The sequence below is a fragment of the Streptomyces litchfieldiae genome, from assembly GCF_031845365.1.
GTDB classification, from domain to species: domain Bacteria; phylum Actinomycetota; class Actinomycetes; order Streptomycetales; family Streptomycetaceae; genus Streptomyces; species Streptomyces litchfieldiae.
The window spans coordinates 504,818-556,723 of the sequence record NZ_JAVREL010000002.1; the positions used below are offsets into that span (position 1 = coordinate 504,818).

Genomic DNA, 51,906 nt, shown 5'->3' on the forward strand with positions numbered 1-51,906 from the left:
GGTGAAGTGAAGATGTGACCCCCTTCACCGGGTCCTCGCTTGCCCGCTTCCGCCCGCCGTTCTATCGTGTCGATGTATCGAGCTGATACATCGGCTCAATGCATCGCACCAACACTAAGCTCGAAAGGCACGGCACGACGGATGAGAACGGAGGTGACCTCCCGGGTGAGCAGGCGCTCAGGTGTCCTGGAGTTCGCCGTTCTCGGCCTCCTGCGCGAGTCGCCGATGCACGGATACGAGCTGCGCAAGCGGCTCAACACCTCGCTGGGCGTCTTCCGGGCCTTCAGCTACGGCTCCCTCTACCCCTGCCTGAAGACCCTGGTCCAGCAGGGCTGGCTGGCCGAGGAGCCCGGTGGAAGCCCCGACGACCCGCGCGCCACGCCGCTGTCCAACCGCAGAGCCAAGATCGTCTATCGGCTCACGGCCGAGGGCAAGGAACGTTTCGAGGAACTGCTCGGCCAGACCGGCCCCGACGCCTGGGAAGACGAACACTTCGGTGTCCGCTTCGCCTTCTTCGGCCAGACCTCGCGGGACGTGCGCATGCGCGTCCTGGAAGGGCGCCGCAGCCGCCTGGAGGAGCGCCTCGCCAAGATGCGCGCCTCCATGTCCCGCACCAGGGAAAAGCTGGACGCCTACACCCTCGAACTGCAGCGCCACGGCATGGAGTCCGTGGAACGCGAAGTCCGCTGGCTCAACGAGCTGATCGAGAGCGAGCGGGAAGGACGCGACCAGCGCGATCAGCGCGGCCCGTCCGACGACACCACCACCTAATCACCCCCGCGACGACGCGGGGTCATGTCGAGAACACACACAGGGAGCAACCGGAATGGGTTCGGTTCGCGTAGCCATCGCCGGCGTGGGCAACTGCGCCGCCTCGCTGGTACAGGGCGTCGAGTACTACAAGGACGCCGCCCCGGACAGCCGGGTCCCGGGTCTGATGCATGTCCAGTTCGGCGACTACCACGTCTCGGACATCGAGTTCGTGGCCGCGTTCGACGTCGACGCCAAGAAGGTGGGCATCGACCTCGCGGACGCCATCGGCGCCAGCGAGAACAACACCATCAAGATCTGCGACGTGCCCCCCTCCGGCGTGACCGTGCAGCGCGGCGAGACCCACGACGGTCTGGGCAAGTACTACCGGGAGACCATCACCGAGTCCGACGAGGAGCCGGTCGACGTCGTCCAGGTCCTCAAGGACACCCGCGCCGACGTCCTCGTCTGCTACATGCCCGTGGGCTCCGAGGACGCCGCGAAGTACTACGCCCAGTGCGCCATCGACGCCAAGGTGGCCTTCGTCAACGCCCTGCCCGTCTTCATCGCCGGGACCAAGGAGTGGGCCGACAAGTTCACCGAGGCCGGCGTGCCGATCGTCGGTGACGACATCAAGTCCCAGGTCGGCGCCACCATCACCCACCGCGTGATGGCCAAGCTCTTCGAGGACCGCGGCGTCATCCTCGACCGCACGATGCAGCTCAACGTCGGCGGCAACATGGACTTCAAGAACATGCTGGAGCGCGACCGGCTGGAGTCCAAGAAGATCTCCAAGACCCAGGCCGTCACCTCCCAGATCCCCGACCGGGACCTCGGCGAGAAGAACGTCCACATCGGCCCGTCCGACTACGTCGCCTGGCTGGACGACCGCAAGTGGGCCTACGTCCGCCTCGAGGGCCGCGCCTTCGGCGACGTTCCGCTGAACCTGGAGTACAAGCTGGAGGTCTGGGACTCCCCCAACTCCGCCGGTGTCATCATCGACGCCCTCCGCGCCGCCAAGATCGCCAAGGACCGCGGCATCGGCGGCCCGATCCTGTCGGCCTCGTCCTACTTCATGAAGTCGCCGCCCGAGCAGTACTTCGACGACATCGCCCGCGAGAAGGTCGAGCAGTTCATCCGCGGCGACATCGAGCGCTGACACACCGAAGTAGCTGACACGCGGAAGTAACCGCGCACCCAGCGACGGGAAAACGACGAAAAGCGGCAGCCCCGGTCCCATCCCGGGGCTGCCGCCGTCTCGTGCCCGGCCTCGCGGCTACCGGTCCACCAGGCGGTCCACCTGCGTCGTCGTGTGCCGCAGGATCGCGCGGAACTCGTCGCCCACCTTCGGCCCCTTCGCCTCCGCCGGCACGAACAGGATCGACACCTGCATGTGCGGCGGCTCCGCGAACCACCGCTGCTTGCCGTCCCAGACGAACGGCGACAGGTTCCGGTTGACGGTCGCCAGGCTCGCCCGCGCCATCCCCTTGGCCCGCGACGTCATCCCGTGCAGCGCCTTGGGCGCCTCCAGCCCGACCCCGTGCGACGTGCCGCCCGCGACCACCGCCAGCCAGCCGTCGCCCGGCGCCTTCTGCTGCCGGTAACCGAACCGGTCGCCCTTCCCCACCGGCGTCACGTCCAGCACCGCGCCCCGGTACTCCGTCGCCCCGTGATCCCCCAGCCACAGCCGGGTACCGATCCGCGCCCGGAACGTCGTCTGCGGGAACTGCTGCCGCAGCCGCAGCAGTTGCTCCGAGGTCAGATGGCTGACGAACATGGTGTCCAACGGCAGCCGCGCCGCCCGCAGCCGGTCCATCCAGCCGATGACCTCCTCGACGGCGTCCGTCCCGTCCGTCCGGTCCAGCGGCAGATGGATCGCGAACCCCTCCAGGCGCACATCGTCCAGCGCCGCCTGGAGCTTCCCCAGGTCCGACGGCGACACCCCGTGCCGCCGCATCGAGCTCATCACCTCGACCACGACCCGCGACCCCACCAGCCCGTACACCCCGTCGACCGACGACGCCGACCGGATCACCCGGTCCGGCAGGGGCACCGGCTCCTCCGTGCGCCGATACGGGGTCAGCACGAGAATGTCGCCGCTGAAGCGGTCCTTCATCTCCTCGGCCTCATACGTCGTGCCCACGGCCAGAGTGTCCAGGCCCAGCAGCGAGACCTCCTCCGACAGCCGGTCATGGCCGAAGCCGTAACCGTTGCCCTTGCACACGGGAATCAGACCGGGGAAGTCGGCCAACACCAGCCGCTGGTGCGCCCGCCAGCGGTCGGTGTCGACGTAAAGGGTGAGCGCCATGGCCGGTAAGACCCTTTCTCTGTGTACCCAGTGAAGATCAGCGCCGCGACATGTAAATGTCGAACGCCTTGTGGAGGAGCTTGTTGAGCGGGAAATCCCACTCGCCGAGATACTCGGCCGCCTCGCCGCCCGTCCCCACCTTGAACTGGATCAGGCCGAAGAGATGGTCGGTGTCCTCCAGCGAGTCACCGATACCCCGCAGGTCGTACACGTCCGCCTTGAGGGCGTAGGCGTCCTGGAGCATGCGCCATTGCATCGCGTTGGACGGCCGCACCTCGCGCTTGTGATTGGCGGAGGCACCGTACGAATACCACACATGCCCACCCACGATCAGCATGGTCGCCGCCGCCACCGCCTCGCCCTCGTGCATCGCGAAATACAAACGCATCCGATCCGGGTCCTCGGCGTTCAGCACCTTCCACATCCGCTGGAAGTAGGTGAGCGGACGCGGTCGGAACTTGTCACGCTCCGCGGTCACCTCGTACAGGTGCTGCCACGCGGGCAACTCGTCGTAACCGCCGCGCACGACCTGGACGCCGGCCTTCTCGGCCTTCTTGATGTTGCGCCGCCAGAGCTGGTTGAAACCCTTGTGCACGTCGTCCAGCGAACGCCCGCGCAGCGGAATCTGGAACACGTACCGCGGCTGCACATCCCCGAAGCCCGCGCCCTCGGACTCCTCCTGCTGCCAGCCCATCCGCCGCAGCCGGTCCGCGACCTCGAAGGCCCGCGGCTCGATGAACGTGGCCTCCACGTCCCGCAGCCGCCGCGCGTCCGGGCTCTGGATGCCAGCCTTCACCGCGGCGGCGTCCCACCGCCGGATCACCACCGGCGGCCCCATCTTCACCGAGAACGCGCCCTGCTGCTTCAGGTGCGCCAGCATCGGCTTCAGCCACTCGTCCAGATTCGGCGCGAACCAGTTGATCACCGGCCCCTCCGGCAGATACGCCAGATACCGCTTCACGCGCGGCACTTGGCGGTACAGCACGAGGCCGGCGCCCACCAGGGCCCCGGTCCGGTCGAACCAACCGAGCGACTCCGACCGCCAGTCGGCCTTCACATCACCCCACGCGGGCACCTGCATATGGCTCGCCGACGGCAGCGAGTTGATGTACGCCAGATGCTGCTCGCGACTGATGGTCCTCAGGGTCAGGCTCATACGGGGGGCTCCTCCGGCGTCAATCGCAGGGTCTGGCCGGAAGCCTAACGGCGCCGTCCGCGGCATGGGACGCCGCGGTGCCGCCCCGCCCCGCCGAAGGGAACCCCCGGACGACGGGCCTAACCCAGCCAGCCCCCGAACGGGCCGCCGTACGCCACCCCCAGATAGAAGCCGACCGCCGCCGCGCCCAGCCCGATGATCGAGACGAAACGCTGCCCGGGCGTCGCCGAGATCATCTGCGCCCAGCCGCCGGTCGCGATCCCCGCCAGCCCGAACCAACTGCTCACCAGGTGCAGCCCGGGAGAGATCGACGAAACGGCCGCCACCAGGCCGAGGAACAGCGTCAGCACCGCCAGCGTGTTCTCCCGCGGGTGCGGCCTGCCGTCGGTGTTCAGATACGTCAGCGGATGCGCTATATGAGCCATGGGTCACCTCCTGCCGAGCAGCCGGCACGACCACCGTGCAGCCGCCACTCCCCGTGTACCCGAGGTGTCCGGATTGCTACCTTCCCGTCCCGGATTTCAACCCCGGGCCCCAGGGCGGGTACGGTGTACTGTCCGTCCCCCGAGCGCCCGCGTGCGCGACGGAGACGAACCGCATCACGACCCTCCTGCCACGGATCGTCCGTGGCCGCCCGAGTCCAGAGGAGGTGGGTTTTCGCATGCGTCACTACGAGGTGATGGTGATCCTCGACCCCGATCTTGAGGAGCGCTCCGTCGCCCCCCTGATCGAAAGCTTTCTGTCCGTCGTCCGCGAGGGCAACGGCAAGGTCGAGAAGGTCGACACCTGGGGTCGCCGGCGTCTCGCCTACGAGATCAACAAGAAGCCCGAGGGCATCTACTCCGTCATCGACCTCCAGGCCGAGCCCGACATCGTCAAGGAGCTCGACCGGCAGCTCAACCTGAACGAGTCGGTCATGCGGACGAAGGTCCTCCGTCCCGCCACCCACTGACGGTGGCGGGAAGCACCGAGTAGCACTGTCAGTGCCATAAGTAATCATCGCAGCATCAGCAGTTAACCCGCGCCGAGAGGTACCCCCAATGGCAGGCGAGACCGTCATCACGGTCGTCGGCAACCTGGTCGACGACCCCGAGCTGCGCTTCACCCCATCCGGTGCGGCGGTCGCGAAGTTCCGCGTCGCGTCCACGCCCCGTATCTTCGACCGGCAGACCAGCGAGTGGCGGGACGGCGAGAGCCTCTTCCTGACCTGCTCCGTCTGGCGACAGGCCGCGGAGAACGTGGCGGAGTCGCTCACCAAGGGCACTCGCGTCATCGTGCAGGGCCGCCTCAAGCAGCGCTCGTACGAGGACAGGGACGGCGTCAAGCGCACGGTCTTCGAGCTGGAGGTCGACGAGGTCGGCCCCAGCCTGCGCAGTGCCACCGCGAAGGTCACCAGGGCCGCCGGCCGTGGCGGTCAGGGCGGTGGCCCGGGCGGTGGCGGCGGCTGGGGTGGCGGCCAGGGTGGCGGCGGCCAGCAGGGCGGCGCCCCCGGCGGCGACCCGTGGGCGACCTCCGCGCCGGCCGGCGGCGGCCAGCAGGGCGGTGGCGGCTGGGGCGGCGGTGGCGGTGGCGGTGGCTACTCGGACGAGCCCCCCTTCTAACGGGACGGGTCCGGCCCAGCACACACTTCTTTTGAACTCACCGGAGAAACACCATGGCGAAGCCGCCCGCGCGCAAGCCCAAGAAGAAGGTTTGCGTGTTCTGCAAGGAGAAGATCTCCTACGTCGACTACAAGGACACGAACCTGCTGCGGAAGTTCATCTCCGACCGCGGCAAGATCCGTGCCCGCCGGGTCACCGGCAACTGCACCCAGCACCAGCGTGATGTCGCCACGGCCGTCAAGAACAGCCGTGAGATGGCGCTGCTGCCCTACACCTCCACCGCTCGCTAGGAGAGGGTGACCAAGCGTCATGAAGATCATCCTGACCAGTGAGGTCTCCGGCCTCGGCACCGCCGGCGATGTCGTCGAGGTGAAGGACGGGTACGCCCGTAACTACCTGCTGCCCCGCGGTGTGGCCATCCGCTGGACCAAGGGCGGCCAGAAGGACGTCGAGCAGATCCGCCGCGGTCGCAAGATCCGCGAGATCGCCTCGATCGAGCAGGCCCACGACGTGAAGGCGCAGCTCGAGGGCGTCACCGTCCGCCTGAAGGTCCGCGCCGGCTCCGGCGGGCGCCTCTTCGGCTCCGTCACTCCGGCCGACATCGCCACCGCGGTGAAGACCGCGGGCGGTCCCGATGTGGACAAGCGCCGCATCGAGCTGAGCACGCCGATCAAGAGCCTCGGCACGCACCGGATCTCCGTCCGGCTGCACCCCGAGGTCGTCGCGAACGTCGGCGTTCAGGTCGACGCCGCCAAGTGAGCGCCGCGGTGGCCGCGTTCCCGTTCCGGGGACGCGGCCACCGCGTGTTCGCGGCCCGGCCGCCGCTCAGGCGCGCACGGCCCCGGTGACCAGCCAGCGGCCCGTCGCGGCCCGCAGGCCCAGTGTGATCAGCCGTACGCCCATCATCAGCCCGGCGATCGCCCACCACAGCGCGGTCACGCCGCCGCCCAGCTCGGGCACCAGCAGCGCCACCGGCGCGAACACCGCCAGCGTCAGCAGCATCGCGCCCGCCAGATAGGGCCCGTCACCCGCGCCCATCAGCACGCCGTCGAGCACGAAGACGACGCCCGCGACGGGCTGCGTCACGGCCATCACGAAGAGCACCGGCAGCAGTTGGTCGCGCACCTCCTGGTCGCCGGTGAACAGCCGCAGGATCAACGGGCTGGCCGCGGCCGTCAGCAGCGCCAGCACCAGCCCTGAGACGATCCCCCACCACACCATGCGTCGGCAGGCCGCGACCGCGCCCGCCGCGTCGTTCGCGCCGAGGTAGCGCCCGATGATCGCCTGGCCCGCGATGGCGATGGCGTCCAGCGCGAAGGCCAGCAGCGTCCACAGGGTGAGCGCGATCTGGTGCGCGGCGATGTCCGCGTCGCCGAGCCGGGCGGCCACCGCGGTGGCGATCAGCAGGATCCCGCGCAGCGAGAGCGTGCGGATCAGCAGCGGCACGCCGGCCCGGGCGTTGGCCACTATCCCGGCGGGGCTCGGACGCAGCGCGGCCCCGTGCCGGCGGGCGCCGCGGACGACGACCCGGAGGTAGACGGCGGCCATCGCGGCCTGGGCGAGGACGGTGCCCCAGGCGGAGCCGGCCAGCCCGGCGTCGAGGCCGTAGATGAAGAGGGCGTTGAGCGCGATGTTCGCGGTGAAGCCGCCGATGGCGACCCAGAGCGGGGTGCGGGTGTCCTGGAGGCCGCGCAGCACGCCGGTGGCGGCGAGCACGATCAGCATGGCGGGGATGCCGAGGGCGCTGATCCGCAGATAGGTGACGGCGTGCGAGGCGGCGGTGGACGAGGCGCCGAAGGCGTCCACCAGGACGGGCGCGGTCGCGAGGACGGCGGCGGCGATGGTGAGCCCCAGGATGGCGGCGAGCCAGATGCCGTCCATGCCCTGCCGGATGGCGGTGGACAGATCGCGGGCGCCGACGCTGCGGGAGACGGCCGCGGTGGTGGCGTAGGCGAGGAAGATGAAGACGTTGACGGCGGTGGTGAGCAGGGCGGCGGCGACGCCGAGTCCGGCGAGCTGCGGGGTGCCGAGGTGGCCGACCATCGCGCTGTCGGCCAGCAGGAACAGCGGCTCGGCGACCAGCGCGCCGAAGGCCGGGAGGGCGAGCTGGAGGATCTCGCGGTCATGGCGGCGCGCGGTGCGCCGCCGCTCGTTCGGGGCAGGGAGCGCGGCAGGGGGTGACGCTGGGGGCATGGTCCGATCCAAACATCCACAGGTAATGGACGCAAGCGAGTTTGGGTCCTTACTTTCTGCGCCCGGCGGTGTGATGGTCTGCGTTGGTTGACGTGATCTCGGCGAGCGGGGGCAACTTTTTCCCGCACACAGGCAGTGGATGAGTAATCCGCAGGTCAGGATGGGTCCGCGAGGATCGCAGCGAAGTTCTCCACAGGGTCGTCCCCCGCTTCGTCCACAGGAATCGCCGAGTCATCCACAGGGTGCGATCTGAAATCCACATAGCCTGTGGATAACTTGGTTGGTCCTCCCCCGTACTGGCCGTACCGTAGGTCCCCGCTCGGCGCGGAATCTCCGCGGAATGTCAGAGCCCTGGCGTATCAATGGGTAGCAGCGCGGCGGTTTGCGAGGCCGGAGGGAGGCGGGGTCGGTGGCTGATCTCGACGAGCACGCGGGACCGTGGGTCGGGACGGACACCGAGGAGCCGCCACCGATGTCCCGGCCCCGGCACGGCGCGGATGGCGGCGACGAGGAGCGCGCCGCGTTCGAGCGGGTGCCACCGCAGGACCTGGCGGCGGAGCAGTCTGTGCTGGGCGGCATGCTCTTGTCCAAGGACGCGATCGCGGACGTGGTGGAGGTGCTGCGCGGCCCGGACTTCTACAAGCCCGCGCACGAGACCATCTATAGCGCGATTCTCGACCTGTACGCGAAGGGTGAGCCGGCCGACCCGATCACCATCGCCGCCGAGCTGACGAAGCGCGGCGAGCTGGCCAAGGTGGGGGGCGCGGGGTATGTGCACTCCTTGGTGCACATGGTCCCCACGGCGGCCAACGCCGAGTACTACGCGGAGATCGTGCACGACCGGGCGGTGCTGCGCCGCCTGGTGCAGGCCGGTACCCGGATCACCCAAATGGGGTATGCGGCGGACGGCGACGTCGACGACATCGTGAACGCGGCCCAGGCGGAGATCTATCAGGTCACCGAGCAGCGCACGGCGGAGGACTATCTGCCGCTGGGCGAGATCATGGAGGGCGCGCTCGACGAGATCGAGGCGATCAGCAATCGCAGCGGCGAGATGACCGGCGTGCCCACGGGCTTCACCGATCTGGACTCGCTGACCAACGGCCTGCACCCGGGCCAGATGATCGTGATCGCGGCCCGGCCGGCGATGGGCAAGTCGACGCTGGCGCTGGACTTCGCGCGGGCCTGCTCGATCCGGCACAAGCTGCCGAGCGTCATCTTCTCGCTGGAGATGGGGCGCAACGAGATCGCGATGCGCCTGCTGTCGGCGGAGGCGCGGGTGGCGCTGCACCACATGCGGTCCGGCAGCATGACGGACGAGGACTGGAACCGGCTCGCGCGCCAGATGGCCGAGGTGAACGAGGCCCCTCTGTACATCGACGACTCGCCGAACCTGTCGATGATGGAGATCCGCGCCAAGTGCCGTCGGCTGAAGCAGCGCAACGACCTGCAACTGATCATCATCGACTACTTGCAGCTCATGCAGACGGGCGGCAGCCGCCGCCCGGAGAGCCGGCAGCAGGAGGTCTCGGAGATGTCGCGGAACCTGAAGCTGCTCGCGAAGGAGCTGGAGGTCCCGGTGGTGGCGCTGTCCCAGCTCAACCGTGGCCCCGAGCAGCGGACGGACAAGAAGCCGATGGTTTCGGACCTCCGCGAGTCGGGATCGATCGAGCAGGACGCCGACATGGTCATCCTGCTGCACCGGGAGGACGCCTATGAGAAGGAGTCCCCGCGCGCGGGCGAGGCGGACCTGATCGTGGCCAAGCACCGCAACGGCCCGACGGCGACGATCACGGTGGCGTTCCAGGGCCACTACTCCCGCTTTGTGAACATGGAGGGCGGCTTCTAGCCAGGTTGGAAGAAGGCGAGCATTTTCTGGGCGGCGTCCGGCGACATCAGCATCTCCTGCAAGTCCGCGGACATTCGGGCGGCGGCGCTGGTGCGTTCGAACATCTCGTGTTCGTATTCCTTGACGGCGGCGGGGAAGTCGCCCGGGTGCGCGGCCAGCGCGAGGCCGAGCAGGGCGCCGTCGAGCAGCGCCATGTTGGCGCCCTCTCCCACCGGCGGCATCAGGTGCGCGGCGTCGCCGAGCAGTGTGACGTCCGGCCTGGACGGCCAGGTCAGGCCGACCGGGAGAGTGGTGATCGACCGCGGCACGACCGTGTCGTCGCAGGCCGCGATCAGCGCGGTGATCCGGGAGTCCCAGCCGGGGAGCAGGTCGATCAGCCGCGCCCGGGCGGCGGCCGGGTCGTCGAACGGGATGCCGCTGGTGGCGAACCAGTCCTCGGCGGTGTGGTAGAAGCTGACGCCGATGCGCACGCGGCCGTCGCCGTTGCGCTGCGCGGCCAGGGATATGCCGTTGCCGAGCACCCAGTAGTTGCCGCGCCCGACCATCGTCGCGAGGTCGGGGTGTGTGCGGTCGATGTCGGGAATGCCGACCTCGACGACGTTCTGGCCGATATGCGCCGGGCGGGCGTCGGTGAGCAGCGTGCGGACCCGGGACCGTGCGCCGTCCGCGCCGACCAGCAGGTCATACGCCGCACTGCCGCCGTCGGCGAAGTGCGCCAGGCCGTTGTCGGCGGATGTGAACGCGTGCCCCCAGCGCACCATGTCCTCGGGGAGGGAATCCAGCAGCAGGTCGCGCAGATCGGCGCGGTCGACCTCGGGTCGCTCGAGCGGGGCGTCGTCGGGCGTGTCCTCCTGGAGCAGCAGGGTGCCGTCCGGCTCGAGAAGGCGCATGTCCTGGCCCTCACCACGGGCGATCGCGTGGAACTGGTCGATCAGACCGGCCTCGCGCAGTGCCCGCTGGCCGGAGTGGATGTCGAGCATGCCGCCCTGACCGCGCGCATCGCGCGACGATTCGCGTTCATACACGACGGCGTCGATGCCGTTCACGTGCAGCACCCGGGCAAGGGCCAGGCCGCCCAAGCCGGCTCCGACGATGGCGATGTTCATGGCTGCCTCTCCTTCGATACACTGTACTGGCCGATACACTGTATCGCTCCGATGCGGTGTATGGTGAGCGGCATGTTGGTGTGGGAGAGGCCGGAGCCGCCGGATCGACCCGTGCCGGCCCCGTTGAGCCGGGAACGGATCGTGCGAGCGGCCATCCAACTGGCCGACGCCGACGGCCTGGACGCGGTGTCGCTGCGCAAGGTCGCCACCGTGCTGGGCGTCCGTCCGATGCGGCTGTACGGCTACATCGCCAGCAAGGAGGAGTTGCTCGACCTGATGGTCGACGCCGCCCACGCCGAGATCCGGCCGGTCGGAGAAGGCTGGCGGGAGGTGCTCCGGTCCCTTGCCGAAGCCACTCGGCACGCCGCTCACGAGCACGAGTGGCTCGCCGATCTCCTGGGTGGCCGGCCCCAGCTCGGGCCGCACGCGCTGGCCAGTGGGGAGACCGTGGTGGCCGCACTGGGCGACATCGACGTGGACGCCGTCATGCCGGTGGTCGCCGCGGTCAACGCGTACGTGATCGGCGCGGTGCGCCGGGAGATCGCCGAGCGGCGTGCGGAGCGGGCCACCGGGATGGACGAGAAGCGTTGGCAGGCCTCACTCGGGCCCTATCTGGAGCGCACCTTCGCCACCGGCCGATTCCCCGCGCTGGCCACGGTGGTGCGCGATGCCGCCCACCTGGACGCCGACGAGACCTTCCGGACCGGCCTCGACTTCCTGCTCGACGGCATCGAAGCCCGTATCTCGGGGTGACGCGCGACCGCGCCGTGCAATTATATGTCGCATGACGCATACTCATTCAGTCGAGAAGTGGCCCACCGGCTTCCGCGCCTACACCGGCCACGGCGGCCTGCGCGAGCACGGTGACGACATCTCCATCGTCGCCTCCGACCTGCCGTCCGTCAGCGCCGCCGTGTTCACGCGGAGCCGGTTCGCCGGACCGGCCGTGCTGCTCAGCCGGCGGCACGCCGCGGGCGGGCGGCTGCGCGTGGTGGTGACCCTGGCCCAGAACGCGAACGTGGCCACCGGCCGGCGCGGCGAGGAGAACGCCGCGGAGGTGGCCGGACGGGTGGCCCGCATCGTGGGGGTGGCGGACGACGAGGTGCTGATCGGCTCCACCGGGGTGATCGGCCGGCCGCTGCCGATGGAGGCGATCCGCGCCCGGCTGGCCGGGCCGGGCCCGTTCGACGCGGACCCGGAGCGGGTGGCGCGGGCGATGATGACGACCGACACCCGGCCCAAGACGTGTGCGCGCACGGTGGGCGGCGCCCGGATCGTCGGGGTGGCCAAGGGCGTGGGCATGCTGGAGCCCAACATGGCCACGATGCTGGCGTATCTCTTCACGGACGCCGAGGTGGCGCGGCCGGAGCTGGACGCGGCGCTGCGCGGCGCGGTGGACGCCACGTTCAACTGCCTGAGCGTGGACACCGACACCTCGACCTCCGACACCGTGTCGCTGATAGCCAACGGCGCGGCCGGCCCGGTGGATCCGGGGGAGTTCGCGGCGGCGCTGCGCGAGGTGTGCCTGGATCTGACGAAGCAGTTGGCGCGGGACGGCGAGGGCGCCACCAAGCTGCTGCGCGTGACCGTCACCGGCGCCCGGGACGCGGCGCAGGCCAAGCGGGTGGCGAAGAGCGTGGTCAACTCGCCGCTGGTGAAGACCGCCGTGCACGGCGCCGACCCCAACTGGGGCCGGGTCGTGATGGCGATCGGCAAGAACGTGGACGACACCGACATCGAGCCGGACAAGGTGACGGTGCGGTTCGGCGCGCTGGAGGTGTACCCGGCCGAGCCGGGGGACGAGACGCTGGCGGAGCTGGTCGCGGTGATGGCCGCGGACGAGGTGGAGATCGGCGTCTCGCTGGGCCTGGGCGAGGGCGAGTCGACCGTGTACGGCTGTGACCTGTCCGCCGGTTACATCCGGATCAACGCGGACTACACGACCTGAGGCGCAGCAGTTCGGGCGCGCGCAGGAGCACGCCGCACCGGTCGACCTCGACGAGTCCCGCGCGGCGGAGCCGGGCGAGGGCGCGGTTGACCGTGACACGGGAGACGCCGAGGTGGTCGGCGAGGTCCTGCTGGGTGCCGGCGCCGGGGAACGGGACCCGGCCGCCGGCGCCCGCCGCGCCCGCGTTGATCAGCAGCCAGTCGGCGAGCCGGGCCTCGGTGGTCCGGGTGGCCGCGGCGGTGAACCGGGCGCGTTCCCGGCGGACTTCGGCGGCCAGCACGCGCAGGACGTGCGCGCGGACGGCGGGCGCGTCGTCGGTGAGGGCGAGGAAACGGTCGCGCGGCAGGGCCCGGACGAGACAGGGCGTGGTGGCGGTGAGCGTGGCGGTGTGGCCCCGGCCGTCGATGACCGCCACCTTGTCCAGGGCGCGCGGGCCGGTCCACTCGCCGTGGGTGACCAGGCGCCCGTCCGGGGTGGTGACCCCCGCGGACACCCGGCCGCGCAGCAGGAGCAGCAGATGGGTGGCGGGCGCGCCGGCGCGGCGCAGCACCTGCCCGGCCGGGTGCTCGCGGGGCACGGAGGCTCCCCACAGGGCGCGCAGTTGGTCGTCGGGCAGCGCGGCGAGCAGCGGCACGGCGCGCAGCGCGGCGAAGGCGTCGGGTGTATCGGCCGATACAGACGGGCTCACCCTCCCGACCGTACCGTCGGCCGCATGATGATCGTTGAGCTCGAATTCGACGTTCCGGCCGCGCCCGAGCGGCTGGCCGGGCGCGCGGCGCACCGCGAACTGCTGGGCCGGCTGCGGGAGGAGGGGCGCCTGCTGATGGCCGGGCCCTGGACGGACGACGCGGGCGCGCTGCTGGTGTTCGACGTGGACCGCGCCGAGCTGGACCGGATCATGGCGGCGGACCCGTACTACGCGCTGCCGGGGGTGCGGATGGCCGCCGTGCGCGAGTGGCGGCCGGTGGTGGGTTGTTAGGGTGCGGGCATGGAAACGGCGGGCGGTGACCGCGCTCCCGAGCGGCTGCGGTCCACGGCGAGCTGGCTGATCACGCACACGGCGACGCACGCCGGGCGGCTGGTGGCCGAGGCGTTCGCGGGCATCGGGGCGCGGCGTTACCACTACGCGCTGCTCTCGGCGCTGGACGAGTTCGGCCCGGCGAGCCAGGCCGCGCTGGGGCGGCGGTGCGGCATCGACCGCAGCGACGTGGTCGCGGCGATCAACGAGCTGGCGGCCGACGGGTTCGTGGTCCGCAGCCCGGATCCGGCCGACCGGCGGCGGAACGTGATCACCGTGACGGAGGCCGGGCTGCGGCAGCTCGAGCGGGGGTACCGGGCGGTGGAGGCGGTGCAGGACGAGCTGCTGGCGCCGTTGTCCGCCGGTGAACGGCGCGAGCTGGTGCGGCTGCTGAGGCTGGTCTACGACGGGGTGTCCTGACTCTCCCGGGCGGTCCGGCGCAGCGTGTCCAGCGCCGTGGCGGAGGGGCTGCCGGGCTCGGCGCTCCACAGCACCAGGCGCAGGCCGGGGTCGTCCGGGAGCTGGAGCAGCTCGTCGGCGAGGGTGAGCGGGCCCGCCGTGGGGTGCCGGTAGTGGCGGGTGTGCGCGGCGCAGACGCGGACCGGGTGGGCGCGCCACAGGGCGGCGAACTGCTCGCTGCCGTCGGTGAGTTCGGCGATGAGGGTGGCCAGCGCGCGGTCGCCGGGGTGGCGGCCGGCGACGAGGCGCAGATCGGCCACCGTGTCCTGGCACTTGGCGGGCCAGCCGTCGCCGTACAGCTCCCTGGTGCGCGGGTCGAGGAAGACGAGCCGGGCCACGTTGGGGCGCGCGGCGAAGTCCAGGTGGGGCGCGAGGAGGGCGTGCGCGAGCCGGTTCCAGGCGAGGACGTCGGCGCGCCGGCCCAGCACGAGGGCGGGCGTGGGGCCGAGGGAGGCCACCAGGGTCCGCACGGCCGGGCGCAGGTGTTCGGGCGGTGGCGGGGCGGCCGGGCGCGGGTGCGCGAGCGTGCCGAGGTGGTGGCGCTCGGTGGGGTCCAGCCGCAGCACGCGGGCGATGGCGTCGAGGACGGCGTCGGACACGTTGGGGCTGAGGCCCTGTTCGAGGCGGGTGTAGTAGCCGGGGCTGATGCCGGCCAGCCGGGCCAGTTCCTCGCGGCGCAGGCCGGGCACGCGACGGCGCCCGCCGAGGTCGGGGAGCCCGGCGTCGGCGGGGCGCAGCCGCGCGCGCCGGGAGCGGAGGAACGTGCCGAGGTCGGAGTGGGGCCTGCGCATGCGGCCAGTCTGCCTGCACCTGACAGGGGGCTGGCTGGGGGAGGACCGGCGGGCGAGGCTGAACGGCATGCGGATCTTGGTGATCGGTGCCACGGGCACCATTGGACGGGCGGTGACGGCCGCGTTCGGCGAGGCGGGGCACGAGGTGGTGCGGGCGTCGCGCGGTGCGGCGGAGCCGGAGCTGCGGGTGGACATGGCGGATCCGGCGTCGGTGGCCGCGCTGCTCGCGGCGGTCGGCGAGGTGGACGCGGTGGTGTGCTGCGCGGCGAGCGGGGCGCTGGTGCGGATAACGGAGGGCGCGGACGCGGAGTTTCTGACCGGGCTGGACGGCAAGCTGCTGGGGCAGGTGCTGCTGGTGCGGCAGGCGCTCCGGTGGGTGCGGGACGGTGGCTCGGTGACGCTGACCAGCGGGGTGTTCGACGAACCGCTGCCGGGCGCCTCGTTCGGCGCGCTGGTGAACGCGGGGCTGGAGGCGTTCGTGGCGGCGGTGGCCGGGGAGATGCCGCGCGGGATACGGGTGAACGCGGTCGGGCCGGGCTGGGTGGCCGAGACGCTGGCCTTGCTGGGGAGGGACCCGGCCGCCGGAACGCCCGTGGCCGGGGTGGCGGGCGCCTATGTGGCGGCGGTGTCGGGAACGGCGCGGGGCCGGACGTTCCGGCCGGGCCGAGGGTAGCCGGGGTGTGGGGCGGGACGGGCGGCGGGATAGCCTCCCCTGCCATGACAGCCTCCCCGCCCCGGATCCCCGACCTCGCGGGCGCCCGGGCCGTCGCGCGCCGGCACGGCGTGGCCGATGCCGAGGTGGCGCCGGCCGCGGCGCAGGGCATCGCGGGCTTCGTCTATCTGCTGGGCGAGGACCTGGTCCTCAAGGTCGCCCGCCCGGAACCGGAGTTCGCCGGTGACCTGCGGAAGGAGGCGCTCGTCATCCCGCACGCGCGGGCGCTGGGCGTGCGCACGCCCGAGGTGGTGGAGTACGCCGAGGCGGACGACGGCTTCGACGGCGCGCCCTATCTGGTGCAGCGCCGGGCGCACGGACGGGGCGCGGACGGCGAGCCGGGCGCCGCGGCCTACCGGGAGCTGGGGCGCGAACTGGCGCTGCTGCACGCCGCGCCGATCCCCGACGCCGTGCGCGCCGGGGTGCCGGCCGACACCGTCGGCGACCCCGGGCCCGGCATCCAACAGTTGGCCGCCCAGGGCGAGTTGAGCCCCGGCCTGGCCGACTGGCTCACCGGCTGGCTGGCCCAACTTGCCCAGGCGGCGCCCACCGACCCCCGGCCGGTCCTCATCCACGGCGACATCGCGGCCGGCAACCTGCTGCTCGACGCCCGCACCGGCGCCCTGTCCGCCCTGCTCGACTGGGGCGACGCGGCCGTGGCCGACCCGGCCACCGAGTTTGCGAAGGTGCCGCCGCGGTCACTGCCGCACGTGCTGGACGGCTACCTCGACGCGCTGCCCGGCCCGGCCGACGGCCGCCAGTGGGCCGCCCGCGTGCTGTGGCACCACCTGGTGTGGGCCGTCTTCCGGCTGCCGACTCCGCCGGAGCCGGGCTGGGTCCACTGGTCGGCGCAGCCCGCGAACCGGCTGCTGGAGCTGCTGCGCGCCTACGCCGAGGGGCTGCCCGAACCCTGGGCGGGCTGGATGAGGTCCCAGCGGTTGCCGTAGAGGTCGGTGAACACCGCGACCCGGCCGTACCGTTCGTCGCGCGGCGCCTTTTCGATGGTGACGCCCGCCTCGGTGAACCGGCGGAAGTCGGCCTCGAAGTCGTCGGTGTACAGGAAGAAGCCGACCCGGCCGCCGGTCTGGTCGCCCACCCGCTCGCGCTGCCGGTCGTTCGCGGCGCGGGCGAGCAGCAGCCCCGTCTGCGCGCCGGGCCCGGGTGCCACCACGACCCACCGTTTCCCCGGCGGCTCGGGCGGCGCCAGCGCGGTGTCCTCGCGCAGCTCGAAGCCGAGCCGGCCGGTGTAGTAGGCGATGGCCTCGTCGTAGTCGGGGACGACGAGCGTGAGAAGTCCGAGATGGCGCATCCGGGAAGTGTGCACCGCCGGTCAGGACGCGCGGTACTCGCTGAGGATGTCCACGACCCAGGTGACGCCGAACCGGTCCCGTGGCATTCCGAGCGGGGCGCCCACCGCGCGGGCCCCGGCGGCCGGCCAGGTCGTGACCGCTTCCCGGCGGATGATGAGGAGCGTGCCGAAGACCTCGGCGCGAACATCGAGGCCGTCGGCCCGTCCGAACTCAAGGACCCCTTCGCGCACTTGGCACGCCGCAGCGCCGTCGCCACGACCGAGGCACCGGCCGATGCCCGAGCAGGCCCCTCGCGCATGGCGCATGCTGGAGGCGTGTACCGGGAGAGACCTTCGCTTCTCGGCGGCGACGCCGTCGTCTGGGACAACGCGCCGGTCGCGCCCGGCGTCGGCCGGGTGCTGCCCGACGGCTGCATGGATCTGATCTGGAGCGCCGGAACGCTGCTGGTGGCCGGGCCCGACACCCGTGCCCATCTGGTCGAACGGGCCGTCGGCCACGAGCACGTCGGGCTGCGGTTCGCGCCGGGCACCGGGCCGGCCGTGTTCGGGGTGCCCGCCGATGAACTGACCGATCTGCGGGTGCCGTTGGCCGACCTGTGGCCACCGGACCGGGTGCGGGAGCTGCTCGAACGCGTCGCGGCGGCCCCGGACCCGGGGGCCGCGCTGGAGGCCGTGGCCGGCGAGCGGCTGTCGCGTGCCGAGCCCCCGGCCGGGGTGGGCGGCGGGTGGCGGCCGGCCGCCGTCGAGGCGCTGCGGCGCGGCGCGGGGGTCGGTGCCACCGCGCGACAACTTGGCCTGAGCGAGCGGCAGTTGCGGCGCCGTTGCCTGGTGGCGTTCGGCTATGGGCCCAAGACGCTGACGCGCGTGCTGCGCATGCAGCGCGCCCTCGAACTGGCCCGGGACGGCGTCCCGCTGGCGACCGCCGCCGCCCGGGCGGGCTACGCGGACCAGCCGCACCTGGCCCGCGAGGTGCGGGCCCTGGCGGGCGTGCCGGTGACCGAACTGCTCGAACCGGCCTAGGCGTTGACCGGCAGGGGCGCGAACAGGTCCACGCTGTTGCCGTCCGGGTCGCGGACGACGGCGTAGCGCTGGCCCCAGAACGCGTCCCAGGGCTCCTGTTCGCCCGGGTGGCCCGCCGCGACCAGTTCCGCGTAGGTCCGGTCCACTTCGGCCGGGCCGTCGCACAGGAAGGCCAGTCCCACGCGCTGGCCGGCCGGGCGCGGGTCCCACTCCGGGGTGATGCTCCGGACCATCTCCGCGGAGTCCCAGGCCAGGCGCAGCCCGCCGGGCAGGACGGCCTCGACGTGCGGGGCGTCCTTCTCCACGAGGTCGGGGACCGGGACGCCCAGCCGCCGGTAGAAGGCGAGCGAGGCGGCCATGTCGTCGGTGACGATGCCGATGAGGTCGAGTCGAGGTTCCATGCGGCGCAGCCTAGGCAGCGGCCCCTCCGGCGGTCTTGAACGAATCGGACACGTCGGCGCCGCAGGCGTCGGCGATCGCGAGGCTGTCCTCGTACACGCACATGCGGCTGATCAGCCCGGCGCCGTCGACGGTGATCCGCAGCGCGAACGGGGAGTGGAACGGCCTTCGCGTGGCCCGGACGGTGCCGCCCAGCCGCCCGGCGACCATGGCCTCCGCGCCGTCCACGACGACGGCGTCGACAACGGCGGTCGCGTGCTCAGGCACGGTGTGCGCGGCGATGTCCGCGTAGTGCGCGGCCACATCGGCGCGGGTGCGCCGCGGCTTGATCCAGGGCACGGCGGGGTTGGGCGCGATCTGCCAGTCGACCGGCTCGGCGAACAGCTCGGCCAGCCGCTCGGCCGACCCCTCGGCGAAGCGGTCGAGGAACGCGCGCACCACGGCGCGGGTGGTGTCGGTGTCGGTCGTCATGGGGGCCAGCCTGCCGGGCGCGGCCGGACCGGTCGATGACGTGCGAGGTCATGGACAGGCGCGCGGGGCACCACCTCAGGAGCGGGCCGGCTCGACCTGCAACGTCCGCACCGCTGCGACGAGCGGTGCCAGGTCGGGGCGCTGCCCGGCCTGGTCGAGCGCCTCGCGCAGGGCGGTGTCGTTCGTCGGGCGGGCCTCCTCCAGCAGGCGGCGGCCGGCCTCGGTGACATCCGTGTAGATCCCGCGCCGGTCGGTGGGGCACAGGTAGCGGGTCAACAGGCCGCGGTCTTCCAGCCGGTTGACCAGGCGGGTGGTGGCGCTCTGGCTGAGGACGACCGCGTCGGCGAGCTGGTTCATCCGGAAGTGGCCGCCGTCGCCGTCGTGCTGCTGGCTGAGGACGTTGAGCACGGAGTACTCGCGGACGCTCAGGCCGTGGCCCGCCTGGAGGGCGCGTTCGACGTGCGCCTCGATGCGGTCGTGCAGTGCGGACAGGGCGCACCAGCCCTGGGCGAGACCCGGTTCGGGACGCGTCATCGCTCTCCTCGCCTTCGTCGTTGCCGCCAGCCAGGGCCAGGATAACCCAGGGCAGCAATAGACCGCGCTTGCCGATATCGCGCGTGTGCAATTATTGTCTCTGCGGGTAAAGCCTCTACGCGTCCCATAGTGCGCGAACAGGGAACTGACACGAAGGGTCCTCTCATGCCTCTCGCTCTCCTGGCGCTGGCGGTCGGCGCCTTCGGGATCGGGACCACGGAGTTCGTGGTCACCGGGCTGCTGCCGGAGGTGTCGGACGAGTACGGCGTCTCGATCCCCACGGCCGGCTTCACCGCCTCCGGCTACGCGCTGGGCGTGCTGCTCGGCGCTCCGCTGATGGCCATCGCCGGGGCGCGGGTGTCCCGGAAGCGGATGCTCATGCTGATGATGGTCCTGTTCACGGTGGGCAACGCCGTCTCCGCCGTGGCGCCCGCCTTCGGGGTCCTGCTCGCGGGCCGGGTGATCGCCTCCCTCGCGCACGGCGCGTTCTTCGGGATCGGCTCGGTGGTGGCCGCGACGCTGGTCGCGCCGGAGCGGCGGGCGAGCGCGATCGCGATGATGTTCACCGGCCTGACCGTGGCGAACGTCGTCGGGGTGCCGGCCGGCACGCTGCTGGGCCAACAGGTGAGCTGGCGGCTGACGTTCGCGGTGATCACGGTGATCGGGCTGATCGCGCTGGCCGGGGTCGCGGCGCTGGTGCCCGCGAACGCCGGGGGCGAGCCGGGCGAGGCCGGCGGCGGGGGCCGGCGGCCGGGCGGGGTGCGGCGCGAGCTGGCCGCGTTCGGCAACGCGCAGGTGCTGCTGGCCATGGCGATGACCGTGCTCGGCTTCGGCGGTGTCTTCGCGGCGATCACCTATGTCGCGCCGATGATGACGGACGCCGCGGGCTTCGCCGAGTCCAGCGTCACCTGGCTGCTGGCGCTCTTCGGCGTGGGCATGGTGGTGGGGAACCTGGTGGGCGGCCAGCTCGCCGACCGGGCGCTGATGCCGCTGCTGTACGTCTCGCTGGGCGCGCTGGCGCTGGCGCTGGCGGCGTTCACCGTCACGGCGAACGACAAGGTGGGCGCGGCGGTGACGCTGCCGCTGATCGGCGCGTTCGGATTCGCCACGGTGCCGCCGTTGCAGAAGCGGATCCTGGACCACGCGGCCGAGGCGCCGACGCTGGCCTCGGCGGTCAACATCGGGGCGTTCAACCTGGGCAACGCCCTCGCCGCCTGGCTCGGCGGCCTGGTCCTGGCGGCCGGCGGCGGGGAGACCCTGCCGAACCTGGTGGGCGCGGCGATGGCCGCCTCCGCGTTGGCGTTGGCGGTGTTCGCCGCGGCGCTGGAACGGCGCGACCGGCGTGCGGCGGGCGCGGGGGACGCGGCGGGCGCGGTCGGCGCGCCGGGTGTGGTGGCCCGCGGTGGTTCCGTTCCCGGCGCGCCCGCGGCGACACCCGAGGGCGCGCGGCACTGACCGCGCGCCCTCGCTCACTCCGCCCAGGGGATGTCGCGCACCTCGCCGGTCTCGGGCAGGGTGGCCCGGCCGCCGTTGGCCATGCAGACGAGGATCTCGGCCGGTTCCGCGCCCGCGGCGGCGATCTGCCGCACCTCCCGGGCGGGCAGGAACGCGGCCTGGCCGGGGCCGACCTCCTGGGTCCCGCCGTTGGCGGTGATGGTGATCGCGCCGGACAGCGGCAGCCAGATCTGCTCGCGGTCCATGGCGTGCTGGGGGCCGCGGGCGCCCGGCTCCATGTGGACGGTCCAGGCGCTGATCTCGCCGCTGCCGCGGCTGGGGGTGACCAGGCTGGTCATGACGGCGTTGGGGGTGGTGTGGCGGTCGGCGGCGGTGGGGGTGAAGACGCGCATGGGTCGTTCCTTCCGGGGCGATGGGGTAAGTCAAGCTGCTTTACTCGGATCTGGGAAGTGAGTAAAGCAGCTTGACTCGTGAATGTCACCTGTCACCATGGACCCCGTGTCCGACCCCGAATCCCCCGCCGAGGCGGAGCGCGACCCGCTGCGGCAGGCGGAGCTGACGATCCTGCTCGGCCTGGCCTTCCAGTTGCTGCTCGGCGAGTTCACCGGCCGCCTCGCGAGCGCCGGTTACGGCGATCTGCGCCCGGCGCACGGCTTTGCGTTCCAGGCGCTCGGCCCGCACGGCGCGACCAGCAGCGAGCTGGCGCGCCGCCTCGGCGTCACGAAACAGGCCGCCGGGCAGTTGGTCGACGACCTCGAACGGCGCGGCTATGTGCGCCGCGAGCCGCACCCGGCGGGCGGGCGGCGGAAGCTGGTGGTGCTCACCGAGGCCGGGCACCGCCATCTCGCGGTGGCCGGCGGCGTGCTGCACGGGCTGGAGACGGAGCTGGCCGCGCGGCTCGGCCCCGGAACCGATCTGGACCGGTTGCGGGGCGAGCTGACGCGCGTGATCCGGGAGTTGGGCGGCGAGACGCCGCCGCCGCTGCGCCCGGTGTGGTGACCCCGGGCGCAGGACCTAACCGAGCGCGACCGAGTAGGGCGCGAAGCGGCGGGTGGCGTCGCCGGGGAGGTCGGGCGCGCCCAGGACCATCAGGGCGCACCGGCTGTCGCCGGTGAGGCCGCTCGCCCGCAGCCAGGCCGCCAGCTCCCGGTGGCGGTCGTCCACGTCGAACCGGACGGGCAGCGGCGCCCGCGCGGCCAGCTCCGCGATCAGCGCCTGGGCCGTGGCGAGGTCGTCGGCGAGGACCGGGCCGATCACGGTGGTGGTGACGTTGGGCCAGGAGGCGCCGTAGCCGGCGAGGCCGCCGCCGGGCGCCTCGGCCACCAGGATGTGGTCGGCGAACGACGGGAGCCGGGTGAGCAGTTCGGTCCGGTCGGCGCCGAATATGGGCAGGTCGTAGGCGAGGATGCCGGGCAGGTCGGCGGCCGTGGCCGGGCGCACGGTGCTGCCCGGCGCGGCGGGCAACGTGCCGGTGAACGGGCCGCGCAGGGTGGTGATGGCGCCGACGGACTTGAAGCCGAGCTGTTCGTACAGCGGGCGGCCGTTGTCCGTGGCGGTGAGGAACACCGCGGCCGGGGCGCACTCGGCGAGCGCGTGCCGCATCAGGCGGCGGCCGATGCCGCGGCGGGCGTGGCGCTCGGCGACCAGCACCATGCCGATCGCGCGGTGGTCGGCCGCGTAGGAGGTCACGACGAGACAGGCGATCAGGCCGCCGGCCGGGTCGCCGGGCGGCGCGTCGATGCCATAGCCCTGGCCGGCGGTCAGCAGCAGCCGCCACTTGTGTTCCTCGCGGGGCCAGGACCGGTCGGCGGAGAGGTCGAGGCAGGCGGGGAGGTCGGCGAGGGTGAGCCGGCGGATGGGCAGGTCGGCGGGGGAGATGGGAGCGGGGGGCGTTGACGTCACGGCCTCAGACTGGCTGACCGGCGGGGGGCCTTGCGACCCCTTTTCGCGCTGTCCCGCGCGCGGCGTCCCCGGTGCGGCGCGCCCGCTGTTCCCGCTGGTGGCGGCGGCCCCAGCGGGTCGGCCCCCAGGGCTTGAGGACGGAGACGGCGGTCATGAAGAGATAGGTGACGAGCGCCACGGTGGGCGGCACGACGAGCCCGCCCGCGTCCGGCACCGGGCGGCCCGCGGTGACCTCGGCGGCGGCCTCGTTGATCCCGGCGCGGAGCGCGAAGATCGACGCGGTGGCGGTGATCAGCGTGAGCACGAACTTGACCAGCACCCACCGGTGCCGGACCAGGCCCCAGTGCGTGCCCAGCGACAGCACCAGCCCGGTGGCGAGCGCGGACAGCGCCAGCGGCGCGACCAGCCAGTCGCCGAAGATCCGCATGGCGCGGTAGGCGGCCTCCGCCGTCGCCGCCGAGCCGGTGGCGGCGCCGGTGATGGCCAGCACCAGCAGGCACAGGGTGAGGCCGAGCCAGCCGACCGAGACGACGACATGAGCGACGAGGAAGCCCCGGCGGACGGGACGGGAGAGTGCTGTCATGCCGCCACGCTCCCGCGACCGGCCGCCCCGGTCGTCTGACAGGCGGAGTATCCGCGTCTACTCGCGGCCGAGTAGGCGGGGATACGCGCGGCGGCCGGGTAAAACGTGTGGCGCGCCCCGCGCGGCCGGGGTATGCGTGCGCTCATGACCCAGTCACCGCAGTCGCCCCAGCCACCGCAGCCGTCCCAGCCACCGCAGCCGTCCCGGGCCGTCGAGCCCGCCCCCGACGAGGAGCTGCTGCCCGCCACCCGCCGTGCCCTGCACCACCGGCTGGCCGTCGTCCAGGCCGAGGGGCGCGCGCCGTCGGTCGTCGCCGCCGTCGTCCGGGACGGGCGAACGGTGTGGGCGGCCGGCCGCGGCGAGGTGCCCCAGGACGCGGGGGCGGCGGCCGATGTGCAGTACCGCATCGGTTCGCTGACCAAGACGCTCACCGCCGTGGGGGTCCTCCGGCTGCGCGACGAGGGGCTGCTGGACCTCGGCGATCCGGTGGGCCGGCACCTGGACACCCCGCACGGCGGCGAGGCCACCGTCGCGCAACTCCTCGCGCACACCGGCGGGCTGGCGGCCGAGGCGCGCGGCCCCTGGTGGGAGCGCACGCCGGGGGACCTGCGCCCAGAGCTGGCCGACGTCTTCGGCGAGGAACCGCAGAAGCACCCCCGGGGGCGGCGGTTCCACTACTCCAACCCCGGCTTCGCCCTGCTCGGCGCGCTGATCGAACAGCTCCGCGGCGAGCCGTGGTTCACGGTGCTGCGCCGCGAGGTGCTGCTGCCGCTGGGCATGACCCGCACCACCGCGTTGCCCGTCGCCCCGCACGCCACCGGCTGGGCGGTGCATCCGTACGCGGACGTCCGGCAGCCCGAACCGGCCGTGGACACCGGGCGGATGGCGCCCGCCGGGCAGGTGTGGTCCACGGCGGCCGACCTGGCCGCGTTCGCCGCGTTCCTGCTGGCGGGCGACGACCGCGTGCTGTCGGCGGACACGCTGGCCGAGATGCGCGCGCCCGCCTCGGCGCCGGAGCCGGGCGACTGGGACACCGCCTTCGGGCTGGGCACGCAGCTCATCCGGCGCCGGGGCCGGCTGCTGGCGGGGCACAGCGGGTCCATGCCGGGCTTCGTCGCCGGGCTGTGGACGAGCCCCGAGGAACGGCTCGCGGGCGTGGCGCTGGCCAACGCGACCTCCGGCGTGCGCGCCGCCGGGCTGGCCGCCGACCTGCTCGACCTGGTCGCCGAGCACGAGCCGCCGCTGCCCGCGCCCTGGCGGCCGATGCCGGACGCCGACCCCGAACTGGTGGCGCTGACCGGGACCTGGCACTGGGGCACGTCCGGGTATGTGCTGCGCCTGCACGCCGGGCCGGCGCTGTCGCTGACGCCGCTGGGCGGCGTGGGCCGCGGCTCCCGGTTCCGGCCGGGGCCGGACGGCACCTGGCTGGGGCTGGAGGGCTACTTCGCGGGGGAGACGCTGCGCGCCGTGCGCGGTCCGGACGGCTCGGTGAGCCATCTCGACCTCGGGACGTTCGTCTTCACCCGGGAGCCCTACGAGCCGGACGCCCCGGTGCCGGGCGGCACCGACGCGGCGGGCTGGCGGTGACCGGGCCGGCCGAGGCGCCGGTCGAGAAGCGGGCGGTCGAGAAGCGAGCGGTCGAGAAGCGAGCGGTCAAGAAGCGGGCCCAACCGGTCAGAGCGCGAGCTTGAACCCGACATGTGTCGCCTTGAAACCGAGCCGTTCATAGAAGCGGTGCGCGTCGGCGCGGGCGGCGTCGGACGTGAGCTGCACCAGCACACAGCCGTGCCGCCGCGCCTCCGCCACCGCCTGCCGGATCAGCTCGCTGCCCAGGCCCGCGCCGCGTTCGTCGGCGTGGACGCGCACCGCCTCGATCAGCGCCCGCGAGGAGCCCCGGCGGGACAGCCCGTGGATGACGCTCAACTGGAGCGTGCCCACCACGCGGCCGTCCGCCGGGCGCTCGGCGACCAGCAGGTGCTGGTTCGGGTCCGCGTCGATGCGGGCGAACGCGGCGAGGTAGGGGGCGAGGTCGGCCGGATCCTCCCGCTGGGCGCCCAGTATGTCGTCGGCGAGCATGTCCACGATGGAGGAAACGTCGGCAGTGGTCGCACGCCGCATGGTGATAGTCATATGCGGAAGTTTAAAAACCCACAGGAATCGTACGAACCACGCGTTCCCGGAAGGGGCTTGTGTCTCAGCCGTATAACGGTAGGGTCAGACCCGCGTCCGGGCGGTGAGAAGCCGCCAAGTTTAGGGGATGCGGGGGGCTCGATGGCCGGGTTTCCGGTTAACCACCCGCTCCCGGTGAGCACGTTGACACGCTGTGCGACCGGGAGTTGATCGAGGCGAGGCAGGGTCATGACCGCGATATCGGCCGACGACGGCGCCACCACCACCGGAAGCGGAAACGCGGACGGGAGCGGGAACCGGGCGCCCTCGCCCGACGCCGTGCTGATCCGGCGCACCCTCGCGGAGATCGAGCCCGTGGCGGACGACGTCACCTCGTACTTCTACGCCCTGCTCTTCCTGCACAACCCCGAACTGCGCGAGATGTTCCCCCCGGCGATGGACGCGCAGCGCGACCGGCTCTTCGGCGCGCTCCTCACCGCCGCGGAGCACATCGACGACACCGTCACCCTCACCGAGTATCTGAGCCACCTCGGCCGCGGCCACCGCAAGTACGGCACGCTCCCCCACCACTACCCCGCCGTCGGCGAGGCCCTGATGTACGCGCTGGAGCGCTACGCGCACCGGAGCTGGAGCCCCGAGGTGGAGGGCGCCTGGGTCCGGGCCTACACCGCGATCTCCCAGACCATGATCGACGCCGCCGCCGAGGACGAACTGCGCGCGCCGCCCTGGTGGAACGCCGAGATCATCTCCCACGAGCGGCGCACCAGCGAGGTCGCGGTGGTCACCGTCCGCCCCGACCAGCCCTACCCGTACCGCGCGGGACAGTACGCCAGCGTCGAGACGCCGTGGTGGCCGCGCGTCTGGCGCTACTACTCGTTCGCCTCCTGTCCCCGGTCCGACGGGCTGCTCTCGTTCCACATCAAGGCGGTGCCGGCGGGCTGGGTGTCCCGCTCGCTGGTGCACCGCGCCCGGCGCGGCGACATGATCCGGCTGGGGCCGCCCGCCGGCTCGATGGCCGTGGACCACTCCTCGACGCGCGGGCTGCTGTGCGTGGGAGGCAGCACCGGAATAGCGCCGATCAAGGCGCTGGTCGAGGACGTCGCGGAGCACGGCAGGCGCCGCCCCGTCGAGGTGTTCTTCGGCGCCAACCGCGACGCCGACCTCTACGACCTGGACTCCTTCCTCGACCTGGAACGGCGCCACCCCTGGCTGTCGGTGCGCCCGGTCGTTGCCCAGCTCGCGACGCGCGGCATCGCCGGCCAGCTTCCGGAGGCGGTACGGCAGTTCGGGCCGTGGCGGGAGTTCGACGGATATCTCTCGGGGCCGCCGCAGATGATCCGCAAGAGCGTGGACGCGCTGGTCTCCTCCGGGATACCGCAGGACCGGATCTGGCACGACTTCCTGGGGACGCTCGTTTCCTCCGGCAGGTGAGGCGGCGCGGTGGTGATACACAGTGACGGCAGCGATGGCAGTCCAGAGGCGACGAGACGGTAAGAAGTGAAGTAACGGGATGTCAGGAATAACAGGCATGGGCGGCGAGGGGAACGGCGGACTGCCCGCCCTCCCGGTGCGCCGCCCGGGCAGCGACGGCGAACACGCCATCCAGCGGCGGCTGGGCACCGAGCAACGGGCCGACCGCTTCTACGACGAACAGGTGCTGGACCATCTCAACGAGCGGATGCGGGAGTTCGTGTCCCGGCAGGAGATGTTCTTCCTGGCCACCTCGGACGCGCGCGGCGAGTGCGACAACAGTTTCCGCGCCGGTCCGGCCGGCTTTCTCCACGTGCTCGACCCGCGTGCGCTGGCCTACCCCGAGTACCGGGGCAACGGCGTGCACGCCTCCCTGGGCAACATCTCGGAGAACCCGCACGCCGGTCTGCTGCTGATGGACTTCGACCGGGCCCGCATCGGCCTGCACATCAACGGCCGCGCCACCATCGTTCCGGACGCCCAGCTCCGGGCGGCGCACCCCGAGCTGCCCACCGACTCGGTGCCGGGCCGGCGCGCGGAGCTGTGGGTGCGGATCGACATCCAGGAGGCGTACATCCACTGCGCCAAGCACATCCCGCAACTGGTGAAGGCGCCGCGGCGCACCGCGCGCGAGTGGGGCACGGACGACTACAAGCGCAAGGGCGGGGACTTCTTCGGCGCCGCGCGCGAGGCGCAGGTCCGCCGCACCCAGGAGCTGAACGGGCGCACCCTGCCCGCGCCCACGCCGGCGCGCGCGCTGACCGCCGCGCCGGCGACCGCGTCGGCCGAGCTGCCGGCGGCCCCGCCGCTGCCTTCGCTGCCCCCGGTCCCGCCGTCGCCGCCGCCCCCGCCCCCGGAGGCATGGCGCGAGGAGGCCCGGCGCGCCCTGGAGCGCGCACAGCGCCGGGGCGCGAACTCCGGCGATGGGTCCGGCGGCTGGTTCGGGTAGGGAGTCCTAGCCGAAGTCGGGTGCGAACAGGGCGTGGATGCCGGCGATGTTCCGGCCGAGATAGGCGGCCAGCGAGACCGGCACCACGTCGACGGAGGCCAGGCCCTCCGGGGTGAACGGCAGCCGCACGATCTCGTAGGTGCCGCACGGCTCGTCCACCTCCGGCCCGTGCCGCAGCGCGGGGTCCATGGAGGCGAGGCGGCAGGCGAAGAAGTGCTGGACCTTCAGGCCGGGCGGGGTTCCGTCCCCCGGCCCCGGCACGTGCGGCACCGTGTCGACGAACGCGGGCACCACGTCCGTGACCTTGGCGCCGAGCTCCTCGTACACCTCGCGGTGCAGGGCGTCCAGCACGGTGGCGTCCCCGGGCTCGACCCCGCCACCTGGGGTGATCCAGTACGGCGGACGGCCGGGTTTGGTGCGTTTGATGACGATGAGGTCGGCGGCGTCGAGCAGGATGGCGCGGGCGGTGCGCTTGACCACGGGTTGTGCTTGGGCCATGAAAGTCATGTGGCCCGGCGACCGCCGGGTGAAACCTCAGCGAACAGTTGACGTCCCGGACGCGTCGGGCGCCGCGGCGTCCAGGGCCCGCCGGATATCGGCGACGAGGTCGGCCGCGTCCTCCACGCCGAGCGACATCCGGATGAACCCCTCCGGCACCGCGTCCCCGCCCCACCGGCCGCGCCGCTCGGCGGTGGAACGCACCCCGCCGAAGCTGGTCGCGTCGTCGACGAGGCGCAGCGCGCCGAGGAAACGGTCCGCCCGCTCCCGGTCGGGCAGCGCGAACGACACCACGCAGCCGAACCGCCGCATCTGGCGGGCGGCCACCTCGTGCGCCGGATCCCCGGGCAGGCCCGGGTAGCGCAGCCCGCTCACCTCGGGGCGCTCGCGCAGCGCGGCGGCGACGGCCAGCGCGTTGGCCTGCTGCCGCTCGGCGCGCAGGTGCAGCGTGGCCAGGCCGCGGTGGGCCAGCCACGCCTCCATCGGGCCGAGGATGGCGCCGGTGGTGGTGCGCCAGTCGCGGATCTCCGCGTGCAGGCGGGCGTCGCGGGTGGCGACATAGCCGAGGAGCACGTCGCCATGGCCGTTGAACGCCTTGGTGCCGCTGGCCACGGACAGGTCGGCGCCCAGGTCGAGCGGGCGCTGGCCGAGCGGGGTGGCGAGGGTGTTGTCCACGGCGACCAGCGCGCCTCGGGCGTGCGCGGCGTCGGCGAGCCGGCGGATGTCGCAGACGTCCAGGCCCGGGTTGGACGGCGTCTCGATCCACAGCAGCCGCACGTCGTCGGACAGGGCGGCCAGTTGGGCGTCGCCGCCGGTGGGCGCGGTGCGGACGCCGACGCCGAACGCCTCCAGGCGGGCGCGCACGCGCGGCAGTAGTTGGTAGCCGTCGGACGGGAGGACGGCGACATCGCCCGGGCGCAGCAGGGCGAACAGCACGGCGGTGGTGGCGGCGATCCCGGAGGGGAAGACGGCGGCGTGCGCCGGCTGGTCCGGGGACTCCAGCTCGGCGACGGCCGCCTCCAGCGCGGTCCACGTCGGGTTGCCCTCGCGGCCGTAGCCGTAGGGCGCGACGGCCGGGTCACCGGGCAGATGGAAGTGGGCGGCGAGCACGGGTCCCGGCACGGGCGGCTCATAAGCGGCCGCCTCCGGCAGCCCGGCCCGCACGGCGCGCGTTCCGTCCCCGGTCATCCCTGGTGTCTCCTTTGTCGGGGGCCATGGCCCGACGAGTGTACGTGGCACTGGCCGGGCCGCTTGTGGCTGCGGTCACCGGCGCTGCGCGCCGGTTTTTCCCCACCCGCCCGCCCTTTTCATGGGGCGGGGGTGCGCAGTGCGGCCCGGGCCGCGTCGCCGCTTTCCTTGCCGTAGTCGCCGCCGAACAGTGCCGCGTGGATCAGGATGTGGTGGAGCAGGTGGAGCGGGGCCCGGTCGGTGCGGCCGGGGAGGGGGCGGGACTCCTCGTAGGCCGCGATCACGCGGTCGAAGTGCGGGCAGCCGGAGATCTCCAGGAAGGCCAGGTCCGCCTCCGGGTGGCCGCCCTGCGCCGCCGGGTCGATCAGGTGCGGGGTGCCGCCGGCCGTCCACAGGATGTTGCCCGCCCACAGGTCCCCGTGGATGACCGCGGGCGGCTGCGGCGGCCCGGCCACCTCGTCGATCCGCGCGCACAGCAGCTCGACGTCCCGCGCGTCCGCGGCGCCGATGCCGCCGTTGTCCACGGCGAGCCGCAGCAGCGGCAGCAGCCGGTACTCGGCGTGGAACGCGGCCCAGCCGGCCGGCTCCGAGACCGGCGGCGCCGGGGTGGCGAGCGGCACCGGGCCCAGGTAGAGCGGGCCGGCCGTGCCGTAGTGGGGTGCCGGGGTGCTGTGCAGCGCGGCCAGTTCGCGGCCCAGCCGCTCCGCCTGCGCGGGCGTCGGCCCGGTCGGCTCGACCCACTCCAGCACCAGCAGGTCCGGCACGACGGCCAGTACCCGCGGGATGGCGATCGCGCCGGTGCCGCGCAGCAGCTCCAGGCCCGCGGCCTCGGCCGCGAAGAAGTCGGCGGGGGCGTCGGCCAGGGTCTTGGCGAACACCGTTCGCCCGTCGGCCAGTTCGACGCGGTAGGAGGCGCATATCTCGCCCCCGCTCACCGGGTGCGCCGCGGTCGTTGCCGCGCCGGTGAGCGCGCCGACGCGGCGCGCGAGGTCGGTCTCGTTCACGCCGTGGCCTCCTGGCGGATCGCGTCGAGGAGGCCGGGCACGGCGTCCTCGATGATGTTCAGGCACTCGGCGAAGTCGCCGTCATCGCCGTAGTAGGGGTCGGGGACGTCCAGGCCGTCCGCTCGCAGCAGCCGCACGCGGGCCGCCGCCGCGGGCGTCGGGGCCAGTCGGCGCAGGGCGCGCGCGTGGCCGCGGTCGAGGGCGACGACGAGGTCGTAACGGGCGAACCAGGCGGGTTCGAACCGGCGTGCGACGTGGTCCTCGGGCGCGACGTCGTAGCCGGCGGCGCGCAGCGCGGCGGTCGCGCGCGGGTCGGCGGGCTCGTCGGCGTGCCAGCCGCCCGTTCCCGCGCTGGCCACCCGCACGCGGTCGGCGAGGCCCTCCTCCACCAGGCGGGCGCGCAGCACCGCCTCGGCCATCGGGGAACGGCAGATGTTGCCCGTGCAGACGAAGCAGACGCCGTAGCCGGCCGCGCGGTCGTCCCTCGCGTCAGTCACGGTCGAACACCAGGTTGACCGCCCAGGAAACGATCGAGATGATCAGGCCGCCCACGAATGCCGATCCGAAGCCGTCGACCTCGAAGGAGTCGCCGGCGATCCAACCGGTCAGCATCAGCATCAGGGCGTTGATGACCAGCGTGAACAGGCCGAGCGTAAGGATCAGCAGGGGCAGGGAGAAGAGCTTCACGATGGGCTTGACGATGAGGTTCACGAGCCCGAAGATCAGCGCGACGATGAGCAGCGTGGCCGTCTTGCTGCCGGTGCTCGCGTCATCCTCGCCGAGAGTGATGTCGCCCACCAGCCACACGGCCGCGGCCAGCGCCACGGCGTTGGCCAGAAACCGAACCAGGATGCTTGTCATGGAGGAGATCGTTTCAGATGGCACCGGTGGCGCAAGGGGAATGAGGCGATGAAGGAGTTCCGGCTGGATCGGCTGGAGGCGGAACGGCTCGCGAACGACGGTGCGTACCTACGCTTTCTTCGCGAACGCAATGTGTCCGTGGGGCTCTACGCGCTGGACGCCGGGCAGCGGGACCCGCAGCGCCCGCAGCGGCAGGACGTGGTGAACTTCGTGGTCAGCGGCCGGGCGTCGATGACGGTGGGCGAGGAGACGACCACGGTCGCGCGCGGCAGCGTGGTCTACGTGCCGGCCGGCACCCCGGCCCGGTTCCACCACATCACCGAGGACCTGCGCGTGATGGTGGTGTTCTCGCCGCCGGAGGGCTGAGGGACGCGCAGCGGTGTCTCAGGGTCGGCCTCAGGGAACGGTCAGGGGAGGACGGGGGCCGGTGGGACTCCCGGCGCCGCCCCGGCACGCATAGCATCGAGGTGAACGCCGGGGGGAAGAGGTATCGCGCGGAACAGGAGCCGTGGTCATGAAGGAAGCCTTTAAGACACTGCCGTGGTGGGTGCGGTGGATCGCCATCCCCGCCATCGCGCTGGCTGTCTTCGGCACCATGCTCATCGGCGTGATCACCTGGGTCGTCGGGCTGCTCTTCCGCATCCTGCTGTTCGCCGCGCTGGTCGCCATCCTCATCTTCGTGGTGCGCAAGGTCACCTCTTCCTCCTCCTCCGGTGGCGGCTGGTAGCCGCCGCCACGGGCACCGGGTGCCGGTCGGCGCTCACCACCAGCGCCGCGAGCAGGGTGGTCACCGGCACCGACGCCACCAGCCCCACCGAGCCGATGAGCGTGCGGACGATCTCCTCGGCGACCAGTTCGCTGAACGCCACGGTCCCCACGCTGCTCTGCGCGATCGTGAACAGCAGCAGCAACGGCAGCGCGGCACCCGCGTAGGCGAGCACCAGCGTGTTGACGACCGAGGCGATGTGGTCGCGCCCGATGCGCATCCCGGCCCGGTACAGTTTCGGCCAACTCGCCCCCGGCTCCGCCTGCTTCAGCTCCCAGACGGCCGAGGTCTGGGTCACCGTCACATCGTCCAGCACACCGAGCGAGCCGATGAGGATGCCGGCCAGCAGCAGCCCGCGGATCTCGATGTTCGGGTAGAGGCTGTGCACGAGGCCGGTCTGGTCGTCGGTGTTGCCGGTGAGGTGCGCCCAGCCGATGAACAGCGAGCCCATCACCCCGATCAGCACCAGCGAGATGAGCGTGCCGAGCACCGCGACCGAGGTCCGGGCGTTCACCCCATGGACCAGATACAGCGTCACCAGCATGATCACGCTGCCGCCGATCACGGCCACCACCAGCGGGTTCGAGCCGTGCAGGATGGCCGGGAGGATGAACAGCGTCAGCACCGCGAAGCTCACCGTCAGGCCCACCAGCGCCAGCAGCCCGCGCAGCCGCCCCACCGCGACCACGGCCAGCGCGAAGACGGTGGCGAGGAGCAGCATCGGGACCTTCCGGTCCACGTCGGTGACGCTGTACTGCAACTCCTGGGGCGCGTCCGGGGCGTAGGCGACGATGACCGTCTGGCCCTCGCTGTAGCGCTGGGTCGCGTCGGGGGGCACCATCTCGGTGAACGTGCGCCCGGCGTGCGGCCCCGAGGTCACCTCCACGGTGGCCTGCTCGCACGGGCCCTCGACGCCCTGCTGGACCTGGACGCCGACGTCCTCGCACCGGACCTCGGTGACCTCGGTCACCCGGGCCCGTTCGTGCTGCTGGTCGAAGCCGACGCCGGTGTGCTCGTGCTGCTCGGGCGCGCCGCCCGGCCACAGGAGCACCAGGCCGGCGACCATCACCGCGGCGAACGGGATGAGCACCGCCGCTATCACCCGCCGGAGGTGGGCGGAGACGGGCGCGACCGGGCCGCCGTGCTGATGGGTGTGCCCGTGGGGGTGGGCCTTCGGATCGAACGGGGTGTCGTCGGGTGCGGTCACGTTCCGATCATCGCGTAAGAATCCCGGCCCTCTGTTCAGCACGACCGGTGTGCCGTTAGCGTGGGACCGCGAGTTTGCACATCGCGGGAGCTCCGAGCACGGGGCTGAGAGGGCGCTGGAGCTGCGCCGACCGCCGAACCTGTTACCGGGTAATGCCGGCGTAGGGAGTAGGTCTGATGACCAAGCAGGATGAACGCACGTCAGGCACGTCCGTCATCGGCTCACACAAGGGATATATCGTCGGGTCGCGTCCTGATCTGCGGGTGCCGGTGCGGCGGGTGCACCTCACCGACGGGAACGCGGTGACGCTGTACGACACCTCGGGGCCGGGCACCGACCCCGCCGTCGAGACCGACGTCACCCGCGGGCTGCCGCCGCTGCGGCGCGAGTGGATCGCCGAGCGCCGCCGGGACGGCACGGACGCCGTCACACAACTGGCGTACGCCCGACGCGGGGAGATCACCCCCGAGATGGAGTTCGTGGCCCTCCGGGAGAACCGCCCGCCGGAGTTCGTCCGCGACGAGATCGCCGCCGGCCGCGCCGTGCTGCCGGCCAACGTCAACCACCCGGAGACCGAGCCGATGATCATCGGCAAGAACTTCCTGGTGAAGGTGAACGCCAACATCGGCAACTCCGCGGTCACCTCCTCCATCGAGGAGGAGGTGGAGAAGATGACGTGGGCCACGCGCTGGGGCGCGGACACCGTGATGGACCTGTCCACCGGCCGCGACATCCACACCACGCGCGAGTGGGTGCTGCGCAACTCCCCGGTCCCGGTGGGCACCGTCCCGCTGTACCAGGCGCTGGAGAAGACCGGCGGCCGGGCCGAGGAGCTGACCTGGGAGATCTACCGGGACACCGTCGTCGAACAGGCCGAGCAGGGCGTGGACTACATGACGGTGCACGCCGGCGTGCTGCTGCGCTATGTGCCGCTGACCGCGCGCCGCAAGACCGGCATCGTCTCGCGCGGCGGCTCGATCATGGCCGCCTGGTGCCTGGCGCACCACCGGGAGAGCTTCCTGTACACGCACTTCGAGGAGCTGTGCGAGATCTTCCGCTCCTACGACATCACGTTCTCCCTCGGCGACGGCCTGCGCCCCGGCTCCATCGCCGACGCCAACGACGAGGCGCAGTTCGCCGAGCTGCACACGCTCGCCGAACTGACCCGCGTCGCCAAGTCGCATGACGTGCAGACGATGGTCGAGGGCCCGGGCCACGTTCCGATGCACAAGATCAAGGAGAACGTCGACCTCCAACAGGAGCTGTGCGAGGAGGCGCCGTTCTACACGCTCGGCCCGCTGACCACCGACATCGCCCCGGCGTACGACCACATCACCTCGGGGATCGGCGCGGCGATGATCGCCTGGTGGGGTACGGCGATGCTGTGCTACGTCACGCCGAAGGAACACCTGGGCCTGCCGGACCGCGACGACGTCAAGACGGGTGTGATCACCTACAAGATCGCCGCCCACGCCGCCGACCTCGCCAAGGGCCACCCCGGCGCACAGGTCTGGGACGACGCGCTGTCCGACGCGCGCTTCGAGTTCCGCTGGGAGGATCAGTTCAACCTCTCCCTGGACCCGGACTCGGCCCGCGCGTTCCACGACGCCACGCTGCCGGCCGAGCCGGCGAAGACGGCGCACTTCTGCTCGATGTGCGGTCCGAAGTTCTGCTCGATGAAGATCAGCCAGGACATCCGGGCGGACTACGGCGACCGGCTCGGCCTGGCCGACGAGGCGGCGGCCGGAATGGCGGAGAAGTCGAGGGAGTTCGCGGAGTCGGGCAACCGCGTCTACCTCCCCGTCGCCGACTGAGACGCTACGCTGCGACACGAACCGGGCCCACCGCCGCAACTTCGGATTGCGACGGCGGGCCCGGTGTTTCCCGTGAAACGTGTGTCAGGCGTGACGCTGCCGAGGCAGCCCATAGACCGGGGTGTTGTGGGCGGAACCGATCTGGCGGATGCACTGGCGCTTCAGGAGGAAACGCAGACTGTCGTGCACGCGGGCGGTGGGCAACCCGGTGCGGGCGGCGATGTCCTCGACCCCGTAACGGACTTCCCCCTGCTCGGCCAACCCGGGCGCGAGCAGCACGGCGACAGCCCACACGTCGTCCGTGATGGTCAACCGGGCACGCCAATCCGCGAGCAACCTCTCACCGGTGGCCGGCGTGCTGGTGGCGGGAGGCCGGGGCGGCAGCCAGTGCGCGATCTCTTCGAGCGAGTTGGCCATCCGGGACATGGCCGTGGACATCACCTCCGTCAGGGCTTTCAGGGCCTTCAGCCTGGTCTTGCAAGGAACCCCGCCCCTTCAGGTATGGCGGTACAGGACGCGGGAGTTGGTGGCCGAGTGCGAGGGTCACACGAGAGACGTGCGGTGTCTTGCCTTTCACCCGGCTAAGGAGCTCCGGCTCCTGGCCAGCGGAGGTGAGGACGGGGCCGTACGCCTCTGGCAGGGCGCCGACGAGGAAGGACCGTCCGCACCTCGCCCTCGGTTCTGGGGCCAGGTTCTCGTTGGTTCGCCGGACGGCGGTCTCCTGGCGGTGGTGGGTTCCGATCACGGGCTGCGGCTGTTCGATCCGGGCAATGACGAGGAACTGCCGGTACCCTTCCCCGCCGGGGGAATCGTGAAGGCCGCGTTCTCCTCCGACAGCGCGTGGCTTGCCGCGAGTAACGGCCGGACTCTGTACGTGGCGTCCACCCGAACGCCGCCCCCGGCGTGACGTTATTCCGCACCGGGGATCACGCGGAGCTTTATAACTTCTGCTTCTCGCCCGGCAGTGATCTGATCGCCGTGGTCGCCAGCGAGGAGGAGCGCGGCGAGTTCTTCCGCTATGGCGGCGCGTGGCTGATCGTGGTGCGGGACGTGGTCACTTCGCGGCTGCGGTATCGGATCTCGTTGTCCGACAGACCCGAGGGGCTGCACTTCGCCGGTCCCGGCCGGCTGGCCGTCGTGGTCAACGGGGCGCTGGCCGTGTTCGAGGTGCCGACGCGGCGAGGCGGGCGCTTGGGGTACACGGGGTGCGGAACTACCGGGCCGCCGACACCAACCCGGGTGTGGGAAGTGCGCGGTTGCGGGCTGCGTGGGGGCAGGCGGTGGGGACGGGGGTGGGGCTGGAGCTGCGGGCGGCGTACTAACGCCGATCTCTTGCGGGGACAGCGACAGGGGGACCAACTGACCGATGCCGAGGTCGAGTTCGTGATGCAGTGGGCCGCAGCCTGGGGCGTTGACGCGACCGCCGTGCAGGGGCGGGCGACCGGGTGGCGCGGTGGGTCAACGTCGCCGACGTCGGCGACTTCGTCGCGATCCCGCGCGGACGGCTCGCGCAGGTCTTCACCGGGGTCGAGCACCTGTCGGACATCACCATCGCGCCGCTGTGGCCGCACAACGTGCTGGACTATCTCCGGCATCCCGTGGTTGCGGACACTCTGGCTCAGGATGGTGTGGATGGTAGAAAGGCCGCACAGTGAGAACGAGCAGGGGGTGCGAGGGATGACCGCCATATCTCTGGCCAAGGGTGCGAACGTTCCCGTGTCGGCCGGCTCCGTGCGTGCCGTGCTCACCTGGACCGCGGGGCAGCCGGGGGCGCCGGACGCGGACGCGTCGGCGCTGCTGCTCGCCGCGGACGGCCGGGTGCGGAGCGACGGGGACTTCGTCTTCTACAACCAGCCCGCGCACTCCTCCGGCGCGGTGCGGCACGCGGGGAAGCAGCCCGGCGCGGACGCCGTCGAGGTCGATCTCGCCGCGCTGGAGCCGGACATCGAGCGCGTGGTGCTGGCGGCGTCGGCGGACGGCGGCACGTTCGGTCAACTGCCCGGTCTGCGGATGCAGTTGCTGGACGCGGCGAGCGGGGCCGAGGTGGCCCGGTTCGACATGTCGGCGACCACCGAGACGGCGTTCGTCAGCGGGGAGCTGTACCGGCGGGCCGGGCAGTGGAAGTTCCGCGCGGTGGGGCAGGGCTATGACTCGGGACTGGCCGGTCTCGCCACCGACTTCGGCATCAGCGTCGACGACGAGCCGGAGCCCCAGCAGGTCCAGGCGCCGACTCCCGCTCCGCCGCCGCCCGTTCAGGCGCCCGCGGCACCGGTCGCGCCAGCGCCCGCGGCGCCCGCGCCCGGTGGGGTCCGGCTGACCAAGGGCGAGGAGCGGCTCCCGGTCGACATGCGCAAGCGGCTCTCGCTGCGCAAGGAGAAGGTCGCCGTCAGCCTCTCCAAGCGCGGCGCGCAGAACGAGCGCGCGCGGGTCATCCTCGTGCTGGACGCCTCCGGTTCGATGACGCAGCTCTACAACAGCGGCGTCGTCCGGGACGTCGTGGAGCGCATGGCGCCCGTCGCCGCCATGCTCGACGACGACGGCGAGATGCAGGCGTGGACCTTCGCCTCGAACCCGGCCCGGCTGCCCGACCTCCAGTTGGGCGACCTGCCCCAGTGGCTCCAACTCCACGTTCGCGTCGGCCAGATGGGCATCTTCACCCGCCGGAAGAAGAAGGGGAACGCCGTGGCGTCCGGCCCGCCGCAGGGCCAGGTCGACATGCGGCAGGTCGGCATCCAGAACGAGGAGCAGAAGGTCATCGCGGAGATCCGGGAGTTCGTCCGCGCCCACCCGGCGGCCGAGCCCACCCTCGTCCTCTTCTTCTCGGACGGCGGCGTCTACCGCAACCGCGAGATCGAGGCCGAGCTGCGCGCGGCCGCCACCGAGCCGCTGTTCTGGCAGTTCGTCGGCCTGGGCAACGCCAACTACGGCGTTCTTCAGCACCTGGACAGCCTGAGCGGCCGGGTCATCGACAACACCGGCTTCTTCGCCGTCGACGACATCATGCGGATCGGCGACGAGGAGCTGTACGACCGGCTGCTGACGGAGTTCCCCTCCTGGCTGAAGAAGGCCAGGCAGCAGGGCATCACGCGGTAGCCGGCGGCGGCGTCCAGGACGGGTCCCGGCCGCTGAGCCCCACCGCTTGGTCGAGCGGCGGGGCGTCGGCCGGGACGGGCACGACCCTGCCGAAGCCGGTGCCCTCCCGGGCGGCGTCGTCCGTCTCCTGCGACAGCAGCGCGATCGAGGCCCGCGCGCTGGCGTCGTCGATCGCGTAGGGCTGCCCGGTGGCCCGGGCCAGATCCCAGCCGTGCAGCAGGAGTTCGTTCAACGCGACCTGCCCGGCGACGGCGGCCGGGAGCGGCACGCCGCCCGCCCGGGTGTCGCCCTGCCACGCGTCGGGGTCGCGCCAGGCGGCCACCAGCTCGTCGAGCTGCCGCCGCAGCCGGCCGCGCCAGTCCCCGTCGAGCGCGGGGCGGGGCGCGCCGGGGGCGTCCGGGGCGGTGTCGGTGAGCGGCCCGAGGTCTTTCTGGGCGGCGGCCCGGAAGGCGAGGGTGAGCCCCAGCACGTGCTGGAGCAGGTCCCGGACGCGGTAGTCGGGGCAGGGCGTCGGGTCGGCCAAGCGGTCCGGGCCGATGGCGTCCAGCAGACCGGCCAGTTGCCGGGCGGTCGGTTCGAGGTCGAGCATCCGCGGTTCAGTGGTCATACACCGCAGACCGCGCGGCGCGGCGGAACTCATCGCTGGTTATTCGGCATTAAACACACGATCTCTCGAATGCGCCGGGCGAACGCTTTCCGGTACGCCAATCGGGAATTCCGATGCCCGGACGAGGGGCCTGCCGGGCCCCGCGATTCAAGATCGCCCTATGTCACCGCTCGACATCAGGGTGCCCGCGCTGCTGCTCCGGCTGGACCGGAATCCGTTCCACCACGGTTCGCTGGGGGCGGTCAGGTCGCTGGGGCGCGCGGGCGTGGAGGTGCACGCCTTTGTGGAAACGGCGCGTGCGCCGTTGTCACGCTCCCGCTATCTGTGGCGTGCTCACCGCTTCGAGGGTGATCCCGGCTCGATCGCCGATGTGGAACGCGCGCTGCTGGCCGCCGCGCGGAGCATCGGGCGGCCCGCCGTGCTGATCCCGATGGACGACATCGGCGCCATCGCCGCCGCCCGGCTCGGCGACCGGCTGCGGGGCCGCTTCCTGCTGCCCGAGCTGCCCGCAGGGCTGGCCGAACGGGCGGCGGACAAGGCGGAGTTGGCCGAGCTGTGCGCGCGGTTCGGGGTGCCGCACCCGCGGACCGCCGTGCCGGACGGCGCGGCGGAGGTGGCCGGGGCGGTGCGCGAGCTGGGGCTGCCGGTGGTGGCCAAGTGGAGCCGCCCCTGGCTGCTGCCGGCGGGCGGCGGGCTGCGCAGCACCACGGTGGTGACGAGTGTGGACCAGGCGCGGCGGCTGTTCGCGTGCGCCCCCCGGGCGGGCAGCCGGCTGCTGCTCCAGCGGCTGCTGCCGGGCGGGCCGGGCGCGGACTGGTTCTTCCACGGCTGCTTCGCCGGGGACGGCCGCTGCGTGCTGGGCGGCACCGGCCGCAAGGAGCTGTCCTGGCCGGTGCGGGCGGGGCTGACGGCCGTGGGCCGCTGGCTGCCCAACCCGGAGGTGGCGCGGCTGGCCGAGAAGCTGGCCGCCGGGCTTGGCTACCGGGGCGTGCTCGATCTGGACTTCCGTTTCGACGCGGCCAGCGGCGCCTGGCACCTGCTGGATTTCAACCCCCGGCCGGGCGCGCAGTTCCGGCTGTTTCGCGACCGCGCGGGGCTGGACGTGATCCGGGCCCTGCACCTGGACCTGACGGGCCGGCCGGTGCCCACCGGGCGGCCGGTGCCGGGCCGGGTGTTCGTGGCGGAGAACTACGGGCCGCCGGCCGCGCTGGCACAACGGCGGGGCTGGCGCGGCGGCCGGGAGGTCGAGTGGGCGTGGTTCGCGGCGGACGACGTCGCGCCGTTCCTCGCCATGGCCGGCGGCTCCCTGGGCACCGGGCTGCGGAAGGCGGCCGCGGTCGGCAGGGCGACTCAACTGACGTACGAGACAAGGAAGAAGGATGAGGCGCGATGCATGACCTGGTAGTGGTGGGCGCCGGGCCGTACGGCCTGTCGGTCGCCGCGCACGCCGCGGCGGCTGGCCTGGCGGTACGGGTGTTCGGCCGGCCGATGGCGTCCTGGCGCGACCACATGCCCGCCGGGATGTTCCTGAAGTCCGAGCCCTGGGCGTCCAACCTGTCCGACCCGGCTGGCCGCGACACGCTCGCCGCCTACTGCGCCGCCCGCGGCCTGTCGGTCGGGCACGGCCGTCCGCTGCCGATCGAGACGTTCACGGACTATGGGCTGTGGTTCGCCGGCCGGCTGCCGGTCGCGGTCGAGGAGCGGAACGTGACATCCGTCACGGCCGCGCCGGGCGGCTACCGCGTCGAGACGGGTGACGGCGCGGCGGTGGCGGCGCGGACCGTGGCGCTCGCGGTCGGCGTGGTGCCGTTCGTCCAGCTTCCGGGGGCGCTGACCGGGCTGCCGCCGGACGTGGTGAGCCACAGCGCCGACCACCGGGACCTGGGCCGGTTCGCCGGCCGGGACATCGCGGTGATCGGCGGCGGGCAGGCGGCGCTGGAGACGGCGGCGCTGCTGGCCGAGGCGGGCGCGCGGCCCACGGTGGTGGTGCGCGCCGGCGGTCTGCGCTGGAACACGCCCCCGCAGCCGCTGCGACGCGGCCGGCTGGCGGCGCTGCGGGCGCCGCACAGCGGTCTGGGCACCGGCTGGTCGAGCTGGGTCTGGTCGGAACTGCCCTGGGCGGTGCGGCGGCTGCCGGCCGCGGCGCGGACGCATGTCGCGGCCACGGCGCTCGGCCCGGCCGGCGCGTGGTGGCTGCGCGAGCGGCTGGAGGGGACCGTGCCGGTGCTGCTGGGCCACCGGCTGGTGCGGGCCGAGCCGGTGCCGGGCGGCGGGGTGCGGATCGAGGTGGTCACCGGCGGAGGTGGCGGCCGGGGCGTGGTCGAGGCGGAGCACGTGATCGCCGCCACGGGCTTCGCGCCGGACCTGCGGCGGCTGCGGCTGCTCGACCCCTGGCTGCGGGACGGGCTGCGCACGGTGCGCGGCACGTGGGCGCCGGTGCTGAGCGGCGGGTTCGAGTCGTCGCGGCCGGGGCTGTTCTTCGCGGGCCTGCTCACCGCGCCGTCGTTCGGGCCGGCGATGCGGTTCGTGCACGGCGTCTCGTTCACCGGCGAACGGCTGACGCGGGGCGTGCGCCGGCGCCTGGGCGGCGGTGGGCGGCGCCCGGCAGGCGGTTCGCGCGTGCCGGTGCAGCAGGCGGAACGCGCCTCGGCCCGGGCCCGCCCGTCGGCGGCGGCCCGGGCCGAGTAGCCCGTCGTCAGGCGGCGAGCTGCGTGACCAGGGCTTTCGCCCGGGCCTCGGCGTCCTCGTGGGCCTGCGCCCGCGAGGCGTGGGCCTTGTCCACCAGCGCGGCCATGGACGGCGTGACCGGCGCCAGCGTCAGCTCGGGAACGATGAAGTGCACATCGGCCTTGAGCTGCTCACCGAGGACGAACTGGAGGTAGGGCTCGATGTAGTCGCGGCCCTCGTTCGGGGTGCCCGGGGCATAGGAGCCGCCGCGGCTGGTGACCACGGTGATCGGCTTGCCCGCGACGCTCTCGGCCCCGCCGGCCGTGCGGCCCACCAGGACGATGTTGTCCAGCCAGGTCTTCAGCGTCGAGGGGATGGACCAGTTGTACATCGGGGCGCCGATCAGCACGGCGTCCACGGATTCCAGCTCGCCCAGCAGCTCCTCGCGGATCGCGAAGGCCGCCCGCTGCTCCGGGGTGCGGTCCTCGGGGGCGACGAAGCCGGCCGTGTGCGCCTCCGCGGTGAGATGGGGCAGCGGAGCGGCGGAGAGATCGCGGTAGATCACCGTGCCCTCCGGGTGCTGCTCCTCCCACGTCTTGCGGAAGCTCGCGGTCACCGCACGGGAGACGGACTGCTCACCGTTGAGGGAGCTGTCGATGTGCAGCAACGTGGCCATGGGGTCCTCCATAAGGGGATTAGTTGGTGCAGGTTCGTGCGCTACCAGTTTTACCATAGCAGCTTACTTTTCTGCACCAGCCGCCTTTCCGGTAAGCTGGCCTCATGCTGGACGCACAGGACAACCGGGACGAGGCGCTCCTGGCAGCCGGCGCCTACGACGAGGGGCCCTGCAGCGCGCCCGACAACGCCGTGCTGCGCGTTTTCGGCCTGCTGGGCAAGCGCTGGACCGGTGTGCTCCTCGCCACCCTGATGAACGGACCCGGACACTTCGCCGAGCTCAAGCGCGCGGTGCCCGGCATCAGCGAGCGGATGCTGTCCGACCGCCTCACCGAGCTGGCCCACGAGGGGCTGGTGAGCCGCACGGTCCAGGAGGGCCCGCCGCTGCGCGTCACCTACCGGCTGACCGAGGCCGGCCGCGAGCTGCGGCCCGCCATGGTCGAGCTCACCCGCTGGGCCGAGACCCACCTGGAGGGCGCCGCGGGGAACTGCCCCGGGGAGTTCCGGGCCTAGGCTGGCCGGGTGACGGATGACACGGATCACCATGACGAGGCGACCGGCCGGCTGGAGAGGGCCGTTCGCGCCGCCGAGACGGCGCTGATCGAGTTCGAGATCGCCGTGGAGACCTTCCGCATCGAGGTGGAGAACTTCTCCCGGCTCCACGAGCAGCGCCTCGGCCCCCTCTATGCCCGCCTGGAGGAGCTGGACGCCGAGATCGCCGAGGCCGTCGCCGCGCGCACCGGCGACCCCGAGGACGAGCGGCGCGCCCGCCAGGCGCGGGCGGCCGTCTCCCCGTTGCCGCTGGTCTCCGAGCTGTTCCAGGGCTGGCTGGACTCCGAGGGCTTCAGCCCCGAGGGCTATGCCATGCTCACCCAGCAGTCCGTCCAGGAGCCGCCCCGGGTCCGGCCCGGTGAGGAGGCCCGCAAGATCTACCGCGAGCTGGTCCGCCGCTGCCACCCCGACCTCGCCGTCGACGCGACCGAGCGGGACCGCCGCGACGCGTTCCTCGCCCGCGTCAACAAGGCGTACGCCCGGGGCGACGCCGACGAGCTGCGCGACCTCGCCGCCGAGTGGGAGCGCGGCGGGCAGGGACCGGACGCCGGGCGCGCCTACGCGGAGGAGCTGTACGCGCGCCTGGAGTGGCTGGCCCAGCGCAAGGAACTGCTCGCCGACGCCGCGGCCGCGCTGGAGGACAGCGCGATCGGCTCCATGTTGCGGATGGCCGGCGAGGACCCGGACGGCATGCTCGACGACATCGCCGCCGAGCTGCGGCAGCGGGTGGCCCGGCGGGAGGCCGAGCTGGCCGGACTGCTCACCGGCTGACGCCGGTAGGGTCATGGCATGAGCTTCACACTTCCCACCGTCCTGGCCGGTGCCGTGCCCGCCGGAGCGCGGCTGCTCGACGTCCGGGAGCCCGACGAGTGGGCCGCCGGGCACGCCGAGGAGGCGCTGCACATCCCGATCGGGCAGGTCGTCGGGCGGCTGGCCGAGATCACCGAGCACGCCGGCGAGGACCGGCTGTATGTGGTGTGCAAGGTCGGCGGCCGGTCCGCGCAGGTCACCGCGTATCTGGTGCAGCAGGGGCTGGACGCCGTGAACGTGGACGGCGGCATGCACGCCTGGCAGGCGGCCGGCCGGGCGCTGGTCAGCGAGGCGGGGGAGCCGTTCGTTCTGTGAGGCCGGTGCGCGCGCCCTCGCGTCCGCCGAGGGCGGCCAGCCGCTTGACGGCGTCGCGCAGCGCCTCCGGCCTGCGGCAGAACGAGAAGCGCACCAGCCAGGGCGCCGGGTCGGTGCCCTGCCGGAACGCGGACGTGGGGATCGCCACCACCCCGGCCAGCGCCGGCAGCTCCCGGCAGAACCGCAGGCCCTCGGTGAACCCCCACGGCCGGATGTCCGCCTGGATGAAGTAGCCGGCCTCCGCGCGGCACGGGCTGAGCCCCGCCTCGGCGAGACCGGCGGCCAGCAGGTCCCGGTTCGCGGTGAGGGTGCCGCGCAGGTCCGCCGCCCAGTCCTCGACCGCGCCCAGCATCCGGGCGATGCCCGCCTGGTACGGGGTGCCCGAGGCGTACGTCAGCCACTGCTTGACCGAGGCGACGGCCGTCACCAGCTCGGCCGGGCCGCACACCCAGCCGACCTTCCAGCCCGTGACGTTGAACGTCTTCCCGGCCGAGGACACCACCAGCGTGCGCTCCCGCATCCCGGGCAGCGTCGCGATCGGCACATGCCGGGCGCCGTCGTAGACCAGGTGCTCGTACACCTCGTCGGTGACCACCGTCAGATCGTGCTCGACCGCGATCTCCGCGACGGTCCGCAATTCGGCCTCGGTGAATACCTTTCCGGTCGGATTGTGCGGGGAGTTGAGCAGCAGCAGTCGGGTGCGGCCGGTGACGGCGGCGCGCAGCGCGTCCGCGTCCAGCGCGAAGCCGTCGCCCTCGACGGCCAGCGGCGCCGTCACCAGCTTCGCGCCGGAGAGCGCGGCGTCGGCCGGGTAGGCGTCGTAGCACGGGTCGAACGTGACGATCTCGTCGCCGGGCCCGGTCAGCGCCAGACACGCGGCGGCCAGTGCCTCGGTAGCGCCCGTGGTCACCAGCACCTCGCCGTCCGGGGCGTACTCCAGGCCGTACCGGGCGCGCTGGTGCGCGGCGACGGCCTCGCGCAGCGCGGGCAGCCCGGCCGCGGGCGGGTACTGGTTGTGCCCGGCGAGCACGGCGGCGGACACGTCGTGGAGCAGCGCGGGCGGGGAGTCGAGGTCCGGCACGCCCTGGCCGAGGTTGACGGCCCCGGTGCGGTGGGCGAGTTCGGTCATCTCGGTGAAGATGGAGGTCTCGGTCGCGCGGCTCATGGGCCACACGATAGGGGCCCTTCGCTAGGCGTCGAAGTCCAGCGCGACCCGTTCGGTCAGCGCGCGGGCCTGGCAGGCCAGGACATAGCCGGCGGTCAGTTCCGGCTCCTCCAGCGCGTAGTTCCGGTCCATCCGCACCCGGCCCTCGGTCAGCCGGGCTCGGCAGGTGCCGCACACCCCGCCGCGGCACGCGTAGGGCGCGTCCGGGCGGTTGCGCAGCACGGCGGCGAGCAGCGTCTCGCCCGGGGCCGTCGGCCAGGTGGCGCGGCGGCCGTCCAGCGTGGCGGTGAGGGTGCCGCCGCCCCTGGTGGCCGGGGCCGGGGCGGGCGGCGGCGGGGCGGCGCCCGCGTGGAACAGCTCGGCGTGCACGCGGGCGCGCGGAACGCCCAGCGCGCGCAGCGCGGCGCGCGCCGCGTCGAGCAGGCCGGGCGGGCCGCACAGATACCAGCCGGCGATCCCGGCCGGCGGGACCAGCGCGGGCAGCAGGGCGCGCAGCTTCGCGGCGTCCAGCCGCCCGGGCGCGAGGCCCGCCTCGCCGTCCTCGCGGGTGAGGACGTGCAACGGCTGGAAGCGGCCCGGATGGCGGTCCTTGAGGTCGGCCACCTCGTCCAGGAACATCGCGCTGGCCGCGCTGCGGTCGCTGCGCAGCAGCGTGAAACGGGCGGCCGGCTCGTCGGCCAGCAGCGTGGCGGCCATGGACAGCACGGGCGTGATGCCGCTGCCGCCGGTGATCGCGGCGAAGTGCCCGGGGCGCGGGCGCAGCGTGAAGCGCCCGGCGGGCGGCAGCACCTCGACGGTGTCCCCGGCGGCCAGCGCGGTGACCGCGTGCCCGGAGAACGCGCCGCCGGGCACCCGCCGTACGCCGACGGTCAGTTCGGCCGACCCGGGCGGGCCGCAGATGGAGTAGGTGCGGCGCAGGTCCCCGTGCCGGAGGGTGAGGTGCTGGCCCGGGACATGGCGGAACGTGTCGCGCAGCGCCGGTGGCACGGCGAACGTCAGGGCCACCGCGTCCTCGGCGGCCGGGCGGACGCGGGTGACGGTCAGCGCGTGGAACATCACCGCTCCTTGACGTGGTCGAACGGCTCCCGGCAGTCCTCGCAGCGGCGCAGCGCCCGGCAGGCGGTGCCGGAGAACGGGCTCATCAGCGTCGTGGCGGCGCTGCCGCAGCGCGGGCAGCGCACGTTCGGCGCGGCCGGCAGCCCGACGAACACCGGCCCGCCGGGCCGCGGCGGCGCGATCCCGGCGGCGGCGAGCTTCCGCCGCCCCTCGGCCGTGATGTCGTCGGTGGTCCACGGCGGCGACATCACCGTGCGCACGACGACGTCGCCGGCGCCGTGCGCACGCAGGGCCCGCCGGATGTCATCGGCCATGACCTCGATGGCCGGACACCCCAGATAGGTCGGCGCCAGCTCCACCTCGACCCGCCCGCCGGAGCATGTGACGCCGCGCAGCACGCCCAGCTCGGCGAGCGTGACCATGGGCAGCTCGGGGTCCACGATCCCGGCCAGCACCGCCTCCGGGTTCACCACGTCGCCCCCGGGTGGCTGCGGTGCAGGTGCTGCATCTCGGCCAGCAGGCGGCCCAGGTGCTCCGTGTGGATGCCCCGCCGCCCGCCGCCCGCCGACCAGACGGCGGGCGCGGCCGGTGGCGGGACCGGCAGGGTGGCCTCGGTGAGCGTGGCGGTCACGCGTTGCGTCCAGGCGGCCCGCAGCTCCGGCCAGTCGACGCCCGCCAGGCCCGGGACGGGCTCGAACAGCTCGGCGGTGTAACGCCACAGCGCGGGCACCGCCCGGCGCATCCGGGCGTGGCTGCCGGGGGTGCCGTCGCCCAGGCGCAGCGTCCAGGTCACCGCGTGGTCGCGGTGGTAGGCCGTCTCCGGGCGGCACTGGGCGGCCAGCGGGGCCAGCTCGCCGCCGCCCGTGGCCAGTTGGCCGTAGAGCAGCTCCTGCCAGGTGGCGTAGTAGAGCTGCCGGACGATCGTGTGCGCGAAGTCGCCGTTCGGCTGCTCGACGAGCTGCACGTTGGTGAACCGCCGCTCGTCCCGGCGGAACGCGAGCTCGTCCTCGTCGCCTGCCAGGGACAGCAGCGCGCGGGCCTGGCCCAGCAGGTCCAGGGCGAGGTTGGCCAGCGCGACCTCCTCCTCCAGCACCGGCGCCCGGCCCGCCCACTCGGCCAGCCGGTGCGACAGCACCAGCGCGTCGTCCCCCAGCGCCAGGGCCGCCGCCGTCACAGGTGCCGCACCCCCTCGGGGACCTCGTAGAACGTGGGGTGCCGGTACGGCTTGTCGCCGGCCGGCCGGAAGAACGGGTCGCGTTCGTCCGGCGAGGACGCGGTGACGGCCGCCGCCGGCACCACCCAGATCGAGACGCCCTCGCCGCGCCGGGTGAAGAGGTCCCGGGCGTTGCGCAGCGCCAGCTCGGCGTCCGGCGCGTGCAGGCTGCCCGCGTGCGTGTGGGCCAGGCCGCGCCGGGGCCGGACGAAGACCTCCCACAGCGGCCACCCGGCCGCGGCCCCGCTCACGCCGCCGCCCGCGCCGCGCGCTTCGCGGCGTACGCCGCCGCGGCCTCGCGCACCCACGCGCCGTCCTCGTGCGCGCGGCGCCGGTGCGCCAGCCGCTGTTCGTTGCACGGGCCGTCGCCGCGCACCACGGCCTCGAACTCCGCCCAGTCCACCGGGCCGAAGTCGTAGTGGCCGCGCTCCTCGTTCCACCGCAGCCCGGGGTCCGGCAGCGTCAGCCCGAGATGCTCGGCCTGGGGCACACAGATGTCCACGAAACGCTGGCGCAGCTCGTCGTTCGTGTGCCGCTTGATCTTCCACGCCATCGACCGGGCACTGCGCGGCGAGGCGTCGTCGGGCGGGCCGAACATCATCAGCGACGGCCACCACCAGCGGTCCACCGCGTCCTGCGCCATCGCGCGCTGCTCGGGAGTGCCCCGGGACAGCGCCAGCAGCAGCTCGTATCCCTGGCGCTGGTGGAACGACTCCTCTTTGCAGATGCGCACCATTGCTCTGGCGTAGGGGCCATAGGAGCAGCGGCACAGCGGCACCTGGTTGGTGATCGCCGCGCCGTCCACCAGCCAGCCGATCGCGCCGATGTCGGCCCAGGTGAGCGTCGGGTAGTTGAAGATCGACGAGTATTTCTGGCGCCCGGTGTGCAGCTTGTCCAGCAGCTCGTCGCGGTCGGCCCCCAACGTCTCGGCGGCGCCGTAGAGATACAGCCCATGGCCGGCCTCGTCCTGGACCTTCGCGATCAGAATCGCCTTGCGGCGCAAGGAGGGTGCCCGGGTGATCCAGTTGGCCTCCGGCTGCATGCCGATGATCTCGGAGTGCGCGTGCTGCGCGATCTGCCGGATGAGCGTGGCCCGGTAGGCGTCCGGCATCCAGTCCCGCGGCTCGATCCGTTCGTCGTCGGCGATGGCCCGCTCGAAGCGTTCGGCGTTCATCGGCCCTCCCTCGGTGCCGACCGATCGTTCGGTTCGATGGTGATCCGGGCGCACCGGCGTGTCAAGGCCGCCGGAGGACCGGTACCGTGCATCGGGTCAAGCGAGAGCAGTTCTGGGGGAACGGGCCGAGCATGCTGCCATCCGAGACGGCGCCCGAGCACGCCGCACGTGATTCACACGCCGATACGCCGACGGAATCCGTCCGCCTCGGCGCGCTGTCGCTGCCCGCGCGGCTGGTCATCGCCCTGGCGGTGGGGGGACTCGCGTCCTTCGCGGTGTGGCATCTGGCGATGGTGTTTCTCTTCGTCTCACCGTCGAACACGATGCGCGAGGACCACTACGAGACGATGCGCGGCTATATGTACCCGGAGTTCGAGCAGAACTGGAAGCTGTTCGCTCCCAATCCGCTCCAGCGCGACGAGGCCGTGCACGTCCGCGCCGAGGTGCGCGACCCGGACGGCTCCAGCCGCGTCACCGAGTGGATCGACCTGACCGCGATGGACATCGAGGGCATCCGGCACCGGTTGCTGCCCAGCCACACCGCGCAGAACTCGCTGCGCCGCGCCTGGGACTTCTACACCAACTCCCACGACGAGGACGGCGATCCGGTCGGCCTGCGCGGCGAGCTGTCGGAGGAGTACGTGCGCCGCATCGCGATGCTGCGGCTGTCCGACACCCTCGACGTGGACACCGTGCAGCGCATCCAGTTGCGGGCGGCCACCACGCGGGTGCCCGCGCCGGACTGGCGCGCCGAGGACTTCGACACCTCGACCGTCTACGACGAGCTGGACTGGTGGGTGGTCACCACCGATGATCTGCCGGGCGGCGCCCTGGCGAGTGGGCAGGAGGGGGACCAGCGGTGAGCATTCCCGCGCAGCGGTCGACGGAGACCGCCACCAAGGGCACGGGGAACGAGCCGCCGTCGCCGTTTCGCGATCTGGGCGGCCGGTTCGACGCGGCGCTGGCCCGCGGCATCGGGCACATCACGCGCCGCGCGCTCGGCCCGTACCAGACCGCGATCGTCCGCATCGGCTTCGCGACGACCGTGCTGCTGTTCCTGCTGCACGAGTGGCCCCACCGGCATGAGATGTACGGGCCGGACAGCCCCTGGGGCTTCGACCTGGCCACGCGGTTCGTCGATGACAACGGCGCGTTCACCGTGCTGCTGTGGTCGAGCTCGACGGCGTGGTTCGAGCTGGTCTACCACCTGACGATGCTCGCCGCCGTCGGCATGCTGCTGGGCTGGCGCACCCGCGCCTCGTCCGTGCTGTTCATGATCGGCGTGCTCTCGGTGCAGAACCGCAGCGTCTTCATGGGCGACGGCGGGGACAACGTCATCCACCTCATGGTGATGTACCTGGTGCTCACCCGCTGCGGGCAGGTGTGGTCGCTGGACGCGCGCCGGCTCGCGCGCCGCCGCGCACAGCAGCCGGAGCGGCACGTCACCGACGACCCGGCCGGGATCGCGCTGTGGGCGGTGCTCGGCGTGCTGCTGGTCGCGGCGCTGGTCTCCGGGAAGATCGACAGCCCGGTGTGGTCGCTGTTCTTCGCCGGGATGTGGCTGGTGCACGGCTACTGGTGGCTGATCCGCCGCTACGCGCCCGGTGAGCCGCGCATCGTCTCGGACGTCATCGGCAACCTGGTGCACAACGCGGCCCTGTTGGTGATCATGGCCGAGGTCTGCGTCATCTACGCGACGGCGGGCTGGTACAAGATCCAGGGCTCCCGCTGGCAGGACGGCACCGCCGTCTACTACCCGATGCAGCTCGACTACTTCAACGTCTGGCCGGAGATCAGCGAGTTCCTCGGCGACAGCGGCCTGATCATCATGGCCCTCACCTATGGCACGGTCATGGTCCAAGTGGCGTTCCCGTTCGCCCTGCTGAACCGGCGGGCGAAGAACGTCCTGCTGGTGGTGATGATCGGCGAGCACATCGGCATCGCGGTGCTGCTGGGCCTGCCGTTCTTCTCGCTGGCCATGATCGCCATGGACAGCGTCTTCCTGCCCACCGCGTTCCTGCTGTGGCTCGGCTCGCGCGCCCGGCGTGTGACCGAGCCGGTGCGCCGCCGACTGCGGCGGGCCGCCCCGGCGCCCGCCGCGCCGGAACCGGCGGGTGTCACCGAGGCGCGCTCCCCGGCGTGGGCGAAATCCACGTGAGCGGCGGGGAGGCCGTTCTGCGCTGGCGGGAACTGGCCGCCGGCGACACGGTGTTGCTGGACGGCTTCCACGCGCTCAAGCACGCGCTGCGCTTCGGCGCCACGATCCCGCTCGCGCTGGCCGCCGACAAGCCCGCCGTGCTCGGCCTGGCCCGGGACCTCGCGCCCGATCTGGCCGGGCGGCTGGACGCCCTGCTGACGCCCGTGGCCCCCGCGACGCTGCGCGAGCTGGTGGACCGCCCGCACCCGACCGGCGTCGCGGCGCTGGCCCACCCCGCGCCGCGCGCGCCCGCCACCGGCGGGGCGCCCGTGGTCGTTCTCGACAACCCGCGCCATCTCGGCAACATCGGCGCCGTGATCCGCCTCGCCGCGGGCGCCGGCGCGGCCGGGGTCCTCACCACCGGCACCGTCGACCCCTGGCACCCGGCCGTGCTGCGCGCCGCCGCCGGGCTGCACTTCGCGACGGCGGTCACCCGCACCAGCGTGGGCGACCTGCCGCCGGGCCCGCTGTACGCCCTCGACCCGGCCGGCACGGACATCCGCTCGGTCCCGGTGGCGGACGGCGCGTTGCTCGCCTTCGGCTCCGAACGCGCCGGGCTGTCCGAGGAGTTGCGGAAACGGGCCGACACGCTGGTGGCGCTGCCGATGCGTTCGGGCGTCTCCAGCTACAACTTGGCGACCAGCGTCGCGATGGCCCTCTTTCACTGGATGCGCTCGATCGGGTGACGAGTGGCCGCCGGCAGATGCCGCGCGCGGCCACGGAAGCGGCGTCGTGCCCGTTTGCTCCCGAAAACGCCGCACAGCTCCCGGTGGGCGTGCTCCCGGCTCAGGACCAGTCGCGGGTGGAGAGCACCAGCCGGTACCCGTCCGGGTCCGTGAGCGTGACGCCCCAGGTGTCCCAGTACGGGTTGTGCGCCGGGACGCGGGTGCCGCCGTGCGCCACCAGGCGATCGACCAGCTCCGCCGGTACC

The 51,906-nt window shown here is 72.8% G+C and carries 65 protein-coding genes (1 of these 65 running past the window's edge); 33 read left to right on the top strand and 32 right to left on the bottom strand.

Annotation, left to right across the window (positions count from 1 at the left end; all coding sequences use genetic code 11):
* The first annotated feature begins 165 nt into the window (after window positions 1-165).
* Window positions 166-771: a PadR family transcriptional regulator gene (locus RM590_RS05900; protein WP_311703289.1), complete on the top strand. Its 606-nt coding sequence runs from the start codon at window positions 166-168 to the stop codon at window positions 769-771.
* Window positions 772-826: 55 nt separating this feature from the next.
* Complete coding sequence (locus RM590_RS05905; RefSeq protein ID WP_311703290.1) at window positions 827-1,909, top strand: inositol-3-phosphate synthase; 1,083 nt, start codon at window positions 827-829, stop codon at window positions 1,907-1,909.
* A 117-nt stretch (window positions 1,910-2,026) separates the two neighbouring features.
* Here the strand turns inward: RM590_RS05905 and RM590_RS05910 are convergent, their stop codons facing one another.
* From RM590_RS05910 to RM590_RS05920, 3 genes are all read right to left on the bottom strand, one after another.
* The gene (locus tag RM590_RS05910; protein ID WP_311703291.1) at window positions 2,027-3,058 is read right to left on the bottom strand and encodes an alanine racemase; all 1,032 of its coding nucleotides are present in this window, start codon (window positions 3,056-3,058) and stop codon (window positions 2,027-2,029) included.
* A 37-nt stretch (window positions 3,059-3,095) separates the two neighbouring features.
* The gene (locus RM590_RS05915; protein WP_311703292.1) at window positions 3,096-4,214 is read right to left on the bottom strand and encodes a lipid II:glycine glycyltransferase FemX; all 1,119 of its coding nucleotides are present in this window, start codon (window positions 4,212-4,214) and stop codon (window positions 3,096-3,098) included.
* 119 nt (window positions 4,215-4,333) lie between these two features.
* Window positions 4,334-4,639 (bottom strand): hypothetical protein, encoded by a 306-nt coding sequence (locus RM590_RS05920; protein ID WP_311703293.1) that lies wholly within the window; start codon window positions 4,637-4,639, stop codon window positions 4,334-4,336.
* 236 nt (window positions 4,640-4,875) lie between these two features.
* Between RM590_RS05920 and rpsF the strand changes: the two genes are divergently transcribed.
* The 4 genes from rpsF (at window position 4,876) to rplI (ending at window position 6,574) form a co-directional block, all read left to right on the top strand.
* The gene (gene rpsF / locus RM590_RS05925) at window positions 4,876-5,166 is read left to right on the top strand and encodes a 30S ribosomal protein S6 (protein WP_086159647.1); all 291 of its coding nucleotides are present in this window, start codon (window positions 4,876-4,878) and stop codon (window positions 5,164-5,166) included.
* Between the two features lie 88 nt (window positions 5,167-5,254).
* Window positions 5,255-5,815 carry a single-stranded DNA-binding protein gene (locus RM590_RS05930; RefSeq protein ID WP_311703294.1) on the top strand — a complete coding sequence of 187 codons (561 nt, stop codon included), beginning with the start codon at window positions 5,255-5,257 and terminating at the stop codon, window positions 5,813-5,815.
* A gap of 53 nt (window positions 5,816-5,868) precedes the next feature.
* Window positions 5,869-6,105 carry a 30S ribosomal protein S18 gene (gene rpsR, locus RM590_RS05935; protein WP_003978893.1) on the top strand — a complete coding sequence of 79 codons (237 nt, stop codon included), beginning with the start codon at window positions 5,869-5,871 and terminating at the stop codon, window positions 6,103-6,105.
* 19 nt (window positions 6,106-6,124) lie between these two features.
* On the top strand, window positions 6,125-6,574 hold the full coding sequence (gene rplI, locus RM590_RS05940) for a 50S ribosomal protein L9 (protein WP_311703295.1): 450 nt from the start codon (window positions 6,125-6,127) through the stop codon (window positions 6,572-6,574).
* A 66-nt stretch (window positions 6,575-6,640) separates the two neighbouring features.
* On the opposite strand, the gene RM590_RS05945 is transcribed toward rplI, so the two are convergent.
* A complete protein-coding gene (locus tag RM590_RS05945) occupies window positions 6,641-8,008 on the bottom strand; it encodes an MATE family efflux transporter (protein WP_311703296.1) in 1,368 nt (455 codons plus the stop codon).
* A gap of 472 nt (window positions 8,009-8,480) precedes the next feature.
* On the opposite strand from RM590_RS05945, the gene dnaB reads away from it, so the two are divergent.
* Window positions 8,481-9,857, top strand: coding sequence for a replicative DNA helicase (dnaB, locus tag RM590_RS05950; protein WP_394813806.1), 1,377 nt, complete (start codon window positions 8,481-8,483; stop codon window positions 9,855-9,857).
* On the opposite strand, the gene RM590_RS05955 is transcribed toward dnaB, so the two are convergent.
* A complete protein-coding gene (locus RM590_RS05955) occupies window positions 9,854-10,963 on the bottom strand; it encodes an FAD-dependent oxidoreductase (protein ID WP_311703298.1) in 1,110 nt (369 codons plus the stop codon). The two genes, dnaB and RM590_RS05955, sit on opposite strands and share 4 nt — an antisense overlap.
* A 72-nt stretch (window positions 10,964-11,035) precedes the next feature.
* On the opposite strand from RM590_RS05955, the gene RM590_RS05960 reads away from it, so the two are divergent.
* Both RM590_RS05960 and argJ read left to right on the top strand, forming a co-directional pair.
* Complete coding sequence (locus RM590_RS05960; RefSeq protein ID WP_311703299.1) at window positions 11,036-11,716, top strand: TetR/AcrR family transcriptional regulator; 681 nt, start codon at window positions 11,036-11,038, stop codon at window positions 11,714-11,716.
* A 31-nt stretch (window positions 11,717-11,747) separates the two neighbouring features.
* Entirely contained in the window at window positions 11,748-12,911 is a 1,164-nt protein-coding gene (argJ, locus tag RM590_RS05965) for a bifunctional glutamate N-acetyltransferase/amino-acid acetyltransferase ArgJ (protein WP_311703300.1), read from the top strand.
* Here the strand turns inward: argJ and RM590_RS05970 are convergent.
* A complete protein-coding gene (locus RM590_RS05970) occupies window positions 12,889-13,599 on the bottom strand; it encodes a Crp/Fnr family transcriptional regulator (protein ID WP_311703301.1) in 711 nt (236 codons plus the stop codon). The genes argJ and RM590_RS05970 overlap by 23 nt on opposite strands.
* A gap of 24 nt (window positions 13,600-13,623) precedes the next feature.
* On the opposite strand from RM590_RS05970, the gene RM590_RS05975 reads away from it, so the two are divergent.
* Window positions 13,624-13,890, top strand: coding sequence for a YciI family protein (locus tag RM590_RS05975; protein ID WP_311703302.1), 267 nt, complete (start codon window positions 13,624-13,626; stop codon window positions 13,888-13,890).
* Between the two features lie 9 nt (window positions 13,891-13,899).
* Window positions 13,900-14,349, top strand: coding sequence for a MarR family winged helix-turn-helix transcriptional regulator (locus RM590_RS05980; protein WP_311703303.1), 450 nt, complete (start codon window positions 13,900-13,902; stop codon window positions 14,347-14,349).
* Here the strand turns inward: RM590_RS05980 and RM590_RS05985 are convergent.
* A complete protein-coding gene (locus RM590_RS05985; protein WP_311703304.1) occupies window positions 14,331-15,179 on the bottom strand; it encodes a helix-turn-helix domain-containing protein in 849 nt (282 codons plus the stop codon). The genes RM590_RS05980 and RM590_RS05985 overlap by 19 nt on opposite strands.
* A gap of 67 nt (window positions 15,180-15,246) precedes the next feature.
* Between RM590_RS05985 and RM590_RS05990 the strand changes: the two genes are divergently transcribed.
* On the top strand, window positions 15,247-15,852 hold the full coding sequence (locus tag RM590_RS05990; protein WP_311703305.1) for a short chain dehydrogenase: 606 nt from the start codon (window positions 15,247-15,249) through the stop codon (window positions 15,850-15,852).
* Between the two features lie 44 nt (window positions 15,853-15,896).
* Complete coding sequence (locus tag RM590_RS05995; protein ID WP_311703306.1) at window positions 15,897-16,838, top strand: phosphotransferase family protein; 942 nt, start codon at window positions 15,897-15,899, stop codon at window positions 16,836-16,838.
* Here RM590_RS05995 and RM590_RS06000 read toward each other — a convergent pair.
* Both RM590_RS06000 and RM590_RS06005 read right to left on the bottom strand, forming a co-directional pair.
* A complete protein-coding gene (locus tag RM590_RS06000) occupies window positions 16,778-17,200 on the bottom strand; it encodes a VOC family protein (RefSeq protein ID WP_311703307.1) in 423 nt (140 codons plus the stop codon). The genes RM590_RS05995 and RM590_RS06000 overlap by 61 nt on opposite strands.
* Window positions 17,201-17,221: 21 nt before the next feature.
* Entirely contained in the window at window positions 17,222-17,431 is a 210-nt protein-coding gene (locus RM590_RS06005) for a hypothetical protein (RefSeq protein WP_311703308.1), read from the bottom strand.
* Between the two features lie 84 nt (window positions 17,432-17,515).
* On the opposite strand from RM590_RS06005, the gene RM590_RS06010 reads away from it, so the two are divergent.
* Window positions 17,516-18,220, top strand: a complete 705-nt coding sequence (locus tag RM590_RS06010) for a helix-turn-helix domain-containing protein (protein ID WP_311703309.1) — start codon at window positions 17,516-17,518, stop codon at window positions 18,218-18,220.
* Here RM590_RS06010 and RM590_RS06015 read toward each other — a convergent pair.
* From RM590_RS06015 to RM590_RS06025, 3 genes are all read right to left on the bottom strand, one after another.
* Window positions 18,217-18,621: a VOC family protein gene (locus RM590_RS06015; protein WP_311703310.1), complete on the bottom strand. Its 405-nt coding sequence runs from the start codon at window positions 18,619-18,621 to the stop codon at window positions 18,217-18,219. The genes RM590_RS06010 and RM590_RS06015 overlap by 4 nt on opposite strands.
* Before the next feature lie 10 nt (window positions 18,622-18,631).
* A complete protein-coding gene (locus RM590_RS06020; protein ID WP_311703311.1) occupies window positions 18,632-19,090 on the bottom strand; it encodes a nuclear transport factor 2 family protein in 459 nt (152 codons plus the stop codon).
* A 75-nt stretch (window positions 19,091-19,165) separates the two neighbouring features.
* Complete coding sequence (locus RM590_RS06025; RefSeq protein ID WP_311703312.1) at window positions 19,166-19,624, bottom strand: MarR family winged helix-turn-helix transcriptional regulator; 459 nt, start codon at window positions 19,622-19,624, stop codon at window positions 19,166-19,168.
* 165 nt (window positions 19,625-19,789) lie between these two features.
* Here RM590_RS06025 and RM590_RS06030 point away from each other — a divergent pair, with 165 nt between their 5' ends.
* Complete coding sequence (locus tag RM590_RS06030) at window positions 19,790-21,079, top strand: MFS transporter (protein WP_311703313.1); 1,290 nt, start codon at window positions 19,790-19,792, stop codon at window positions 21,077-21,079.
* Window positions 21,080-21,093: 14 nt separating this feature from the next.
* Here the strand turns inward: RM590_RS06030 and RM590_RS06035 are convergent, their stop codons facing one another.
* Entirely contained in the window at window positions 21,094-21,471 is a 378-nt protein-coding gene (locus RM590_RS06035; RefSeq protein WP_311703314.1) for a cupin domain-containing protein, read from the bottom strand.
* A gap of 97 nt (window positions 21,472-21,568) precedes the next feature.
* Between RM590_RS06035 and RM590_RS06040 the strand changes: the two genes are divergently transcribed.
* Entirely contained in the window at window positions 21,569-22,078 is a 510-nt protein-coding gene (locus tag RM590_RS06040) for a MarR family winged helix-turn-helix transcriptional regulator (RefSeq protein WP_394813792.1), read from the top strand.
* A 15-nt stretch (window positions 22,079-22,093) separates the two neighbouring features.
* On the opposite strand, the gene RM590_RS06045 is transcribed toward RM590_RS06040, so the two are convergent.
* Both RM590_RS06045 and RM590_RS06050 read right to left on the bottom strand, forming a co-directional pair.
* On the bottom strand, window positions 22,094-22,981 hold the full coding sequence (locus RM590_RS06045; protein ID WP_311703316.1) for a GNAT family N-acetyltransferase: 888 nt from the start codon (window positions 22,979-22,981) through the stop codon (window positions 22,094-22,096).
* A 4-nt stretch (window positions 22,982-22,985) separates the two neighbouring features.
* Complete coding sequence (locus RM590_RS06050; RefSeq protein WP_311703317.1) at window positions 22,986-23,564, bottom strand: DUF2269 domain-containing protein; 579 nt, start codon at window positions 23,562-23,564, stop codon at window positions 22,986-22,988.
* Between the two features lie 144 nt (window positions 23,565-23,708).
* On the opposite strand from RM590_RS06050, the gene RM590_RS06055 reads away from it, so the two are divergent.
* A complete protein-coding gene (locus RM590_RS06055) occupies window positions 23,709-25,151 on the top strand; it encodes a serine hydrolase domain-containing protein (RefSeq protein ID WP_311703318.1) in 1,443 nt (480 codons plus the stop codon).
* An 87-nt stretch (window positions 25,152-25,238) separates the two neighbouring features.
* Here the strand turns inward: RM590_RS06055 and RM590_RS06060 are convergent, their stop codons facing one another.
* The gene (locus tag RM590_RS06060; protein WP_311703319.1) at window positions 25,239-25,694 is read right to left on the bottom strand and encodes a GNAT family N-acetyltransferase; all 456 of its coding nucleotides are present in this window, start codon (window positions 25,692-25,694) and stop codon (window positions 25,239-25,241) included.
* 228 nt (window positions 25,695-25,922) lie between these two features.
* Between RM590_RS06060 and RM590_RS06065 the strand changes: the two genes are divergently transcribed.
* Both RM590_RS06065 and RM590_RS06070 read left to right on the top strand, forming a co-directional pair.
* Window positions 25,923-27,125 (top strand): globin domain-containing protein, encoded by a 1,203-nt coding sequence (locus RM590_RS06065; protein ID WP_311703320.1) that lies wholly within the window; start codon window positions 25,923-25,925, stop codon window positions 27,123-27,125.
* A 79-nt stretch (window positions 27,126-27,204) separates the two neighbouring features.
* Window positions 27,205-28,113, top strand: a complete 909-nt coding sequence (locus RM590_RS06070; RefSeq protein WP_394813793.1) for a pyridoxamine 5'-phosphate oxidase family protein — start codon at window positions 27,205-27,207, stop codon at window positions 28,111-28,113.
* A 6-nt stretch (window positions 28,114-28,119) separates the two neighbouring features.
* On the opposite strand, the gene RM590_RS06075 is transcribed toward RM590_RS06070, so the two are convergent.
* From RM590_RS06075 to RM590_RS06095, 5 genes are all read right to left on the bottom strand, one after another.
* Entirely contained in the window at window positions 28,120-28,611 is a 492-nt protein-coding gene (locus RM590_RS06075; protein ID WP_311703321.1) for an NUDIX hydrolase, read from the bottom strand.
* A 36-nt stretch (window positions 28,612-28,647) separates the two neighbouring features.
* Window positions 28,648-29,799, bottom strand: a complete 1,152-nt coding sequence (locus RM590_RS06080) for a cystathionine gamma-lyase (protein WP_311703322.1) — start codon at window positions 29,797-29,799, stop codon at window positions 28,648-28,650.
* Between the two features lie 119 nt (window positions 29,800-29,918).
* Window positions 29,919-30,803 (bottom strand): fructosamine kinase family protein, encoded by an 885-nt coding sequence (locus tag RM590_RS06085; RefSeq protein WP_311703323.1) that lies wholly within the window; start codon window positions 30,801-30,803, stop codon window positions 29,919-29,921.
* Entirely contained in the window at window positions 30,800-31,222 is a 423-nt protein-coding gene (locus RM590_RS06090; RefSeq protein ID WP_394813807.1) for a low molecular weight protein-tyrosine-phosphatase, read from the bottom strand. The genes RM590_RS06085 and RM590_RS06090 overlap by 4 nt, the downstream gene beginning before the upstream one ends.
* Window positions 31,223-31,292: 70 nt before the next feature.
* Window positions 31,293-31,664, bottom strand: coding sequence for a phage holin family protein (locus RM590_RS06095; protein ID WP_311703325.1), 372 nt, complete (start codon window positions 31,662-31,664; stop codon window positions 31,293-31,295).
* A 48-nt stretch (window positions 31,665-31,712) separates the two neighbouring features.
* Between RM590_RS06095 and RM590_RS06100 the strand changes: the two genes are divergently transcribed.
* Complete coding sequence (locus RM590_RS06100; RefSeq protein WP_311703326.1) at window positions 31,713-32,030, top strand: cupin domain-containing protein; 318 nt, start codon at window positions 31,713-31,715, stop codon at window positions 32,028-32,030.
* A 148-nt stretch (window positions 32,031-32,178) separates the two neighbouring features.
* On the top strand, window positions 32,179-32,391 hold the full coding sequence (locus RM590_RS06105; protein ID WP_311703327.1) for a DUF5326 family protein: 213 nt from the start codon (window positions 32,179-32,181) through the stop codon (window positions 32,389-32,391).
* Here the strand turns inward: RM590_RS06105 and RM590_RS06110 are convergent.
* Complete coding sequence (locus tag RM590_RS06110; protein ID WP_311703328.1) at window positions 32,357-33,637, bottom strand: YibE/F family protein; 1,281 nt, start codon at window positions 33,635-33,637, stop codon at window positions 32,357-32,359. The genes RM590_RS06105 and RM590_RS06110 overlap by 35 nt on opposite strands.
* A gap of 176 nt (window positions 33,638-33,813) precedes the next feature.
* Here RM590_RS06110 and thiC point away from each other — a divergent pair, with 176 nt between their 5' ends.
* A complete protein-coding gene (gene thiC, locus RM590_RS06115; RefSeq protein WP_311703329.1) occupies window positions 33,814-35,451 on the top strand; it encodes a phosphomethylpyrimidine synthase ThiC in 1,638 nt (545 codons plus the stop codon).
* An 84-nt stretch (window positions 35,452-35,535) separates the two neighbouring features.
* Here thiC and RM590_RS06120 read toward each other — a convergent pair whose 3' ends face one another.
* On the bottom strand, window positions 35,536-35,889 hold the full coding sequence (locus RM590_RS06120; protein WP_311703330.1) for a hypothetical protein: 354 nt from the start codon (window positions 35,887-35,889) through the stop codon (window positions 35,536-35,538).
* On the opposite strand from RM590_RS06120, the gene RM590_RS35970 reads away from it, so the two are divergent.
* The 3 genes from RM590_RS35970 (at window position 35,876) to RM590_RS06130 (ending at window position 38,544) form a co-directional block, all read left to right on the top strand.
* A complete protein-coding gene (locus tag RM590_RS35970; protein WP_394813794.1) occupies window positions 35,876-36,358 on the top strand; it encodes a WD40 repeat domain-containing protein in 483 nt (160 codons plus the stop codon). The genes RM590_RS06120 and RM590_RS35970 overlap by 14 nt on opposite strands.
* 538 nt (window positions 36,359-36,896) lie before the next feature.
* Window positions 36,897-37,106, top strand: coding sequence for a hypothetical protein (locus RM590_RS06125; RefSeq protein WP_311703331.1), 210 nt, complete (start codon window positions 36,897-36,899; stop codon window positions 37,104-37,106).
* Window positions 37,107-37,128: 22 nt separating this feature from the next.
* A complete protein-coding gene (locus tag RM590_RS06130) occupies window positions 37,129-38,544 on the top strand; it encodes a VWA domain-containing protein (RefSeq protein ID WP_311703332.1) in 1,416 nt (471 codons plus the stop codon).
* On the opposite strand, the gene RM590_RS06135 is transcribed toward RM590_RS06130, so the two are convergent.
* A complete protein-coding gene (locus RM590_RS06135) occupies window positions 38,534-39,151 on the bottom strand; it encodes a TIGR03086 family metal-binding protein (RefSeq protein WP_311703333.1) in 618 nt (205 codons plus the stop codon). The genes RM590_RS06130 and RM590_RS06135 overlap by 11 nt on opposite strands.
* 160 nt (window positions 39,152-39,311) lie before the next feature.
* Here RM590_RS06135 and RM590_RS06140 point away from each other — a divergent pair, with 160 nt between their 5' ends.
* Both RM590_RS06140 and RM590_RS06145 read left to right on the top strand, forming a co-directional pair.
* Entirely contained in the window at window positions 39,312-40,556 is a 1,245-nt protein-coding gene (locus RM590_RS06140) for a carboxylate--amine ligase (RefSeq protein WP_311703334.1), read from the top strand.
* Entirely contained in the window at window positions 40,541-41,839 is a 1,299-nt protein-coding gene (locus RM590_RS06145; protein WP_311703335.1) for an FAD-dependent oxidoreductase, read from the top strand. The genes RM590_RS06140 and RM590_RS06145 overlap by 16 nt, the downstream gene beginning before the upstream one ends.
* Window positions 41,840-41,846: 7 nt before the next feature.
* Here the strand turns inward: RM590_RS06145 and RM590_RS06150 are convergent, their stop codons facing one another.
* The gene (locus RM590_RS06150; protein WP_311703336.1) at window positions 41,847-42,494 is read right to left on the bottom strand and encodes an FMN-dependent NADH-azoreductase; all 648 of its coding nucleotides are present in this window, start codon (window positions 42,492-42,494) and stop codon (window positions 41,847-41,849) included.
* A 104-nt stretch (window positions 42,495-42,598) separates the two neighbouring features.
* On the opposite strand from RM590_RS06150, the gene RM590_RS06155 reads away from it, so the two are divergent.
* From RM590_RS06155 to RM590_RS06165, 3 genes are read left to right on the top strand one after another with little or no spacing between them, the layout of a single operon-like run.
* Complete coding sequence (locus RM590_RS06155) at window positions 42,599-43,006, top strand: winged helix-turn-helix transcriptional regulator (RefSeq protein ID WP_311703337.1); 408 nt, start codon at window positions 42,599-42,601, stop codon at window positions 43,004-43,006.
* A gap of 9 nt (window positions 43,007-43,015) precedes the next feature.
* Window positions 43,016-43,816 carry a J domain-containing protein gene (locus tag RM590_RS06160; RefSeq protein WP_311703338.1) on the top strand — a complete coding sequence of 267 codons (801 nt, stop codon included), beginning with the start codon at window positions 43,016-43,018 and terminating at the stop codon, window positions 43,814-43,816.
* 18 nt (window positions 43,817-43,834) lie between these two features.
* Window positions 43,835-44,170: a rhodanese-like domain-containing protein gene (locus RM590_RS06165; protein ID WP_311703339.1), complete on the top strand. Its 336-nt coding sequence runs from the start codon at window positions 43,835-43,837 to the stop codon at window positions 44,168-44,170.
* Here the strand turns inward: RM590_RS06165 and RM590_RS06170 are convergent.
* Genes RM590_RS06170 through paaA form a run of 6 tightly spaced genes read right to left on the bottom strand, consistent with a single transcriptional unit; the run spans window position 44,139 to window position 48,778 of the window.
* Window positions 44,139-45,335 carry an aminotransferase class I/II-fold pyridoxal phosphate-dependent enzyme gene (locus RM590_RS06170; RefSeq protein WP_311703340.1) on the bottom strand — a complete coding sequence of 399 codons (1,197 nt, stop codon included), beginning with the start codon at window positions 45,333-45,335 and terminating at the stop codon, window positions 44,139-44,141. The two genes, RM590_RS06165 and RM590_RS06170, sit on opposite strands and share 32 nt — an antisense overlap.
* 24 nt (window positions 45,336-45,359) lie before the next feature.
* Complete coding sequence (locus tag RM590_RS06175) at window positions 45,360-46,391, bottom strand: 2Fe-2S iron-sulfur cluster-binding protein (protein WP_311703341.1); 1,032 nt, start codon at window positions 46,389-46,391, stop codon at window positions 45,360-45,362.
* On the bottom strand, window positions 46,391-46,864 hold the full coding sequence (gene paaD, locus RM590_RS06180) for a 1,2-phenylacetyl-CoA epoxidase subunit PaaD (RefSeq protein WP_311703342.1): 474 nt from the start codon (window positions 46,862-46,864) through the stop codon (window positions 46,391-46,393). The genes RM590_RS06175 and paaD overlap by 1 nt, the downstream gene beginning before the upstream one ends.
* Window positions 46,858-47,565, bottom strand: coding sequence for a 1,2-phenylacetyl-CoA epoxidase subunit PaaC (gene paaC / locus RM590_RS06185; protein ID WP_311703343.1), 708 nt, complete (start codon window positions 47,563-47,565; stop codon window positions 46,858-46,860). The genes paaD and paaC overlap by 7 nt, the downstream gene beginning before the upstream one ends.
* The gene (gene paaB, locus RM590_RS06190) at window positions 47,562-47,855 is read right to left on the bottom strand and encodes a 1,2-phenylacetyl-CoA epoxidase subunit PaaB (protein WP_311703344.1); all 294 of its coding nucleotides are present in this window, start codon (window positions 47,853-47,855) and stop codon (window positions 47,562-47,564) included. Before paaB ends, paaC begins: the two co-directional genes overlap by 4 nt.
* A complete protein-coding gene (gene paaA, locus RM590_RS06195; RefSeq protein WP_311703345.1) occupies window positions 47,852-48,778 on the bottom strand; it encodes a 1,2-phenylacetyl-CoA epoxidase subunit PaaA in 927 nt (308 codons plus the stop codon). The genes paaB and paaA overlap by 4 nt, the downstream gene beginning before the upstream one ends.
* A gap of 131 nt (window positions 48,779-48,909) precedes the next feature.
* Here paaA and RM590_RS06200 point away from each other — a divergent pair, with 131 nt between their 5' ends.
* From RM590_RS06200 to RM590_RS06210, 3 genes are read left to right on the top strand one after another with little or no spacing between them, the layout of a single operon-like run.
* Window positions 48,910-49,641, top strand: a complete 732-nt coding sequence (locus RM590_RS06200) for a DUF5819 family protein (RefSeq protein ID WP_311703346.1) — start codon at window positions 48,910-48,912, stop codon at window positions 49,639-49,641.
* Window positions 49,642-49,643: 2 nt separating this feature from the next.
* Entirely contained in the window at window positions 49,644-50,936 is a 1,293-nt protein-coding gene (locus tag RM590_RS06205) for an HTTM domain-containing protein (RefSeq protein WP_394813808.1), read from the top strand.
* Window positions 50,918-51,661: a TrmH family RNA methyltransferase gene (locus RM590_RS06210; RefSeq protein ID WP_394813795.1), complete on the top strand. Its 744-nt coding sequence runs from the start codon at window positions 50,918-50,920 to the stop codon at window positions 51,659-51,661. Before RM590_RS06205 ends, RM590_RS06210 begins: the two co-directional genes overlap by 19 nt.
* A 100-nt stretch (window positions 51,662-51,761) precedes the next feature.
* On the opposite strand, the gene RM590_RS06215 is transcribed toward RM590_RS06210, so the two are convergent.
* Window positions 51,762-51,906: the 3' end of a VOC family protein gene (locus RM590_RS06215; protein ID WP_311703347.1), read on the bottom strand. The gene runs 260 nt beyond the window's last position; the window shows 145 of its 405 coding nt (coding positions 261-405); its start codon lies beyond the right edge, outside the window; its stop codon occupies window positions 51,762-51,764.

Coding starts and splice junctions, on each gene's coding strand:
- RM590_RS05905 (WP_311703290.1), top strand. CDS start 827: ATGGGTTCGGTTCGCGTAGCCATCGCCGGCGTGGGCAACTGCGCCGCC.
- RM590_RS05910 (WP_311703291.1), bottom strand. CDS start 3,058: ATGGCGCTCACCCTTTACGTCGACACCGACCGCTGGCGGGCGCACCAG.
- RM590_RS05915 (WP_311703292.1), bottom strand. CDS start 4,214: ATGAGCCTGACCCTGAGGACCATCAGTCGCGAGCAGCATCTGGCGTAC.
- RM590_RS05920 (WP_311703293.1), bottom strand. CDS start 4,639: ATGGCTCATATAGCGCATCCGCTGACGTATCTGAACACCGACGGCAGG.
- rpsF (WP_086159647.1), top strand. CDS start 4,876: ATGCGTCACTACGAGGTGATGGTGATCCTCGACCCCGATCTTGAGGAG.
- RM590_RS05930 (WP_311703294.1), top strand. CDS start 5,255: ATGGCAGGCGAGACCGTCATCACGGTCGTCGGCAACCTGGTCGACGAC.
- rpsR (WP_003978893.1), top strand. CDS start 5,869: ATGGCGAAGCCGCCCGCGCGCAAGCCCAAGAAGAAGGTTTGCGTGTTC.
- rplI (WP_311703295.1), top strand. CDS start 6,125: ATGAAGATCATCCTGACCAGTGAGGTCTCCGGCCTCGGCACCGCCGGC.
- RM590_RS05945 (WP_311703296.1), bottom strand. CDS start 8,008: ATGCCCCCAGCGTCACCCCCTGCCGCGCTCCCTGCCCCGAACGAGCGG.
- dnaB (WP_394813806.1), top strand. CDS start 8,481: ATGTCCCGGCCCCGGCACGGCGCGGATGGCGGCGACGAGGAGCGCGCC.
- RM590_RS05955 (WP_311703298.1), bottom strand. CDS start 10,963: ATGAACATCGCCATCGTCGGAGCCGGCTTGGGCGGCCTGGCCCTTGCC.
- RM590_RS05960 (WP_311703299.1), top strand. CDS start 11,036: ATGTTGGTGTGGGAGAGGCCGGAGCCGCCGGATCGACCCGTGCCGGCC.
- argJ (WP_311703300.1), top strand. CDS start 11,748: ATGACGCATACTCATTCAGTCGAGAAGTGGCCCACCGGCTTCCGCGCC.
- RM590_RS05975 (WP_311703302.1), top strand. CDS start 13,624: ATGATGATCGTTGAGCTCGAATTCGACGTTCCGGCCGCGCCCGAGCGG.
- RM590_RS05980 (WP_311703303.1), top strand. CDS start 13,900: ATGGAAACGGCGGGCGGTGACCGCGCTCCCGAGCGGCTGCGGTCCACG.
- RM590_RS05985 (WP_311703304.1), bottom strand. CDS start 15,179: ATGCGCAGGCCCCACTCCGACCTCGGCACGTTCCTCCGCTCCCGGCGC.
- RM590_RS05990 (WP_311703305.1), top strand. CDS start 15,247: ATGCGGATCTTGGTGATCGGTGCCACGGGCACCATTGGACGGGCGGTG.
- RM590_RS05995 (WP_311703306.1), top strand. CDS start 15,897: ATGACAGCCTCCCCGCCCCGGATCCCCGACCTCGCGGGCGCCCGGGCC.
- RM590_RS06000 (WP_311703307.1), bottom strand. CDS start 17,200: ATGCGCCATCTCGGACTTCTCACGCTCGTCGTCCCCGACTACGACGAG.
- RM590_RS06015 (WP_311703310.1), bottom strand. CDS start 18,621: ATGGAACCTCGACTCGACCTCATCGGCATCGTCACCGACGACATGGCC.
- RM590_RS06020 (WP_311703311.1), bottom strand. CDS start 19,090: ATGACGACCGACACCGACACCACCCGCGCCGTGGTGCGCGCGTTCCTC.
- RM590_RS06025 (WP_311703312.1), bottom strand. CDS start 19,624: ATGACGCGTCCCGAACCGGGTCTCGCCCAGGGCTGGTGCGCCCTGTCC.
- RM590_RS06030 (WP_311703313.1), top strand. CDS start 19,790: ATGCCTCTCGCTCTCCTGGCGCTGGCGGTCGGCGCCTTCGGGATCGGG.
- RM590_RS06035 (WP_311703314.1), bottom strand. CDS start 21,471: ATGCGCGTCTTCACCCCCACCGCCGCCGACCGCCACACCACCCCCAAC.
- RM590_RS06040 (WP_394813792.1), top strand. CDS start 21,569: ATGGACCCCGTGTCCGACCCCGAATCCCCCGCCGAGGCGGAGCGCGAC.
- RM590_RS06050 (WP_311703317.1), bottom strand. CDS start 23,564: ATGACAGCACTCTCCCGTCCCGTCCGCCGGGGCTTCCTCGTCGCTCAT.
- RM590_RS06055 (WP_311703318.1), top strand. CDS start 23,709: ATGACCCAGTCACCGCAGTCGCCCCAGCCACCGCAGCCGTCCCAGCCA.
- RM590_RS06060 (WP_311703319.1), bottom strand. CDS start 25,694: ATGACTATCACCATGCGGCGTGCGACCACTGCCGACGTTTCCTCCATC.
- RM590_RS06065 (WP_311703320.1), top strand. CDS start 25,923: ATGACCGCGATATCGGCCGACGACGGCGCCACCACCACCGGAAGCGGA.
- RM590_RS06070 (WP_394813793.1), top strand. CDS start 27,205: ATGTCAGGAATAACAGGCATGGGCGGCGAGGGGAACGGCGGACTGCCC.
- RM590_RS06075 (WP_311703321.1), bottom strand. CDS start 28,611: ATGGCCCAAGCACAACCCGTGGTCAAGCGCACCGCCCGCGCCATCCTG.
- RM590_RS06080 (WP_311703322.1), bottom strand. CDS start 29,799: ATGACCGGGGACGGAACGCGCGCCGTGCGGGCCGGGCTGCCGGAGGCG.
- RM590_RS06090 (WP_394813807.1), bottom strand. CDS start 31,222: ATGGCCGAGGCGGTGCTGCGCGCCCGCCTGGTGGAGGAGGGCCTCGCC.
- RM590_RS06095 (WP_311703325.1), bottom strand. CDS start 31,664: ATGACAAGCATCCTGGTTCGGTTTCTGGCCAACGCCGTGGCGCTGGCC.
- RM590_RS06100 (WP_311703326.1), top strand. CDS start 31,713: ATGAAGGAGTTCCGGCTGGATCGGCTGGAGGCGGAACGGCTCGCGAAC.
- RM590_RS06105 (WP_311703327.1), top strand. CDS start 32,179: ATGAAGGAAGCCTTTAAGACACTGCCGTGGTGGGTGCGGTGGATCGCC.
- thiC (WP_311703329.1), top strand. CDS start 33,814: ATGACCAAGCAGGATGAACGCACGTCAGGCACGTCCGTCATCGGCTCA.
- RM590_RS35970 (WP_394813794.1), top strand. CDS start 35,876: ATGGCCGTGGACATCACCTCCGTCAGGGCTTTCAGGGCCTTCAGCCTG.
- RM590_RS06120 (WP_311703330.1), bottom strand. CDS start 35,889: ATGTCCACGGCCATGTCCCGGATGGCCAACTCGCTCGAAGAGATCGCG.
- RM590_RS06130 (WP_311703332.1), top strand. CDS start 37,129: ATGACCGCCATATCTCTGGCCAAGGGTGCGAACGTTCCCGTGTCGGCC.
- RM590_RS06135 (WP_311703333.1), bottom strand. CDS start 39,151: ATGACCACTGAACCGCGGATGCTCGACCTCGAACCGACCGCCCGGCAA.
- RM590_RS06140 (WP_311703334.1), top strand. CDS start 39,312: ATGTCACCGCTCGACATCAGGGTGCCCGCGCTGCTGCTCCGGCTGGAC.
- RM590_RS06145 (WP_311703335.1), top strand. CDS start 40,541: ATGCATGACCTGGTAGTGGTGGGCGCCGGGCCGTACGGCCTGTCGGTC.
- RM590_RS06150 (WP_311703336.1), bottom strand. CDS start 42,494: ATGGCCACGTTGCTGCACATCGACAGCTCCCTCAACGGTGAGCAGTCC.
- RM590_RS06155 (WP_311703337.1), top strand. CDS start 42,599: ATGCTGGACGCACAGGACAACCGGGACGAGGCGCTCCTGGCAGCCGGC.
- RM590_RS06165 (WP_311703339.1), top strand. CDS start 43,835: ATGAGCTTCACACTTCCCACCGTCCTGGCCGGTGCCGTGCCCGCCGGA.
- RM590_RS06170 (WP_311703340.1), bottom strand. CDS start 45,335: ATGAGCCGCGCGACCGAGACCTCCATCTTCACCGAGATGACCGAACTC.
- RM590_RS06175 (WP_311703341.1), bottom strand. CDS start 46,391: ATGTTCCACGCGCTGACCGTCACCCGCGTCCGCCCGGCCGCCGAGGAC.
- paaA (WP_311703345.1), bottom strand. CDS start 48,778: ATGAACGCCGAACGCTTCGAGCGGGCCATCGCCGACGACGAACGGATC.
- RM590_RS06200 (WP_311703346.1), top strand. CDS start 48,910: ATGCTGCCATCCGAGACGGCGCCCGAGCACGCCGCACGTGATTCACAC.